The sequence below is a fragment of the Streptomyces sp. NRRL F-5122 genome (assembly GCF_001507435.1).
GTDB lineage: Bacteria > Actinomycetota > Actinomycetes > Streptomycetales > Streptomycetaceae > Streptomyces > Streptomyces lannensis.
The window spans coordinates 110,068-165,073 of the sequence record NZ_LMWH01000048.1; the positions used below are offsets into that span (position 1 = coordinate 110,068).

At 71.3% G+C, this 55,006-nt stretch carries 57 protein-coding genes, 1 pseudogene and 1 riboswitch (1 of these 59 cut by a window edge); of the genes and pseudogenes, 33 read left to right on the forward strand and 25 right to left on the reverse strand.

What is annotated here, in order from left to right; translation table 11 throughout:
- Positions 1-41 precede the first annotated feature (41 nt).
- Entirely contained in the window at positions 42-773 is a 732-nt protein-coding gene (locus ADL25_RS08250; RefSeq protein ID WP_059126989.1) for a GNAT family N-acetyltransferase, read from the reverse strand.
- A 200-nt stretch (positions 774-973) separates the two neighbouring features.
- On the opposite strand from ADL25_RS08250, the gene ADL25_RS08255 reads away from it, so the two are divergent.
- A complete protein-coding gene (locus ADL25_RS08255) occupies positions 974-1,288 on the forward strand; it encodes a CPCC family cysteine-rich protein (RefSeq protein ID WP_059127117.1) in 315 nt (104 codons plus the stop codon).
- A 54-nt stretch (positions 1,289-1,342) separates the two neighbouring features.
- Here ADL25_RS08255 and ADL25_RS52145 read toward each other — a convergent pair whose 3' ends face one another.
- The 5 genes from ADL25_RS52145 to ADL25_RS08280 all read right to left on the reverse strand — a co-directional run bounded on the left by ADL25_RS52145 (position 1,343) and on the right by ADL25_RS08280 (position 5,174).
- Entirely contained in the window at positions 1,343-1,525 is a 183-nt protein-coding gene (locus ADL25_RS52145) for a DUF6368 family protein (RefSeq protein WP_059126990.1), read from the reverse strand.
- The gene (locus tag ADL25_RS08265; RefSeq protein WP_059126991.1) at positions 1,522-2,133 is read right to left on the reverse strand and encodes a hypothetical protein; all 612 of its coding nucleotides are present in this window, start codon (positions 2,131-2,133) and stop codon (positions 1,522-1,524) included. Before ADL25_RS08265 ends, ADL25_RS52145 begins: the two co-directional genes overlap by 4 nt.
- A gap of 111 nt (positions 2,134-2,244) precedes the next feature.
- Positions 2,245-2,820: a hypothetical protein gene (locus ADL25_RS49710; RefSeq protein WP_059126992.1), complete on the reverse strand. Its 576-nt coding sequence runs from the start codon at positions 2,818-2,820 to the stop codon at positions 2,245-2,247.
- Complete coding sequence (locus tag ADL25_RS08275; protein ID WP_059126993.1) at positions 2,813-3,364, reverse strand: SigE family RNA polymerase sigma factor; 552 nt, start codon at positions 3,362-3,364, stop codon at positions 2,813-2,815. The genes ADL25_RS49710 and ADL25_RS08275 overlap by 8 nt, the downstream gene beginning before the upstream one ends.
- Before the next feature lie 142 nt (positions 3,365-3,506).
- Positions 3,507-5,174 (reverse strand): FAD-dependent oxidoreductase, encoded by a 1,668-nt coding sequence (locus ADL25_RS08280; protein ID WP_059126994.1) that lies wholly within the window; start codon positions 5,172-5,174, stop codon positions 3,507-3,509.
- A gap of 204 nt (positions 5,175-5,378) precedes the next feature.
- Between ADL25_RS08280 and ADL25_RS08285 the strand changes: the two genes are divergently transcribed.
- The 7 genes from ADL25_RS08285 to ADL25_RS08315 all read left to right on the forward strand — a co-directional run bounded on the left by ADL25_RS08285 (position 5,379) and on the right by ADL25_RS08315 (position 10,731).
- Complete coding sequence (locus ADL25_RS08285) at positions 5,379-6,521, forward strand: SchA/CurD-like domain-containing protein (protein ID WP_059126995.1); 1,143 nt, start codon at positions 5,379-5,381, stop codon at positions 6,519-6,521.
- A 64-nt stretch (positions 6,522-6,585) separates the two neighbouring features.
- Positions 6,586-7,038, forward strand: a complete 453-nt coding sequence (locus ADL25_RS08290) for a cupin domain-containing protein (protein ID WP_059126996.1) — start codon at positions 6,586-6,588, stop codon at positions 7,036-7,038.
- A complete protein-coding gene (locus tag ADL25_RS08295; protein WP_059126997.1) occupies positions 7,035-8,303 on the forward strand; it encodes a beta-ketoacyl-[acyl-carrier-protein] synthase family protein in 1,269 nt (422 codons plus the stop codon). The genes ADL25_RS08290 and ADL25_RS08295 overlap by 4 nt, the downstream gene beginning before the upstream one ends.
- Complete coding sequence (locus tag ADL25_RS08300; RefSeq protein ID WP_059126998.1) at positions 8,300-9,544, forward strand: ketosynthase chain-length factor; 1,245 nt, start codon at positions 8,300-8,302, stop codon at positions 9,542-9,544. The genes ADL25_RS08295 and ADL25_RS08300 overlap by 4 nt, the downstream gene beginning before the upstream one ends.
- Before the next feature lie 98 nt (positions 9,545-9,642).
- Positions 9,643-9,897, forward strand: coding sequence for an acyl carrier protein (locus ADL25_RS08305; protein ID WP_059126999.1), 255 nt, complete (start codon positions 9,643-9,645; stop codon positions 9,895-9,897).
- Between the two features lies 1 nt (position 9,898).
- Positions 9,899-10,378, forward strand: a complete 480-nt coding sequence (locus ADL25_RS08310; RefSeq protein WP_059127000.1) for an SRPBCC family protein — start codon at positions 9,899-9,901, stop codon at positions 10,376-10,378.
- 20 nt (positions 10,379-10,398) lie between these two features.
- Positions 10,399-10,731, forward strand: a complete 333-nt coding sequence (locus tag ADL25_RS08315) for a TcmI family type II polyketide cyclase (protein ID WP_059127001.1) — start codon at positions 10,399-10,401, stop codon at positions 10,729-10,731.
- Between the two features lie 90 nt (positions 10,732-10,821).
- Here the strand turns inward: ADL25_RS08315 and ADL25_RS08320 are convergent, their stop codons facing one another.
- From ADL25_RS08320 to ADL25_RS08330, 3 genes are all read right to left on the reverse strand, one after another.
- A complete protein-coding gene (locus ADL25_RS08320; RefSeq protein ID WP_234380732.1) occupies positions 10,822-11,874 on the reverse strand; it encodes a methyltransferase in 1,053 nt (350 codons plus the stop codon).
- Between the two features lie 32 nt (positions 11,875-11,906).
- Positions 11,907-12,965, reverse strand: a complete 1,059-nt coding sequence (locus ADL25_RS08325) for a right-handed parallel beta-helix repeat-containing protein (RefSeq protein ID WP_059127002.1) — start codon at positions 12,963-12,965, stop codon at positions 11,907-11,909.
- 197 nt (positions 12,966-13,162) lie between these two features.
- Positions 13,163-14,077 carry an aminoglycoside phosphotransferase family protein gene (locus tag ADL25_RS08330; RefSeq protein ID WP_059127003.1) on the reverse strand — a complete coding sequence of 305 codons (915 nt, stop codon included), beginning with the start codon at positions 14,075-14,077 and terminating at the stop codon, positions 13,163-13,165.
- Here ADL25_RS08330 and ADL25_RS08335 point away from each other — a divergent pair.
- From ADL25_RS08335 to ADL25_RS08345, 3 genes are all read left to right on the forward strand, one after another.
- Complete coding sequence (locus tag ADL25_RS08335) at positions 14,064-14,729, forward strand: rhomboid-like protein (RefSeq protein WP_181923088.1); 666 nt, start codon at positions 14,064-14,066, stop codon at positions 14,727-14,729. The two genes, ADL25_RS08330 and ADL25_RS08335, sit on opposite strands and share 14 nt — an antisense overlap.
- A gap of 10 nt (positions 14,730-14,739) precedes the next feature.
- Positions 14,740-16,146: an NAD(P)/FAD-dependent oxidoreductase gene (locus ADL25_RS08340; RefSeq protein ID WP_059127004.1), complete on the forward strand. Its 1,407-nt coding sequence runs from the start codon at positions 14,740-14,742 to the stop codon at positions 16,144-16,146.
- Between the two features lie 70 nt (positions 16,147-16,216).
- Positions 16,217-16,729, forward strand: coding sequence for a GNAT family N-acetyltransferase (locus ADL25_RS08345; protein WP_267889237.1), 513 nt, complete (start codon positions 16,217-16,219; stop codon positions 16,727-16,729).
- Positions 16,730-16,795: 66 nt separating this feature from the next.
- On the opposite strand, the gene ADL25_RS08350 is transcribed toward ADL25_RS08345, so the two are convergent.
- Positions 16,796-17,470, reverse strand: a complete 675-nt coding sequence (locus ADL25_RS08350; RefSeq protein ID WP_199839128.1) for a pentapeptide repeat-containing protein — start codon at positions 17,468-17,470, stop codon at positions 16,796-16,798.
- A 167-nt stretch (positions 17,471-17,637) separates the two neighbouring features.
- Between ADL25_RS08350 and ADL25_RS08355 the strand changes: the two genes are divergently transcribed.
- The 4 genes from ADL25_RS08355 (at position 17,638) to ADL25_RS08370 (ending at position 20,733) form a co-directional block, all read left to right on the forward strand.
- Positions 17,638-18,798, forward strand: a complete 1,161-nt coding sequence (locus ADL25_RS08355; RefSeq protein WP_059127005.1) for an NAD(P)-binding protein — start codon at positions 17,638-17,640, stop codon at positions 18,796-18,798.
- Positions 18,799-18,843: 45 nt separating this feature from the next.
- A complete protein-coding gene (locus tag ADL25_RS08360) occupies positions 18,844-19,818 on the forward strand; it encodes a zinc-binding dehydrogenase (protein ID WP_059127006.1) in 975 nt (324 codons plus the stop codon).
- 112 nt (positions 19,819-19,930) lie between these two features.
- Entirely contained in the window at positions 19,931-20,254 is a 324-nt protein-coding gene (locus ADL25_RS08365) for an ArsR/SmtB family transcription factor (RefSeq protein WP_059127007.1), read from the forward strand.
- Entirely contained in the window at positions 20,251-20,733 is a 483-nt protein-coding gene (locus ADL25_RS08370) for an SRPBCC family protein (protein ID WP_059127008.1), read from the forward strand. Before ADL25_RS08365 ends, ADL25_RS08370 begins: the two co-directional genes overlap by 4 nt.
- A 47-nt stretch (positions 20,734-20,780) precedes the next feature.
- On the opposite strand, the gene ADL25_RS08375 is transcribed toward ADL25_RS08370, so the two are convergent.
- A complete protein-coding gene (locus ADL25_RS08375; RefSeq protein WP_059127009.1) occupies positions 20,781-21,293 on the reverse strand; it encodes a hypothetical protein in 513 nt (170 codons plus the stop codon).
- 65 nt (positions 21,294-21,358) lie between these two features.
- Between ADL25_RS08375 and ADL25_RS08380 the strand changes: the two genes are divergently transcribed.
- Positions 21,359-22,759: a M1 family metallopeptidase gene (locus ADL25_RS08380; RefSeq protein ID WP_059127010.1), complete on the forward strand. Its 1,401-nt coding sequence runs from the start codon at positions 21,359-21,361 to the stop codon at positions 22,757-22,759.
- A 14-nt stretch (positions 22,760-22,773) separates the two neighbouring features.
- On the opposite strand, the gene ADL25_RS08385 is transcribed toward ADL25_RS08380, so the two are convergent.
- Positions 22,774-23,289, reverse strand: a complete 516-nt coding sequence (locus ADL25_RS08385; RefSeq protein WP_059127011.1) for a GNAT family N-acetyltransferase — start codon at positions 23,287-23,289, stop codon at positions 22,774-22,776.
- 127 nt (positions 23,290-23,416) lie between these two features.
- Positions 23,417-23,992 carry a TerD family protein gene (locus tag ADL25_RS08390; RefSeq protein ID WP_059127012.1) on the reverse strand — a complete coding sequence of 192 codons (576 nt, stop codon included), beginning with the start codon at positions 23,990-23,992 and terminating at the stop codon, positions 23,417-23,419.
- Between the two features lie 205 nt (positions 23,993-24,197).
- On the opposite strand from ADL25_RS08390, the gene arfB reads away from it, so the two are divergent.
- Positions 24,198-24,626 (forward strand): alternative ribosome rescue aminoacyl-tRNA hydrolase ArfB, encoded by a 429-nt coding sequence (arfB, locus tag ADL25_RS08395; RefSeq protein WP_059127013.1) that lies wholly within the window; start codon positions 24,198-24,200, stop codon positions 24,624-24,626.
- Between the two features lie 585 nt (positions 24,627-25,211).
- Here arfB and ADL25_RS08400 read toward each other — a convergent pair.
- Entirely contained in the window at positions 25,212-25,850 is a 639-nt protein-coding gene (locus ADL25_RS08400) for a flavin reductase family protein (protein WP_079050246.1), read from the reverse strand.
- A gap of 470 nt (positions 25,851-26,320) precedes the next feature.
- On the opposite strand from ADL25_RS08400, the gene cdgB reads away from it, so the two are divergent.
- Positions 26,321-27,991: a diguanylate cyclase CdgB gene (gene cdgB, locus ADL25_RS08405; RefSeq protein ID WP_059127015.1), complete on the forward strand. Its 1,671-nt coding sequence runs from the start codon at positions 26,321-26,323 to the stop codon at positions 27,989-27,991.
- A gap of 116 nt (positions 27,992-28,107) precedes the next feature.
- Positions 28,108-29,046: a CBM35 domain-containing protein gene (locus ADL25_RS08410; RefSeq protein WP_059127016.1), complete on the forward strand. Its 939-nt coding sequence runs from the start codon at positions 28,108-28,110 to the stop codon at positions 29,044-29,046.
- Between the two features lie 37 nt (positions 29,047-29,083).
- Here ADL25_RS08410 and ADL25_RS08415 read toward each other — a convergent pair whose 3' ends face one another.
- The 3 genes from ADL25_RS08415 to ADL25_RS08425 form a co-directional block, all read right to left on the reverse strand.
- Entirely contained in the window at positions 29,084-30,013 is a 930-nt protein-coding gene (locus ADL25_RS08415) for a 1-phosphofructokinase family hexose kinase (protein ID WP_059127122.1), read from the reverse strand.
- A gap of 158 nt (positions 30,014-30,171) precedes the next feature.
- Positions 30,172-31,314 (reverse strand): N-acetylglucosamine-6-phosphate deacetylase, encoded by a 1,143-nt coding sequence (nagA, locus tag ADL25_RS08420; protein ID WP_059127017.1) that lies wholly within the window; start codon positions 31,312-31,314, stop codon positions 30,172-30,174.
- Entirely contained in the window at positions 31,314-32,258 is a 945-nt protein-coding gene (locus ADL25_RS08425) for an ROK family protein (RefSeq protein ID WP_059127018.1), read from the reverse strand. Before ADL25_RS08425 ends, nagA begins: the two co-directional genes overlap by 1 nt.
- A gap of 168 nt (positions 32,259-32,426) precedes the next feature.
- Between ADL25_RS08425 and ADL25_RS08430 the strand changes: the two are divergent.
- The 3 genes and pseudogenes from ADL25_RS08430 to otsB all read left to right on the forward strand — a co-directional run bounded on the left by ADL25_RS08430 (position 32,427) and on the right by otsB (position 34,824).
- Positions 32,427-33,652, forward strand: a pseudogene (locus tag ADL25_RS08430) (ABC transporter substrate-binding protein).
- Positions 33,653-33,688: 36 nt separating this feature from the next.
- Complete coding sequence (locus ADL25_RS08435) at positions 33,689-33,916, forward strand: DUF3263 domain-containing protein (RefSeq protein ID WP_059127019.1); 228 nt, start codon at positions 33,689-33,691, stop codon at positions 33,914-33,916.
- 62 nt (positions 33,917-33,978) lie between these two features.
- A complete protein-coding gene (gene otsB, locus ADL25_RS08440; RefSeq protein WP_059127020.1) occupies positions 33,979-34,824 on the forward strand; it encodes a trehalose-phosphatase in 846 nt (281 codons plus the stop codon).
- Between the two features lie 25 nt (positions 34,825-34,849).
- On the opposite strand, the gene ADL25_RS08445 is transcribed toward otsB, so the two are convergent.
- Both ADL25_RS08445 and ADL25_RS08450 read right to left on the reverse strand, forming a co-directional pair.
- The gene (locus tag ADL25_RS08445) at positions 34,850-36,280 is read right to left on the reverse strand and encodes an alpha,alpha-trehalose-phosphate synthase (UDP-forming) (RefSeq protein WP_059127021.1); all 1,431 of its coding nucleotides are present in this window, start codon (positions 36,278-36,280) and stop codon (positions 34,850-34,852) included.
- A 114-nt stretch (positions 36,281-36,394) separates the two neighbouring features.
- Complete coding sequence (locus ADL25_RS08450) at positions 36,395-37,339, reverse strand: glucosyl-3-phosphoglycerate synthase (RefSeq protein ID WP_059127022.1); 945 nt, start codon at positions 37,337-37,339, stop codon at positions 36,395-36,397.
- A gap of 207 nt (positions 37,340-37,546) precedes the next feature.
- Positions 37,547-37,701, forward strand: a riboswitch (SAM riboswitch).
- Positions 37,702-37,719: 18 nt separating this feature from the next.
- Here ADL25_RS08450 and thrC point away from each other — a divergent pair.
- From thrC to ADL25_RS08480, 6 genes are all read left to right on the forward strand, one after another.
- Complete coding sequence (gene thrC / locus ADL25_RS08455; RefSeq protein WP_059127023.1) at positions 37,720-39,000, forward strand: threonine synthase; 1,281 nt, start codon at positions 37,720-37,722, stop codon at positions 38,998-39,000.
- A gap of 44 nt (positions 39,001-39,044) precedes the next feature.
- On the forward strand, positions 39,045-39,320 hold the full coding sequence (locus tag ADL25_RS08460) for a MoaD/ThiS family protein (protein WP_059127024.1): 276 nt from the start codon (positions 39,045-39,047) through the stop codon (positions 39,318-39,320).
- Between the two features lie 449 nt (positions 39,321-39,769).
- The gene (locus ADL25_RS08465) at positions 39,770-39,973 is read left to right on the forward strand and encodes a cold-shock protein (RefSeq protein WP_009339379.1); all 204 of its coding nucleotides are present in this window, start codon (positions 39,770-39,772) and stop codon (positions 39,971-39,973) included.
- 309 nt (positions 39,974-40,282) lie between these two features.
- Positions 40,283-41,905: a chaperonin GroEL gene (gene groL, locus ADL25_RS08470; protein WP_059127025.1), complete on the forward strand. Its 1,623-nt coding sequence runs from the start codon at positions 40,283-40,285 to the stop codon at positions 41,903-41,905.
- Between the two features lie 185 nt (positions 41,906-42,090).
- Entirely contained in the window at positions 42,091-43,215 is a 1,125-nt protein-coding gene (locus tag ADL25_RS08475) for an NADH:flavin oxidoreductase (RefSeq protein WP_059127026.1), read from the forward strand.
- A gap of 172 nt (positions 43,216-43,387) precedes the next feature.
- Positions 43,388-44,881: an MFS transporter gene (locus tag ADL25_RS08480; protein WP_059127027.1), complete on the forward strand. Its 1,494-nt coding sequence runs from the start codon at positions 43,388-43,390 to the stop codon at positions 44,879-44,881.
- A 91-nt stretch (positions 44,882-44,972) separates the two neighbouring features.
- Here ADL25_RS08480 and murQ read toward each other — a convergent pair whose 3' ends face one another.
- Both murQ and ADL25_RS08490 read right to left on the reverse strand, forming a co-directional pair.
- Entirely contained in the window at positions 44,973-45,908 is a 936-nt protein-coding gene (murQ, locus tag ADL25_RS08485) for an N-acetylmuramic acid 6-phosphate etherase (RefSeq protein ID WP_059127028.1), read from the reverse strand.
- 52 nt (positions 45,909-45,960) lie between these two features.
- Entirely contained in the window at positions 45,961-46,899 is a 939-nt protein-coding gene (locus tag ADL25_RS08490) for a MurR/RpiR family transcriptional regulator (protein WP_059127029.1), read from the reverse strand.
- A 56-nt stretch (positions 46,900-46,955) separates the two neighbouring features.
- Between ADL25_RS08490 and ADL25_RS08495 the strand changes: the two genes are divergently transcribed.
- Entirely contained in the window at positions 46,956-47,339 is a 384-nt protein-coding gene (locus tag ADL25_RS08495) for a hypothetical protein (RefSeq protein WP_059127030.1), read from the forward strand.
- Positions 47,336-47,656 (forward strand): DUF4031 domain-containing protein, encoded by a 321-nt coding sequence (locus ADL25_RS08500; RefSeq protein WP_059127031.1) that lies wholly within the window; start codon positions 47,336-47,338, stop codon positions 47,654-47,656. Before ADL25_RS08495 ends, ADL25_RS08500 begins: the two co-directional genes overlap by 4 nt.
- Here ADL25_RS08500 and ADL25_RS08505 read toward each other — a convergent pair.
- Positions 47,604-48,671, reverse strand: coding sequence for a GNAT family N-acetyltransferase (locus tag ADL25_RS08505; RefSeq protein ID WP_059127032.1), 1,068 nt, complete (start codon positions 48,669-48,671; stop codon positions 47,604-47,606). The genes ADL25_RS08500 and ADL25_RS08505 overlap by 53 nt on opposite strands.
- A gap of 109 nt (positions 48,672-48,780) precedes the next feature.
- Complete coding sequence (locus ADL25_RS08510) at positions 48,781-49,425, reverse strand: hypothetical protein (protein ID WP_059127033.1); 645 nt, start codon at positions 49,423-49,425, stop codon at positions 48,781-48,783.
- 46 nt (positions 49,426-49,471) lie between these two features.
- Between ADL25_RS08510 and ADL25_RS08515 the strand changes: the two genes are divergently transcribed.
- A complete protein-coding gene (locus ADL25_RS08515; RefSeq protein WP_059127034.1) occupies positions 49,472-50,149 on the forward strand; it encodes a maleylpyruvate isomerase family mycothiol-dependent enzyme in 678 nt (225 codons plus the stop codon).
- A gap of 106 nt (positions 50,150-50,255) precedes the next feature.
- Positions 50,256-50,945, forward strand: coding sequence for a copper homeostasis protein CutC (locus tag ADL25_RS08520; RefSeq protein ID WP_059127035.1), 690 nt, complete (start codon positions 50,256-50,258; stop codon positions 50,943-50,945).
- 464 nt (positions 50,946-51,409) lie between these two features.
- Here ADL25_RS08520 and ADL25_RS08525 read toward each other — a convergent pair whose 3' ends face one another.
- Positions 51,410-53,374 carry a HelD family protein gene (locus ADL25_RS08525; RefSeq protein ID WP_234380747.1) on the reverse strand — a complete coding sequence of 655 codons (1,965 nt, stop codon included), beginning with the start codon at positions 53,372-53,374 and terminating at the stop codon, positions 51,410-51,412.
- A gap of 485 nt (positions 53,375-53,859) precedes the next feature.
- Between ADL25_RS08525 and ADL25_RS08530 the strand changes: the two genes are divergently transcribed.
- Positions 53,860-54,048: a hypothetical protein gene (locus ADL25_RS08530; protein WP_059127037.1), complete on the forward strand. Its 189-nt coding sequence runs from the start codon at positions 53,860-53,862 to the stop codon at positions 54,046-54,048.
- Between the two features lie 129 nt (positions 54,049-54,177).
- Here ADL25_RS08530 and ADL25_RS08535 read toward each other — a convergent pair whose 3' ends face one another.
- Positions 54,178-55,006, reverse strand: partial view of a DNA repair helicase XPB gene (locus ADL25_RS08535; protein ID WP_059127038.1) — the 3' portion only. It continues 815 nt past the right edge of the window; only the last 829 of its 1,644 coding nucleotides appear in the window; its start codon lies beyond the right edge, outside the window; its stop codon occupies positions 54,178-54,180.

A 55,006-nucleotide genomic window follows, 5' to 3' on the forward strand; every position in this document is an offset into this window, starting at 1 on the left:
GTCTGACGGCGAACTTCCAGGATCTCGGCGTGGCCGTCAGTTCAGTGGCACCCGGCGAGCTTGATGCTGAGCTGGGCACCGAGTTCCCGAAATCCCAAGGCGGCCGCAACCCGCCGGGACGCGAGTGGCCGGGCCCGCCATTGCGGCAGCAGTCCGGCAGCGAGTGCATGCGTCACGGCTGCCGAAGCCGCCACCCTGGCGAAGCCTCGTCCTCGCCAGGCAGGATCGGTCAGCACGCTGAGATGCGCGACCCTCCCGGGCCAGGACCGGTATCCGGCAGCGGCCACCACCCTGCCGCCCACGCGCATCACGAAGGCCGACGAGGTGATCTCTCCGAGAGCGGCCTCCCCGGCGCCGTCCTCGCCCGCGGCCTCCTCCAGGTTTCGAAGTGCAGGGTGGTCACTCGGGAGTTGCCGCGCAGCCGGGGGTCCCGGCGAGGCCGGGAGGAATGCGTCCGGGGACACGTAGGACAACGTCGCCGGGCCGAGCGCCTCGGCCACGGGCAGGACCTCACGGACCGCGTCGGCATCGGTGACCGACGCCATGGGCAGCGCCGCCAGTCCATCCCGGACCAGGGCAGCCGATGGCTCCGTGGGAGCGGTGACGACGGCTGCACCGCCCAGGGACACCACGCCCACCCAGCCGGGAGGGCACAGACTCGACTTGGGCGAGGCGACGACGCTGACCCCTCCCCCCGCTACGAACGACACGGGCGCTGCCGCAAGGCCCTCCCACAACACACGGGCCTTGGCCAGCAGCGGGTCTATCGGCATGGTCGAATCCTGTCGGTTCTGAGTGGGGTGTCGCAGAGGTCCGGTCAACCTGGCCTGGTTGCGAACCGGCCTCGCCTCGACATCAGCCGACTTTCCCGGTTCCGTCTCGTCCAACAGCGGGCATCGGCACGTGCACGGCAGTGCCCAAAAATCATTGGGCGCACGCGGCCGTAGCGGACCAGGATGCAGACGTGGCCTTCATGACTGTTCGAGGAAGCGCCGAGCGGGGTCCGTACCGCTGCCCCTGCTGCGGATTCATCACCCTGTCCGAGCGTGGAGCGTTCGAGATCTGTGATGTCTGCTACTGGGAGGACGACGGCCAGGACGAGCAGGACGCCGATGAGGTGCATGGAGGCCCCAACCACGACCTCAGCCTGCGGCAGGCGCGCCGCAACTTCGCGGCGATCGGCGCATGCAACGAGTACTGCACCCAGTTCGTACGCGCACCGCGGTCCGAGGAGCACCCGGACAGCGGCACGCGGCATGGAACGGGCACGCTCTACTCGTGGCCTTGATGTCCAGAGGCCCCTCCACGCAATCGCGGTGACCAGCACGTCGCTCCCCTTCCCTCACTTGATCATTCGGAATTCGGGGTGGTCGAGCCAGGCGGTCAGAAACTCCCGGTCGCCGACGTGGCCGTATCCGCAGCTGCCCGCCTCCGTGGCGTACGGCCGCGACGCCGCGCAGGCGGTTCTGGAACGGGCACGGGTGCCGGTCCTCGACTCGGGATGAAGCCGTGCCACCCGTGTCACGGGGTGTACAGCGACTGCAGCCGGGTCACCCGGCCGTTGCCGTCGAACGTCAGGTCGAAGCCCAGTCCTTCGAGGAACGTCGGGGACTGGCGCTTCATCCGTCTGACGAACTCGGCCTGGGAGTAGGGGTAGGGGACCGAGTTGTCCCCCAGCGGGACCGACAGCAGTATCCGGCTGCCCGTGGCCATGGACACGGTGCTGTAGGGCCCCCGGCCCGGAATGATCAGCCAGGCCTCGATGTCGCCGGTTGCGGGCTGCTTCCGGGCCGTTCGGACCGACAGGTAGGTCCGTCCGTCGCTGATCCAGGCATCGGTGATCTGCATGAACTGCTTGGTGTCCGCCCAGCGCCCCGGAGCTCCCGCTGCCGCCGTCGGGTCCGGCGCCGTTGTCGGGGCTGCCGCGGAGGCCGAGGCGGACGCCGAAACCGAAACCGAAACCGAAGCCGTCGCCGTCGTCGAGGCCGTCGAGGTGGCCGGTGTCGTCACCGCGGCGGGGGCCGAGGTGTCCGCCCGGTTTTGGGCGCCGCCCTCCGAACAGGCGGTGAGGACAAGGGCGGCGAGGGCGAGAGCGGTGGCTCCGGCGGCGCTTCGGCGGCGTGAGATGAGCATGGTCTGCGTCCCATCGGGTCGGGTGCGGTCGGGATACACGGGCACTACGCGGTGCCGCACCCTGCGGGTTACACCGGGAATGTCATGAAGGCGTAACAGCTCATCGGGGGATCACCCGGTCTCCCGCAGGGACTCCACACGCCCTTCGTTGTCGTAGTCGATCCAGAACGTCCAGCGCGGGCCGTCCGCCAGCCGGTCGACCAGTTGACCGAGCTGCATGTCCGCGGGGTGCCCGCCGGAGAGCCGCCGTGTCTCGACGAGAGTCGCACGCGGCAGCGTCAGTGCGTGCACAACGCCGGTGGGGGAAGCGGTGCCCCGGATCGCGCCGCGGAGCTGCCGGACCGTGACGCGCACGGTGTCGCCCTCGGATACTGCGCCGTAGACATAACCCAGTTCGCTGGCGTACTCCTCGCCCGGGCCGGGCGACGGACGCACGAAGGGAGGCGGAGCCGGCACCGGTGTGGCCGTGGGCGGCTGGGGCCCGTGGGCGGATCCGGCCAGCGCCAGTCCACCCGCCACCAGCGCGGCGGCCAGTGACGCGACGGCGGTCACCAGAGTCGTCCGCCTGCGTCGCAGCCGCTGCTCGCCACGGGCTCGCACCCGGTGCGCGGCAAGCGGCACCGTATGGCTCCTTCCCGACTCGGCGAGTTCGGCGAGGCGCCATCCCAGTTCGGTCTCGTCAGCCATGCTCCCCCTCCGGCAGTCGCCCCGCCCGGGGATCCAGCTCCGTATCGGACAGCAGACGGGCCAGAGTTGCCCGTCCGCGGCTCAGGTGCACCTTGACCGTACCGACCGGAGAGCCGGTCTCGGCGGCAACCTGTTCCACCGACATATCGCACAGGTGGTGCAGGACCACGGCACGCCGCTGAGCCTCGGGAAGTCGCCGCAGCGCCTCGACCAGCACCACGTGGTGTGGCTCGGGTGGTGGTACGGCGGGAGGCGGCCCCTGCCGGCGGGCCAGAGCGAGGGCGGTGCGGACCCGCCTCCACCGGCTGACCGCCAGTCGCCACGCCACGGTGCGCACCCACGCCTCGGGTGCGCCGTGCAGATCCAGCTGCGCCCGGCGTTCCCAGGCCCGGGCGAAAGCCTCGTGCACCACGTCCTGCGACTCCGCGAGGTCGCCCGTCATCGCGTAGAGCTGGCCTATGAGACGGCCGACGCTCGCGGTGTAGAAGGCGTCGAACTCACGCTCATCCACGCCCCGTTCCGGGGGATACTCGGGCTGCCGCATGCCTCTTCCCGTTTCGGACCCCGGTGGATCCCAGGCACCCGGGTGCTCGACGATGCGCACCCTATCGTGCCGCCCGGAACCGGCGCCCTCGTACCGAGGCGACGTCGGCGCGGTACCCACCCGGACCGTGAAGGCCACCTCTTCAGGTGACGGCCCGGTCCGTCCGGAGGACCGACGTCAGGACCGCCCGCAACGTCGCCTCCGGGTCCGCCGTGGTCCGCTCCGCCCGCCACGCCACGAACCCGTCCGGCCGCACCAGGACCGCGCCCCCGGGCGTGGTGCCGTGGACCCGCGCCCAGTCGGCCCGCTCCTCGTCGTCCTCGTCGCAGATCAGGTCCGCGCCGTCGGGATGCGTGCCGATCCGGTGGGCGACTAGTCGCACGGGGCCCCGGACCGCGACCCGGCGGGCGGATTCGTGCCATCCCGCCCCGCCCCGTGCGTCGCTGAGCAGCACCATGGAGCGCTCGTACAGGTCGAGCGTGGACAGTCGTGTGCCGGAGCGGCGCAGCCACATATGGGGTGCGCGGCTTCCCGGGTCACCGGTCAGCCGCGCAGTGGCAGGCACAACCGTTCGGGCCGGATCGGTGCCCACGACCGCGCCGTCGGGGTAGCGGTGGCCCAGGACGAGGTTGAGCAGGCCGCTCGGCCTCTCGCCGGCCCCCACGCTGCGGGCCGGTGCGAAGCCCGGGTGTCCGTGCTCCACCGACCGGGCCGACGCGCGGGCGCCCGTGGCCAGCGCGACCGGCCGGCGCTCGGTGTCGTAGGTCTCCAGCAGTCCGGGCCCCGCCCAGCCGCCGAGGACGGCGGCCAGCTTCCAGGCCAGGTTGTGGGCGTCCTGGATGCCGGTGTTGGAACCGAACGCCCCCGTGGGGGACATCTCGTGGGCGGAGTCCCCGGCGAGGAACACCCGGCCGACGGCGAACCGCTCCGCGACGCGTTCGGCGGCGTGCCAGGGCGCCTTGCCGGTGATCTCCACATCGAGGCCCCTGACCCCGGTGGCCCGGCGGATGTGCCGCGCGCACCGTTCGTCGGTGAACTCCTCGGGCCTTTCGCCCCGCTCCGGGTGCCAGGGGACGTGGAAGACCCAGTTCTCCTTGTTGTCGACGGGCAGGAGGGCCCCGTCGGCGTCGGGCCCGATGAGGTAGCAGCAGAGGAAGCGCCGGTCGCCGACCGCGTCCGCGAGCAGCCGGGAGCGGAAGGTGACGCTCACATTGGCGAAGAGGTCACCGGGTCCGGTCTGCGTGATGCCGAGGCTTCTGCGGACCGGGCTGCGCGGGCCGTCGGCCGCGACGAGGTAGTCCGCGCGGACGGTGTACCGCCGCCCGGTGGTCCCGTCGAGCACGACCGCGGTCACTCCTTCGGGGTCCTGCACGAAGGATTCGAGTTCATGGGAGTACCTGAGGTCGCCGCCGAGTTCGCGGGCGCTGTCCAGCAGGACGGGCTCCAGGTCGTTCTGGCTGCACAGGCACCAGGTGGCGGGGCTCAGCCGGGCGAGTCCGCCGTCCGGGTCGATGTGCCTGAACAGCCATGCGCCGGCGTCGCCGAGAAGTGACGGGGCCTGCAGGATGCCGTGGTTGTCCGTCAGCAGCGACGCCGCCGTTCTGACGTCCTGTTCGATGCCGGCCACCCGGAACAGTTCCATCGTTCGTGCGTTGTTGCCTCGTCCACGCGGGTGGACGGAGGTTCCCGGGTGGCGCTCGACGAGGGTGTGCCGTACTCCGTGACGGCCCAGGAAAAGGGATGCGGACAGGCCCACCAGGGAGCCGCCGACGATCAGGACCGGAACCCGGTGGTCGGCTTCTTCGCGCATCGATGCCTCCCGGAGCAGAGGAGCGGGTGCGGGGGCGCCCCGCAGTTTCCATGCCCTTCGGGGAGCGGGTCCGTGTGTCCAGTCACCCACGTGGTTCATACGAGTCGCGCACTCTCTGCGACCGGCACACGATCGAGGAACGCTGACGTCGCGTCACCCGCGGCTCGACGTTGACCTCTGCCCCGCGAAGGAGAAGTGCTCAGGATGACCACAACGTCTGAACGTGTCTCAGAACCGCTGACGCGACAGGTGTCGAGACGGGTCTCCCAGTCCGTCTTCGACGGCTCTCCACTCCGTGTCGTGCTGCTCGTGGACGTCTACGACGGAGCCCAGCAGCAGTTTCTTGAAGCCTACGAACAGCTGTGCAGTCAGGTCGCGTCCGTACCCGGACACGTCAGCGACCAGCTCTGTCAGTCGATCGAGAACCCGTCCCAGTGGCTCATCACCAGCGAGTGGGAGAGTGCTCCGCCCTTCCTCGACTGGGTGAACAGCGAGGAGCACGTGCAGATGGTGCGGCCGCTGCACAGCTGTGTCCGGGACACCCGTTCGCTGCGCTTCCACATCGTGCGCGAGACGGGACGCCAGATGCCGTCCGCCTCCGCCACGCGCCGGCTCCAGGAGGCACCCCGGATCGGCGACGGCAAGATCCGCCATGCGCTCACCTTCACCGTCAGGCCGGGCAGCGAGCGGGAGGTCGCCAAGATCCTTCAGGGCTACGCCTCCCCCGAGGCGCGGGTCGACGACACCACCCGGCTCTGCCGCACCTCGCTGTTCATGCACGGCAACCGGGTCGTGCGGGCCATCGAGGTGGAGGGCGACCTGCTCACGGCGCTGCGCCATGTCGCCCGGCAGCCCGAGGTGCGTGCCGTCGAGGAGGCGATCAACCCGTACCTGGAGGAGGAGCGCGACCTCAACGACGCCGAGGCCGCCAGGGTCTTCTTCACCCGTGCGGCGGTCCCGGCCGTACACCACGTGACGGGCGGTCAGGACTGCACCGAGGCGGAGCGGTACGCCCTCCACTACCCGGCCAAGCACGGCCGCGGGATGGAGCTGGCCCGGCTGCTGGCGCGGCAGGACGAGGCGGCGGCGGACGACCCGCGCAGCCCGATCTGCGGCAGCACGATCTTCCATCGCGACGACATCGTGGTGCGCCTGATCGATGTGAGGGACAGCCTCGAGGCCGAGCCCGCGCTGTCCCTCGGCCTGACGGACACCGCACAGGTGGCCGAGCTGACGACCCTTCTCGACGGCGCCGCCGCCGACACAGGGAGCGGCGACCTCGCGCGCTTCCTCACGCTCGCCCGCATGGACCTCATCACCGACCGCCGGTCGTCGCCCGAAGCCTGACGGCACCCGCCGGGCACGGCGGTCACGCCCAGGTCGGCGCAGCACCCCAACGGAGGAAACCGACGTGATCAAAACCCGTCCCAAGATCGTGGATCTCAGCGAGACCGAGCACAACCGCAGACGCGGCGGCGATCTGCGCGCCATGCTCACCCCGGCCACGGTCGGCTCCACCAGCGGCTTCATGGGCGTGGCCATCGTGCAGCCCGGCGACCGCATCGGCGAGCACTACCACCCGTACTCCGAGGAGTTCGTCTACGTCATCTGCGGGAAGCTGGAGGTGGACCTGGACGGCGAGCCTCACCCGCTGCGGCCCGAGCAGGGACTCATGATCCCCGCCTTCATGCGGCACCGCTTCCGCAACGTCGGCGACGAGGAGGCCCGTCTCGTCTTCCACCTCGGTCCCCTGGCGCCGCGGCCGCAGCTCGGCCACGTGGACACGGAGGAGACCGACTCCGTCGCGGTGGCGGCGGGTGCGGAAGGTGCCGGGCAGGCCGACCGAGGTCAGGTCCGGTCATGACCCGGCGCGTGGCGGTCACCGGCATAGGCGTCGTGGCACCGGGCGGCATCGGCGCACCGGCGTTCTGGGATCTGCTCGCCAACGGCCGTACCGCGACGCGGGGCATCACCTTCTTCGACCCGACCGGCCTCCGTTCGCGGATCGCCGCCGAGTGCGACTTCGACCCGGCGGCCCACGGGCTGGACGCGGAGCAGATCGAACGTGCCGACCGGTACATCCAGTTCGCCCTCGTCGCCGGCGAGGAAGCCGTACGGGACGCCGGCCTCGACCTCGTCCGGGAGAACCCCTGGCGGATCGGGGTCTCCCTGGGGACCGCGGTCGGCGGCACCACCCGGCTGGAGCACGACTACGTCCTGGTCAGCCATGGTGGGCAGCGTTGGGACGTGGACCACCATGAGGCGCAGCCCCAGCTGCACCGGGCGTTCTCTCCGAGCACGCTCGCCTCGGCGGTGGCCGAACGCTTCGGCGCCCACGGACCCGTGCAGACCGTCTCCACGGGCTGCACCTCCGGGCTCGACGCGGTCGGATACGCCTTCCACACCGTCGAGGAGGGCCGGGCCGACATCTGCATCGCCGGTGCGTCGGACTCGCCGATCTCACCGATCACCATGGCCTGCTTCGACGCGATCAAGGCGACGTCGCCGAACAACGACGATCCCGCTCACGCCTCCCGTCCCTTCGACAACAACCGTGACGGTTTCGTCATGGGCGAGGGCGGCGCGGTGCTCGTCCTGGAGGAGCTGGAACACGCGCGCGCCCGCGGAGCGCATGTGTACTGCGAGATCAGCGGCTACGCGACCTTCGGCAACGCGTATCACATGACCGGTCTGACCAGCGAGGGTCTCGAGATGGCCCGGGCGATCGAGGACGCCCTCGACCACTCCCGTCTCGACGGCTCGGCGATCGACTACGTCAACGCGCACGGCTCGGGCACACGGCAGAACGACCGGCACGAGACAGCCGCGGTGAAGAGGGCACTGGGCCATCACGCCTACGACACACCCATGAGCTCCATCAAGTCCATGGTGGGTCACTCCCTTGGGGCGATCGGCGCGATCGAGGTCGTGGCCTGCGTACTGGCCCTGAAGCACCAGGCCGTACCGCCGACCGCGAACTACGAGACGCCGGACCCCGAGTGCGACCTGGACTACGTGCCCCGGGTCGCCCGCGAGCGGAAGCTGAACAGCGTGCTCTCCGTGGGGAGCGGGTTCGGCGGCTTCCAGTCCGCGGTCGTCCTGAACCGGCCGAGGGAGAGGACAGGATGAGCGCATTCCACCGAAGGCGCGCTGCCGTCACCGGAATTGGCGTCGTCGCGCCCAACGGAACGAACACCGACACCTTCTGGAAGTCCACCCGGGAGGGAATGAGCGTTCTGGACCGGATCACCCGCGAAGGCTGCGATCATCTGCCGCTGCGGGTGGCCGGCGAAGTCCGCGCCTTCGAGCCGTCGGCGGCGGTCGAGGAGCGCTTCCTCGTCCAGACCGACCGGTTCACCCACTTCGGGATGGCCGCGGCCGATCTGGCGCTGGAGGAGGCCCGGATCGGCCGGGACACCGTCGCGCAATCGCCGTTCTCCCTGGGTGTGGTCACCGCTGCCGGGTCCGGCGGCGGTGAGTTCGGCCAGCGCGAACTGCAGCAGCTGTGGGGCAAGGGAAGCCGCTTCGTCGGTCCCTACCAGTCCATCGCCTGGTTCTACGCGGCCAGCACCGGCCAGATCTCCATCCGGCGGGGGCTCAAGGGCCCCTGCTCGGTCGTCGCCGCCGACGAGGCAGGAGGCCTGGACGCCCTCGCGCACGCCGCACGGGCCGTGGAACGGGGCACCGACGTGATGGTGGCCGGTTCGACCGAGGCACCGCTGGCGCCCTACTCGATGGTCTGCCAGCTCGGCTACGAGGAACTCAGCACGTCCGACGACCCGGCGCGGGCCTACCGCCCGTTCACCACCGGGGCCTGCGGGTTCGTACCCGCGGAGGGCGGCGCCATGTTCGTCGTGGAGGATGAGGCGGCGGCCCGTGAGCGGGGCGCGCAGGTGCGGGCCACCGTCGCCGGACATGCGTCGACCTTCACCGGGGCCTCCCGCTGGGAGCTCTCCCGGGAGGGACTCGTCCAGGCGATCCGCGGTGCCCTGGACGAGGCCGGCTGTGCGCCCGAGGAGATCGACGTGGTCTTCGCGGACGCCCTCGGTGTGCCGGAGGCGGACCGTGCCGAGGCGCTGGCCATCGCCGACGTCCTCGGTGCGCACGGCAGACGTGTGCCCGTCACGGCGCCCAAGACGGGCACCGGCCGTGGCTATTGCGCGGCGCCCGTACTGGACGCCGCTGCGGCGGTGCTCGCGATGGAGCACGGCCTGATCCCGCCCACGCCCAACGTTTTCGACATCTGCCATGACCTCGACCTGGTGACCACCCGTGCCCGCGCCGCGGATCTGCGCACGGCGCTGATCCTCAGCCGCGGACTCATGGGGTCGAACTCGGCGCTCGTGCTGCGGCACGGCGCCGCCGAGTGAGTCGGCTCTCGGCACCGGCCGCGGTGCCCCGCAGGCGAACGACCGAAAGAGGCGACGTCTCGAAGTGAGGCCGCCCTGAAGCAAAGGAGAGGAACCGAATGAGCCGAATCACCCTGGAAGAACTGTCCGAACTGATGAAGAAGGCGGCCGGAGTCACCGTCGCTCCGCAGGAACTACAGCAGCGCTACGACTCCGGCTTCGACAGTCTCGGCATCGACTCCCTCGGCCTGCTCGGCATCGTGGGCGAACTGGAGAACCGGCACGGCACGCAGATGCCTCCGGACGCGGAGCGCTGCAAGACCCCCCGGCAGTTCCTCGATCTCGTCAACAGCACCCTTATGGCAGGAGCCTGACATGGCCGGACACACGGAGAACGCCATCACCATCGCCGCACCGGTGGACCTGGTGTGGGACATGACCAACGACCTGGAGAACTGGCCGCAGCTGTTCAGCGAGTACGCGTCCTGCGAGGTGCTCTCCCGCGAGGGGAACCGGACGACCTTCCGGCTGACCATGCATCCCGACGAGCAGGGCACGGTGTGGAGCTGGGTCTCGGAGCGGGAGACCGACCGCGACGCGCTCAGCGTCAAGGCCCGCCGCGTCGAGCCGGGCCCCTTCGCCTACATGAACATCCGGTGGCAGTACGAGGAGGCCCCCGAGGGCACCCGGATGACGTGGACCCAGGACTTCGAGATGAAGCCGGAGGCGCCGGTCGACGACGCCTGGATGACCGACAACATCAACCGCAACTCCAAGGTCCAGATGGCCCTGATCCGGGACCGGATCGAGCAGGCCGCCCGCAGCCACCGGCCCGCGCCGGCCCTGGCCGACTGAGCCGGACGGAGGACAGGCTGATGCATCAGGCCCTCATCGTCGCCCGCATGGCCCCGGGGTCGGCCCCGGACATCGCCAAGGTGTTCGAGGACTCCGACCGGGGAGAACTGCCCCACCTCGTCGGGGTCACCCGCCGCAGCCTCTTCCAGTTCGGCGATGTGTACATGCACCTCGTCGAGTCCGAGCGGGAGCCCGGTCCGGCCATCGCCAAGGTGGCCGAGCACCCCGCCTTCCGGGACATCAGCGAGCAGCTGTCGGCGTACGTGAGTGCGTACGACCCCGCGACCTGGCGCTCTCCGAAGGACGCGATGGCGCAGCGCTTCTACCTCTGGGAGCGGGACGCCGCGAGGTGAAGCGTCCGCACGGCCGTCGGTCGCCGGGTCCGCGTCAGCCGCGGACCCGGCGACCGATGGTGTGCGGCCTCGACGTTCCGGCCGCAGCGCTCACGCGGGGACGGTGCAGTCGAAGGCGTGCAGATAGGCGTTGACCGGCCGGATCGAGTCGACGACCAGACCGGCGCCGGTCAGCCGGTCGACCATGCTCCCGGTGGTGTGCTTGGCCCCGCCCACGTTGAGGAGCAGCAGCAGGTCCATCGCGGTGCTGAACCGCATCGAGGGGGTGTCGTCGACGAGGTTCTCGATGACCACGACCCTCGCCTTGGGCCCGCCCGCCTCGATGACGTTGCGCAGCGTCCGGGCGGTGCTGTCGTCGTCCCACTCCAGGATGTTCTTGATGACGTAGACGTCGGCCCCGACCGGGACGGTCTCGCGGCAGTCCCCGGGCACGATGGTGACCCGGTCCGCGAGCGAGCCTCCCGGGCGCAGCCGCGGGTCGGCCTTCTCCACCACGCGGGGCAGGTCGAGAAGGGTTCCCCGCATCGACGGGTACTTCTCCAGCAGGCTTGCCACCACATGTCCCTGGCCGCCGCCGATGTCGGCGACCGAGGAGCTCCCCGACAGGTCGAGGAGTTCCGCGACGTCCCGGGCGGACTGGGTGCTCGAGGTCGTCATGGCCCGGTTGAAGACGTCGGCCGACTCGGGGGCGTCCTCGTTGAGATAGACGAAGAACTCCTTGCCGTACAGTTCCTGGACGACGTTCCGGCCGGAGCGCACCGCCTCGTCCAGCCGCGGCCACGCCTCCCAGGTCCAGGGCTCGGTGCACCACAGCGAGATGTTGCGCAGGCTGTTCGGGTCGTCCTCGCGCAGCAGCCGGGACATCTCGGTGTGCGTGAAGGTCCCGTCCTCCTGCTCGGCGAAGACGCCGTAGCAGGACAGGGCACGCAGCAGCCGGCGCAGCGTCCGGGCCTCGGTCCCGACGGTGGCCGCGAGGTCCTCCACGCGGGTCGGTCCCTCGCCCAGCGCGTCGGCGACGCCCAGCCGGGCGGCGGCGCGCAGGGCGGCGGCGCAGGCCGCCCCGAAGACGAGTTCCCTCAGCCGCATGGACGGCGGCGGAGCCGGGGCTTCGGCCGTCGCGGCGGCCTGCATTGCGGTCGTCATGTGCTGCCTCTCCTCTCTGGATCCGCGGTCGGTCAGCACAGTCCCGCGGGCTTGGAGGCCCGGCAGGAGTTGCCGTGGAAGGTGTTGCCCGTGCCGGTGTCCGCGTTGACGAGGTCCGCCGGGCCGTTGCGCATCAGTGTGTTGGCGGTGATCTGGTTGTTCTCGTTGGGGGAGCCGACCATGCTCTTGAAGAGCACGATGCCGCCCGCGAACGGGGAGGAGCCGGCGTTGTCCGTGATCACGTTCCGTGTGACGACGGTCTTCTCGACGCCGGTGAGGACGATTCCGGCACCCTGGATGACGGGCAGCCGGTCGGCCTTCGGGCAGACCTTGTTGTTGCCGTGGATGAAGTTGTCGCTGACGGTCAGCGCCCCACCGCGCGGCTTGTTCTCGTCACCGACGACGAACACCGCCGCACAGTTCGCGGTGAAGTCGTTGCCCGTGACGCTGAGGTCCCTGAGCCGTCTGACGGTGACCCCGACCCGGTTGCCCTGCAGCCGGTTCCGTGCGATGACCGCGCCCTTGGTGTCCAGGGCCGCCGCCTCCTCGCTGGAGGTGTTGGCGAGGAAGATGCCCGCGTTGCCGCTGTTGCGGACGGAGTTGTCCAGGAGCACGCCTCGGGTGGACTGCTCCTGCGCGATGCCCCACTGGCCGTTCTTCTCGGCCGTCACCTGCCGGACGGTCAGGCCGTCGGTCCACGACGACCACACCCCGTTCTTGGGGAAGCCGGTCACGGTCAGCGATTCGACGGCGGCGTTCTCGACCGGGTGACCGTCCTTGCCCTCCACGCAGATGCCGCTGCCGGCCTTTGCACAGGCGTTCGAGGACGAGCCGGCGGCCGGCGTGATCACCGTGCTCCGGCCCATGCCGCGCAGGGTCAGCGGCTTGGTGATCCGGACGCTCTCACGGTAGGTGCCCGCGGAGACGAGGACGGTGTCTCCGGAACCGGCAGCATCCACCGCCTTCTGGATCGAGTCCCCCTGACGCACCAGTTGGGTCGAGGGACCCGCGGCGGTCGCGGCCGCGCAGCTGAGCGTCGAGCCGAGCAGCGCCGTGGTGCATACGAGGTAGGCGATATGGCGTTTCGTCATATTCTGTACGCTATGACCGGATGCGCCTCCGCAAGCCGGATCGGCCATTCGGTGGCGTGTCTGGTGGGGCGTTGGGCCGGTCGCCCCATCCGGTGCCCGTGGTCGACGCCCATGTGGTCCTCCACGAACGGCCCACGGCGGTCGTGGCGGCGCGGGTGCCCTGTTCCTCCGGGTGGCGCACCGCCCCGGGGCGCGCCTCACCTGCGCAGTGTGCGGCCGATCTCCAGCTCGTCCGGTGACAGAGGGCGGCCGCTGCCGGCCTCCCAGAGGGCGTTCTGCAGGACGCGGCCCAGGGTCCAGGCCCGTGCGCGCTCCCGGTCCAGGCCCAGGACCTCGGTCATGGCGTCGAAGCGCCAGAGGGTCTCGGCCGGCTCGAAGCGGTTGCGCAGGGCGGGGAAGAGCTCGAACCCCGGGTCGCCCGACAGCGGTTTGGGGTCGATCGCGAGCCAGGGCTCCCGGTCGGCGGCCAGGACGTTGTCGTAGTGCAGGTCCCAGTGCAGGAGACGCTCACCCGGCTCGGCGGCCACCTCGCGCACGGCGGCGACGCAGTCCGCCATCAGCCGGCGGTCGCTCGGGTCGGGGAGGGTCGGCAGGACCCGCGGTGCCGCCTCCAGCATGGCCCGGGCGCTGTCACCCAGCTGCCGCATCCCCTCCGGTGCCCGCACGGACGTCAGCCGGGCCAGCAGCCGGGCGAGGACCAGAACGGCCGCACGGGAGTCGGGCACGTGCGTCAGTGCGCGGGCCGCGTCGAGGCGTTCCAACAGGAGACTGCCCGTGGCGGGGTCCTGCTCCAGCAGCCGCACGGCCCCCTCGCCGTCCCAGACGCGCAGGGCGACCGGTTCACCCTCGCTCTCCTCGTCCAGGAACTGGAGTTTGAGCACGGCAGGCGTACCGTCGGCCCGCACCACCGGCAGGACCAGGGCGCACATGCCGTACATCGAGGGTCCGTCGATCCGCAGCCGCCATCGCCGCAGGAACTCTGCCGTCCGCCGCGGCAGGTCCGCGACGAACGCCCGCCCCGCGGCCCCGTTGAATCTCTCCTGTGCGGCGGCCAGCTCGCCAGGCACGTCGATCACGTTCCCGACCATACTTGCGTTTGTGAGCGGGGTCATACGGGCCAGGCGACGGCTCGGGGCGGCGGCGGCATACGTCCGCAGCGCCCCGGGCACCTATCTGTGGCTGCTCGTCCTGTTCGTCACCACCGTCGCCCTGCACCACATGCCGCCGCGGTTCGAGGAGGACTTCCTGCGGCAGCGGTCCACCAACCTAGACGAGCTGTCGTCCAACCCCGTGCGTGTGTTCATCACCAGCGCCATGTGGATAGACGGTGGCCGCTGGCTGCCGTACGCCGTGCTCTACACGGTCTTCCACGCACCCGCGGAGCGCTGGCTGGGCACCGCGCGCTGGCTGGCCGTGTGCGTCGCCGCGCATGTGCTGGCCACGCTGGCCGGTGAGGGCGCCCTGCTGGAGGCGATACGGGACGGGACCGCTCCGAGGTCGGCGGCCGGCACTTTGGACATAGGTGTGAGTTACGCGCTGGCCGGAGTGGTGGCCGTGCTCGTCTACCGGATCACGGCGCCCTGGCGCTACGCCTATCTGGCGGTGGTCCTGTGTGTGTACACGGTCCCTCTCATGGCCGCGCCCACCTTCACCGATTTCGGGCATTTCGTGGCACTGTTGATCGGGTTCGCGTGCTATCCGCTGACCCTGGGCCGCGAAAAACCATGGAATCCGAAGGAGACACCGGCCTCCCTCAGAAGCTAACGTCCGGCCCATGAGCAGCGCAGTCAGCGGCGCCGTCAACGGCGGTGTCTCCTTCTGGTACGCCGACGACGGCCTCCCCGCGCAGCGCGAACCCCTCTCCGGGGACCGGTCCGCAGACGTCGTGATCGTCGGCGGCGGCTACACCGGACTGTGGACCGCGTACTACCTGAAGAAGGCCGCGCCCTTCCTGCGCATCACCGTGCTGGAGCAGAAGTTCTGCGGGTACGGCGCCTCCGGACGCAACGGGGGCTGGCTCTACAACGGTGTGGCGGGCCGCGACCGGTACGCGAAGCTGCACGGCCGTGAGGCCGCCGTCCGGCTGCAGAAGGCGATGAACAACACCGTCGCCGAGGTGGTACGGGTCACCCGGGAGGAGGGCATCGAGGCGGACGTGCACGTCGGCGGTGTCCTGGAGGTGGCGTACACGCCCGCGCAACTGGCCCGGCTCAGGGCGTTCCACGAGCACGAATTGTCGTTCGGCGAGCAGGACCGCGAGCTGTACGGCGCCGTGGAGACCGCCGAGCGGATCCGGGTCGCGGACGCGGTCGGCTCCACCTGGACCCCGCACGGGGCGCGGCTGCACCCGGTCAAGCTCGTCAAGGGGCTGGCGGCGGCCGTCGAGGCGCTCGGGGTGACGATCCACGAGCGGACGCCGGTGACGGAGATCCGCCCGAAGCACGCGGTGACGCCCTACGGCACGGTCCGGGCGCCCTACGTCCTGCGGTGCACCGAGGGCTTCACGGCGTCGCTGAAGGGCCAGCGGCGCACCTGGCTGCCCATGAACTCGTCCATGATCGCGACCGAGCCGCTGACCGACGAGCAGTGGGCCCGGATCGGCTGGGAGGGACGCGAGACGCTGGGCGACATGGCGCACGCCTACATGTACGCGCAGCGCACCGCCGACGGACGGATCGCGCTCGGCGGCCGCGGGGTCCCCTACCGATTCGGTTCCCGCACGGACAACGACGGCCGTACGCAGCCCGCCACCATCGAGGCGTTGTACGACATCCTGGTGCGCTTCTTCCCGTCGCTGACCGGGGTGAAGGTGGCCCACGCCTGGTCGGGTGTGCTGGGGGTGCCCCGCGACTGGTGCGCCACGGTCACCCTGGACCGGTCGACGGGCCTCGGCTGGGCGGGCGGATACGTCGGCTCGGGGGTGGCCACCTCGAACCTCGCCGCCCGCACACTCCGCGATCTGGTGCGGCAGGACTCGGGTCAGGCCGGGCCGACGGACCTGACCGCGCTGCCGTGGGTGAACCACCGGGTGCGCAAGTGGGAGCCGGAGCCGCTGCGCTGGCTCGGAGTGCACGGCATGTACGCCACATACCGCACGGCGGACCGTCGCGAACTGACCACGCACTCCGCCGGGTCCTCACGGCTCGCGCAACTGGCCGACCGCGTCGCGGGACGCCACTGAGGCCGGCGCCGTCCGTACCGGCCGGACGTGATCGACCGCTCTGACCAGCGGTGGAGAACGCCGGCAGGAGGTGTCGGGCCCGCGGCGCCTGTGTGACACTGCGATGGTGATCCGTACCGCGATACCCGCCGACGTGCCCGTCATCCACACGCTCATCCGAGAACTGGCCGAGTACGAGAAGGAGCCCGACCAGGCGCGGGCGACACAGAACCAGCTCCACGAGGCGCTGTTCGGCGAGCGGCCCGCGGCGTTCGCGCACATCGCCGAGACGGAGGACGGCGAGGCCGTCGGCTTCGCGCTGTGGTTCCTGAACTTCTCCACCTGGCGCGGTGTGCACGGCATCTACCTGGAGGACCTCTATGTCCGTCCCGGGGCCCGCGGCAGCGGGTACGGCAAGGCGCTGCTGACGGAGCTGGCCCGGATCTGCGTGGACCGGGGCTACGAGCGGCTGGAGTGGTCGGTCCTCAACTGGAACCGGCCGTCCATCGACTTCTACGAGGCCCTGGGCGCCCGCCCGCAGGACGAGTGGACGGTCTACCGGCTGACAGACGAGGCCCTCACGAAGCTGGGGCGGCGGGCGTAGTCGGGAAGTGGTTCGGGGACGCCCCCGGACCACGGCCGTGGCTTCGGATGTCCGGGGCGTCGTACCTCAGTCCTCCGGGGCCACCCGCACACCGATCTCGGCGGCCAGCACGACGGCCAGGTCCAGGAGTTGGGTGTGGCTGATCACCGCACCGGACAGACGGCCCACCCCGCGGGCGATGTCCAACTCGGCGGCGCGGCGCAGATCCACGTCCACCAGCGTCGCCGCCGTGAGGTCGGCACCCTTCAGGACGCAGTCCACGAACTCGACCCGCTCGAGTCGGGCACCCCCGAAGTCCGGCTCGACCAGGACGCAGCCCTGGAAGACGACGTCCTTGAGCCGCGCCTTGCGCAGGTTCGGATAGTCGATCTTGCCACCGCGCACCAGCACCCGCTCCAGGACCGCGCCGTGCAGCTGCACACCGCCCAGCCGGGCGTCCACCAGCTCCACATCGCGCAGGCTCGCCTCGGCCAGATCGGTGCCCACGCCCCGTATGCCGGTGAGGACGGAGTCCAGCACGCGCGCGTGGTGCAGCCGGGTCTCGTCCAGGGCACAGCCCGTCAGCGAGCAGTCCATGAAACGGGCGCCCGCGCCGTCCTGCCCGGCGAAGTCCGCTTCATGGAACTCCAGCCCGTCGTAGTCCCCGTCCGGCTCCAACTCGCCGATCGAGGCGGCCACCAGCTCGGGCAGCCGCACCTCGGGGCGCCGCGCCGCCTTCACCACCCGATTGCTCCGCGTCATGCCCCCTATGGTGCATGCCGCCGGTGACAATCCCCCTGACCTGCGTCTTCTCCAGCGATGTCACATTCGGGGTGCCTTCCGGCGTCGTATGGGCGACGCGACTCGCGACGTGGCTCTGCGCACCGTGCTTCGAGCCAGGGCCTGCGCCAGGAGGGAGAACCCCACCCATGCACCGCATCACCGTCGTCGGCGGCGGATTCGCCGGGCTCACCGCCGCGATCACCGCCGCCGAGGCCGGGGCCAAGGTCACCGTGTACGAGGCCCACCACACCCTCGGCGGGCGCGCGCGGACCGACGAGGGCCCCTACCGGACCAACGAAGGGCCGCACGCCCTCTACAGCGGCGGCCCGCACTGGACCTGGCTCGGGCAGCGGGACCTCATCGGCCCGCTCGCTCCTCTCCCGCCCCTGGAAGCGGCCCGTCTGCGCCTGCACCACAAGGGCGTGCTGCGCCGCACCCCGCCCTTCGCGATGCTCAAGCTGTTGCGCCGGACCTCCGTACGGGCGCCCGTGGACGTCGACTTCCTCACCTGGGCGAGCGAGGAGGCGGGTGAGGAGGCCGCGCGTGCCGCGGCCCACTACTCAGGGATCGCCGTCTTCCATCACGACCCCGGTTCGCTGTCCGCCGCCTTCGTCCAGGAGCGTCTGCGCCGGACCACCAGGCTGCCGACCGAGGCGCACCAGCCGAAGGGCGGCTGGGCGAGCGTCATCGACCGGATGGCGGCGCGCGCCTGGAATCTCGGCGTGCGCATGGAGACCCTGTCCCGCGTCGACACGCTGCCCACCGGCACCCCCGTGATCGTCGCCACCTCCCTGGACGCGGCCCGTCGCCTCCTCGGGGACGACTCGCTGGTCTGGGACGGTGGCCGGACCGCCCTGATCGACCTGGCACTGCGCACCCGCCGGGGCGACGCCTGGGCCGTGTCCGACCTGGACGCGCCCGGCTGGATCGAGCGCTTCACCGCGAAGGACCGCTCGCTGGCGCCCGCGGGGGAGCAGCTGATCCAGGGCCAGATCCCGATCGCGCCCGACGAGTCCCGGGCCGACGGCGTGGCACGTGCCGAGCGCCTGCTCGACCTCGCCTACGAAGGCTGGCGCGAACGGGTCGTGTGGCGGCGGGAGGCGGTGGCCCGGGGACGTACGGGCGCCGTGGACCTGCCGGGCACCAGCTGGCGCGACCGGCCCGCCGTCGACCGCGGCGGCGGTGTCTACCTCGCGGGCGACCAGGTCGCGGCACCCGGTGTGCTGTCGGAGGTCTCCTTCAACAGCGCCCTCGCCGCAGTGTCCCTGGCCGTCGGCCGACGCGGCCTTGACCTCAAGCGCGCTTGAGGCCGAAGGGTGGGTCCTCCGACAGCGACGACGAGGAGCCCGCCCATGCACGCCATCCGTCTGCACACCTTCGGCCCGGCGGAGAACCTGACCTACGAGCGGGTCGAGGACCCCGAGGCCGGTCCGGGGCAGGTCCGTGTCGCGGTGGGCGCGGCCGGTGTGCACCTGCTGGACACGGCGCTGAGAGAGGGCGCGACGGGTCCGGCGCCCGGTCCGATCTCCCTTCCCACCATCCCGGGCCGCGAGGTCGCGGGCACCGTCGTGTCGCTCGGCGAGGGGGTCGACGCCCGCTGGCTCGGCCGACGGGTGGTCGCGCACCTCGGGTTCGCGCCGGGCGGCTACGCCGAGCTCGCCGTCATGGACGTCGAGCGCCTGCACGAGACCCCGCCGAACCTCGACCACGCGCAGGCGGTCGCCATGATCGGCACGGGGCGTACGACGATGGGGATCGTGCAGTTCGCCGACCTCGGACCCGGTTCCGTGGTCCTCGTCCCGGCGGCCGCGGGCGGTATCGGCACCCTCCTCGTGCAGCACGCCCGGCACGCGGGTGCCACCGTGATCGGGCTCGCCGGAGGGGCGGAGAAGGTGGCGCTGGTACGCGAGAACGGTGCGCACCTCGCGGTCGACTACAGGGACCCCGAGTGGGCCGCGCGCCTGGACGGTCACCGGGGCGCGGTCACGGTCGTCCTCGACGGTGTGGGCGGCACGGTCGCGCGCACGGCGGTGGACCTGCTCGCTCCCGGCGGCAGGCACATCGTCTTCGGCTGGTCCGCCGAGGGCATCAGGGGCGGAAGCCCGTACCTCGTGGAGGGCGTCTCCGAGCAGGTGCTCGGCCCCGTGATGCTGCGGAGGGCGGGTGGCCCCGACCCGTTGCGCACCCTGGAACAGCGTGCTCTCGCGGAGGCCGCGGCCGGGCGCCTGGTGCCGGTGGTCCAGCGGTTCCCGCTCGCGGCGGCGGCCGCGGCCCATCGGGCCCTGGAGACGCGGGCAACGGTGGGGAAGGTCGTGCTGGAGCCGTGAGGCCGCGGGCCGCCGCCGGGGGGCCCGGACATCGATCGCCCGCCTGTGGACGGCGGCCCTTCTCGCCGGTGGCCTTGACGCTCAGATATCCGTAAGTCCAGACTTACCGTTCGTGGGTACTTACCAAGCCGGCGATGCCCTGGGTGCCCTGGGGGACCCCACCCGGCGCGCCATCGTCGAGCGCCTGGCCGACAGGCCGCGCGCGGTCGGTGAACTCGCCGACGAGCTCCCGGTCAGCCGACCGGCGGTGTCCCAGCACCTGAAGGTGCTGAAGAGCGCCGGGCTCGTGAGCGAGCGAGCGGACGGCACTCGCCGGATCTACCGGCTCAACCCGGCCGGCGTGGCCGCGCTGCGCGATCAACTGGAGACGTTCTGGAACCGGGCGCTGGCCGGCTACCAGGACGTCGTCGAAGAACCGGAAGAGGAAAGCTCATGACCCAGGAAGCCACCACGGTGGTCCGTCGGCGGATCGTCGTCGAGGCGCCGCTCGAGCGGGCGTTCACCGCGTTCACGGAGCGGTTCGGCGACTTCAAGCCGCCGGAGCACAACCTGCTCGCGGTGGAGATCGCCGAGACCGTGTTCGAGCCGAAGGCCGGCGGCCACATCTACGACCGCGGCGTGGACGGCAGCGAGTGCCGATGGGCGCGTGTCCTCGCCTACGAGCCGCCGGACCGGGTGGTGTTCAGCTGGGACATCGACCCGCAGTGGCAGATCGAGACCGAGCCGGAGAACACCAGCGAGGTCGAGGTCCGGTTCGTCGCCGAGACCACGCAGCGCACCAGGGTGGAGCTGGAGCACCGCAACATCGACCGGCACGGCCCCGGCTGGCGGGCCGTCGCCGACGGTGTCGGCAACGACGCCGGATGGCCGCTGTATCTGGCCCGCTTCGCCGCCCTGTTCGCATCCGGCGGCTGAGAGCCGTCCGTGGGACGGGGAGGCGGTGGCCGCGCCGGAGGGCGCGGTCACCGCCGCTTCCGGGGCACCCTGGGGAAGCGGGCCTGAAGAGTCCAGATCGCCGGGTTCTCGCCGAGGTCCTCGTGCAGGTCCGTGAGGTCGGCGATCAGATCCTGCAGGAAGTCACGGGACTCGTGGCGCAGTTCGGCGTGGGAGAAGGACAGCGGCGGCTCGGACGGCGGCAGCCACTCCGCCTCGATGTCCACCCAGCCGAAGCGTCGTTCGAAGAGCATGCGGTCGGTGGACTCGGTGAAGTCCAGTTCCGCGTGCAGCGGCCGGGCGGAGCGGCTGCCGAGGGGATCGCGGTCGAGTTGCTCGACGATGTCGCACAGCGCCCACGCGAAGTCGAGCACCGGCACCCATCCCCAGGCTGTGGAAAGCTCGCGGTCCGCCTCGGTGTCGGCGAGGTAGACGTCCCCGCAGAACAGGTCGTGTCGCAGCGCGTGGACGTCCGCACGGCGGTAGTCGGTCTGCGGCGGGTCGGGGAAGCGGTTGGAGAGGGCGTAGCCGATGTCGAGCACGGGGGCGATGGTGTCACGCCGCTGCGGGCCCCACCTCCGCGGCCTGCCCTCATAGGATCGTGGGTGTGTCCAGATATGTACGCATTGTCCCAGTCGTCCTCGTGGCACTCGTCCTCGGTGCGTGCGGCGGCGCCGTACACGGAACCCCCGGCGGATCCGGCCTGCGCGACCCCTATTTCCCGGGGATGGGCAACGGCGGCTACGACGTCGGCCACTACGGCCTGACCCTCGCCTACGACCCGGCCGACCGTCGTCTCACCGGCACGGCGGTTGTCACGGCACGCGCGACCAAGGACCTCTCCGCGTTCGACCTGGACCTGAGGGGGCTGGAGGTGGCCGCCGTCGCCGTCGACGGGCGCGCCGCCCGCTGGAGCCGGTCCGGCCAGGAATTGACCGTGCGGCCTTCCGGTGGGCTCGACAGGGGTGAGACGTTCAGCACGACGGTGCGCTACTCGGGCACTCCCGGGACCATCACCGATCCGGACGGCTCGAAGGAGGGCTGGCTGCGGACCGTCGACGGGGCACTGGCGCTCGGCGAACCGACGGGCTCGATGACCTGGTTCCCCGGCGACCACCATCCGTCCGACAAGGCGTCCTACGACATCCGGATCACGATCCCCCAGGGCCTTGAGGCCGTCTCCAACGGTGAGTTGAGGAGCCGGACGACGAAGGGCGGCCGTACCACCTACACCTGGCGCACCGTGCAGCCGATGGCGAGTTATCTCGCCGTGCTCGCGATCGGCCGGTACGAGATCACCCGCTCCACGCTGAAGAACGGCCTGCCTGTGTATGTCGCCGTGGACCCGGCAGAGGCGCGGACGAGCCAGGAGGTGCTGGCGAAGCTCCCGGAGATCATGGAGTGGGCGGAACGCGTCTTCGGCCCCTACCCCTTCTCCTCCGTCGGCGCGGTGGTCGACCGGCCGCACGACGCCGGCTACGCACTGGAGACCCAGACGCGCCCCGTCTTCCCCGGGGCCCCGGACACCGAGATCCTCGTCCATGAACTCGCCCACCAGTGGTACGGCGACTCCGTGACGCCGAAGAGCTGGCGGGACATGTGGCTCAACGAGGGTTTCGCCACTTACGCGGAGTGGCTGTGGCAGGAGGGCCATGGCGGCAGCACGGCCCAGCAGACCTTCGACGCGCTCTACCGGGGCGACTACTACGAGGACCCGGCTGACGACGCGGCGATCTGGGGGTTCGCGCCCGCCAGGCCGTCCGGCGCCGCGGAGATCTCCGAGAGCCCCGTCTACGAACGCGGCGCCATGGTCCTGCAAAAGATCAGGCAGGCCGTCGGTGACGACGCCTTCTACGGCATCGTCCGCGGCTGGGCGGCGACCCATCGTCACGGGAACGCGGACACCGCCGACTTCACCGCCTACGTCGAGAAAACGGCACCGGGCCACGACTTCCGCGCGATCTGGCGGGACTGGCTCTACGGGCAGGGGAGGCCGGAACACCCCTGACGCAACGGGAGCCGTTAGTGCAGCGCCTTGCGCAGCACGGCGCAGGGGCGCCGGCGGCCGCGGTCCGGGCGGTGGTCGATCGTCTCGTAGCCGAGGGCGGTCCAGAAGGCCAGGGCCTTGGGGTTGTTCTCCAGCACCGCCAGGCGCACGGCGGCGCGGCCCGTGGAGCGGAACCGGTCCTCCACCAGGGAGACGAGCCGCCTGCCGTGCCCCTGGCGCTGGAGTCCCGCGTCCACCATCAGCAGGCCGATCCAGGGGTCCGGGTCGGCCGGGTCGGGATGGTGCGCGAGGGTGATCACGACGCCCGTCAGCCGCCCGGCGCTGCGCGCGAGCAGGACCTCGACGTCCGGGTTCGCCAGCTCGTCGGCCAGCTCGGCCGCCACCTGTTCGGGGCGGATGTCGTCCGGGTCCGGGAAGTCGCCGCTCAGTGCGTGGAACTCGCGGTTGGAGACATAGAGCGCGGTGAGTTCGACGAGCAGCGGACCCGGGATGTCGTGGTCGGGGGTGAGGGGGAGGGACTCGAGGATCACGGGGCCCAAAGTATCGCGACGGAACCCCGGGGGCAGGAGGTGTGCAGAGCTCCGGTCAGGGGGCAGGGCCGAGCCCCCGGCCGCGGCGCACCGCGGCCGGGGGCTTCACGCCGAAGCGCCCAGGGGGTCAGACGTTGACGCCGAAGTCCTGGGCGATACCGACCAGACCCGAGGCGTAGCCCTGGCCGACCGCACGGAACTTCCACTCGGCGCCGTTGCGGTACAGCTCGCCGAAGACCATGGCCGTCTCGGTGGCCGCGTCCTCCGACAGGTCGTAGCGGGCGATCTCCTGACCGCCGGCCTGGTTGACGATGCGGATGTACGCGTTGCGCACCTGGCCGAAGTTCTGCGAGCGGGACTCCGCGTCGTAGATGGAGACCGGGAAGACGATCTTGTCGATGTCGGCCGGGAGGGCCGCCAGGTTGACGTTGATCGCCTCGTCGTCGCCCGCGCCCTCACCCGTGCGGTTGTCACCGGTGTGGACGATCGAGCTGTCCGGGGTCTGCTTGTTGTTGAAGAAGACGAAGTGCTGGTCGGAGTAGACCTTGCCCTGGGTGTTGACCGCGATCGCGGAGGCGTCGAGGTCGAAGTCGGTGCCCGTGGTGGTGCGGACGTCCCAGCCGAGGCCCACGGTGACGGCGGTCAGGCCCGGAGCCTCCTTGGTGAGCGAGACGTTGCCACCCTTGGACAGGCTTACAGCCATTGTTGGGAGTCCCTTCCCTCGGTCGCGTACGCGGTGCGGTGTCTGTGCGCTTCGTACGGCACGAAGCTACAGCTACCCGTCTCAACGCCAAGGGGGGTCCCGATGGTTCCGGATCTCTTTACTTTCTTTACCCGGAGTCTTCCGCGGCGGCCGCGTGGGTGATATTCGCGTGACGTGGACCGGTCAGTCGCGCGACCATGGAGGCATGTCCGGTCCGTACGTCATTCGCGGCTCCGTCTCGCTTCCCGAGGCCGAGCTCCTGTGGCGTTTCTCGAGGTCGTCGGGGCCGGGCGGGCAGCATGTCAACACCAGCGACACCCAGGTGGAGTTGCGCTTCGACCTGGAGCGGACCGAGGCCCTGCCCCCGGTGTGGAAGCAGCGGGCCCTGGAGCGACTGGCGGGGCGGCTCGTCGACGGAGTCGTCACCGTACGCGCGTCCGAGCACCGCTCGCAGTGGCGCAATCGCGAGGCCGCCGCCGTCCGTCTGGCCTCCCTGCTCGCCGAGGCGACGGCTCCGCCGCCGAAGCCCCGGAAAGCGACCCGCATCCCCCGCGGCATCAACGAACGCCGGCTGCGGGAGAAGAAGCAGCGCTCGGACACCAAGCGGGGCCGGTCCGGACGGGACTGGCACTAGCCCCTTCGTGGGGCGCGGTCGTTCTCCGTCGTCCCCTCCCGAACGCGACGGGAAATGCCGAGAACGCCGGAGCGGAGCGGCCCTTCAGGACCGGTCGGGCTCCACCACCCCCGCGAACATGAACATCTGGTGTCTTGATGGAAAAATCATGGACAGCTCGGTTGTCCGGAGGGGGCGGGTGGAGTCGCGGGATTCGGCGACACGACCGCCGATGCGGCGACGGCCGGCGGCGTCCGGCCGATGCCCCGGCTGCCCGTCACGCCGGTCGCGAGCGCCGTACCGAGTGACCTGCGCAACCGCCTCGCCCCCGTCCGCCCGGAGGACGCACGGTCACTCGTGGGCGAGCCTTGCGGAAGTCGTCGTGGCAATAGTGCAAAAAGCAGCCGTGCGTTCTTGCCGCGGGCGGGGCTGACCAATTTTCAAAAACGGCACTTCGGGAGGCGGGCGGAATTGCCGAATGCGCAAGAAAGACCCGTCCGTTCCGTGGAAACCGGGAAAGACGCAAGCCTCGAGTTCCGAAATGACGCCCGTCGCACGGATCGCGGCCGGCCGATGCCGTGGAGTTGCGCCCCGTACCCGCACCCCTCAGTCCAGGTGCCGGTAGCGCCCCCGGAAGTACATGAGCGGTCCGCCCTCCGCGCTCGGCACCTGCGCGCTCAGCACCCGTCCGATGACCAGCGTGTGGTCGCCCGCCGGCACGCGCTGCTCCGTGCTGCACTCCAGGGTCGCCAGGGCGCCGCCGACCAGGAGCGCGCCGCAGGCCTCGCCGCGCGTGTACGGGATGTCCTCGAACAGGAGCCGGTCGCTGATGCGCCCCTTCATCGCGAATCGGCCCGCGATGTGCCGTTGGCTCTCCGCGAGCACGGAGACGCCCCACAGCGGCTGCTCGGCGAGCAGGTCGTCCATGCGCGAGCCCTCACGCAGGCTGACCAGGACCAGCGGCGGGTCCAGTGACACCGACATGAAGGCCGTCGCCGTCATGCCCACGTCCTCGCCCCGGGTGATGTCGCGGCGCGCCGGGGATCCCCCCGGGGCGACGGTACCGGGGGAGCTCGTGGCGGCGGGGCCCCCGGCGTCCAGCGGGGGCTCGTGCGAGGTCACCAGGACCACCCCCGCGGCCAGCCGGGACAGGGCGGCACGGAACTCGTCGTTGCTCACCCCTTCAGGATGCCCGGACGCGGACGGGGCGGTTGGCACGGGCGGGGAAGGGGGAGTCTTCAGCACGCCCGGAACGCTAGCCGGAGCGGCCGGACGCGCACATCGGCCCCGGGCCCGAAGCGCGACCTAGGACCATGGGCGGACGCCGGCGGTGCGTAGGGGCCGGCCCGCGGACGGCGGGGACGTCGCCGGGCGTCGGCGTGCATGATCGGCCCGTACACTCAACGTGGCCCGGTCGTCATGGAGTTGGCACGTATGATCACAGCTTCTGCACGGGGCGTTAATTGCGGGCGGTAAACGCACAGGAAAAACGCGGAATCCCACTCAATTGTTCATGTTCCACTGTGACTTGAGTCACAGGGGCCGTATTTTGTTGACCCTGTGTACCTAGTGGGCAGCGCGCTGTGATTCAGTGGCTGAGGCGCTGCACGACGCTACGCATGGAGTACGCCGAGTAGCGCACCGAGGAAAACCGGGAGAACCGTAGTACGCCGACGCGTCCCTGGAGCTGCTGCGAGACCTCGAGGGGAGGGCGAGTGGACACCGAGTCGGAGCCGTATGTCCGTCTTGCGTCCCTGCGGCAGCTGCATCAGGTCATGGCGGACATGAACACCGCTCGGAGCCTGGCGGACACGCTGCAGACCGTCGCCGACGGCGTCGTGGGCGGCCTCGGCTACGAGCTGGCGGCCGTCAACCTCGTGCGGCCGGACGGTGACCTCGTCGTCGCCGCGTTCGCCGGCAACTCTGCCGCCGAGTCGCTGATCACCGGACGCGTCGGCTCCCGTGCCTCCTGGGACCGCCGGCTGAACATGGGCGAGACCTGGGGCGATCTGCGGTTCATACCCCACACCGAGGGCTGGGTGCTCGACGAGGACGACGTGCCGCAGTGGCACACCGATGGTCCCGAGCCCCGTTTCGAGGACGAGTGGCACCCCGCCGACCGTCTCCTGGCGCCCATGTACACACCGAGCGTGCAGGGCAGCTGCGGCGAACTGATCGGGGTCATCTCGGTCGACCGGCCGCGCAACGGGAGGCGGCCCGGTGCCTGGGGCCGCGAGGCGCTCCAGATGTACGCCTTCCAGGCGGCCATCGCCATCAGCAACGCCCGCCTCAGGGCCAACATGCAGCGGGCCCTCGTCCGCCTCGAGCGGGAGCAGCAGGCCCTGCGGGCCAGCGAGGAGTCCTTCCGCCAGGCCTTCGAGTACGCCCCGTCCGGCATGGCCATCGCCGAGATGGGCGGTGACCAGCACGGGCGGATCCTGCGCACCAACGACGCGCTGTGCCGGCTGCTGGGCAGGCCCGCCTCCGCCATGCGCCGCTACTCGTTCTCCGATCTTGTCCATCCCGAGGACATCGGCACCCTCCTGCGGACCTCCGCCGAGGGCGGACGGGCGGAACTGCGGCTCGGGCGCCGCGACGGCACGTACGTCTGGGTGTCGCTGCGCAACTCCGTCGTCGCCGACGCCGCGGACGGGCCCCGCTTCCTCCTCACCCATGTCGAGGACATAGAGGAGCGCAAGCGCCGCGAGCTGCAGCTCGCCCACCGGGCCTCGCACGACTCGCTCACCGGACTGCCCAACTCCGCCGAGCTGCGCTCCCGCCTGTCCGCCCGCCTCTGCCAGCGTCCGCAGTCCCTTCCCCCGGGCGCGGCCGACGCCCTGGACGCGGCGTACGGCGATCACGCGGCCGGCCACCCGGCGGCCTTCGACGGGGCCGGGCACACGTTCGACTTCCACCCCCGGGGGCCGTACGACGCCTTCGACCACCATGTGCACACCGTCGCCCCCGAGATCGACAGCGACGACGGCACCAAGGGGCTCGCTGTGCTCTTCTGCGACCTCGACGGCTTCAAGTCGATCAACGACCGCTTCGGCCACAACGCGGGCGACGCGGTCCTCATCGAGGTGGCCCGGCGGCTCAGCCGCGGAGTGCGCGACGGGGACACGGTGGCCCGACTCGGCGGCGACGAGTTCGTCGTCCTCGCCAACGGGCTGGGCAAGGCCGACGCCCAGGACCTCGCGGTGCGCCTGCGCAACGAGATCATCCAGCCCATCCGGGTCGACGGCCGTGCCATGCGGGTCGGCGCAAGCTTCGGAATCGGCTGGGCGCACTGCGGTATGACGGCGGACGAAGTGTTGAAATCCGCTGACGAACGGATGTACGTAGAGAAACGTTCTCGTCCCAAACAACACAGACGAGCTGGATAAACGCAGGTCATTGCCTGGGTGATGGGGAGAACAGCAGTTTGGGGTCCTGGGAACGGGTAGGCTCGCCATTCAGCCACGTATGCATCTGGACCCGCACCTGTTGAGGAGACCTAGGGATGACGCCCGGCAACAACGGCGCGAGCACGCCCGAGGACGAGGACCCGTTCGGCTACCTCTATGCCGACGGCCAGGCCAACGGCGCACAGCCTCCCACCGGCGGTTACGGCTACCCGGGCACCGTCAACAGAGTGCGCCCGGTCGGCGAGCGCCAGTACGGCCAGCCGCAGGCCCCCACGGCCGCCTACGGCCAGGTGCCCCAGCAGCAGGCGTACGGGCAGCCGAACGCGCACTACGCCGCGCCCGAGACCGTGCCCGGCGGTGCCGCCACCACCCGCCAGACGTCGGTCGGCACGGGCGGCGGCGGCCGTGGCCGGGGCCCCAACACCAAGGGCCTCCTGATCGGTGCGATCGCGGTGGTCGCCGCGGTCGTGATCGGTATCGGCATCGCCATGATCGGCGGCGACTCGGACGGCGACAAGGGCGGCAACGAGGCGGGCTCCAGCCCGTCGGCCGCGCAGAGCGCGGACCCGAGCCAGTCCGCCACCCAGCAGGCCACGGACGACAGCCCGCTGCCGACCGTCGACGCCAAGGCGCTGCGCCTGGAGGGCGGCACCAGCACCGCGTCCGACGTGAAGGGTGCCAAGGCGGGCGGCGGTGTCTACGTCCAGGGCTTCAACGCCCCCGGTGCCGCCGTGACCTGGAGCGTGGACGTTCCGTCGACCGGCAAGTACACGCTGCACACCGGCTACGGCGTCCCCGGCGTCGACGCCACGGCCACCCTCGCCGTCAACGGCACGGCCCAGACCACCCCCATGTCCCTGAAGAACTGGGCGAACGCGCCGCAGGGCGACTGGGAGAAGGGCTGGACGAAGACGTTCAACTACGTCCAGCTCAACAAGGGCACCAACACCATCCGGATCTCCTGCGAGCAGGGGAACCAGTGCAACGCCAACTTCGACCAGCTCTGGCTGACCAAGGGCTGGGCGAACAAGTAGCCGCGCGGGGCCCGTGAAGCCCCGTGCCGAGCACCTCTCACGCCGCGGCGTTGTGCGGTGTGACGATCACCCGCTCCAGCAGTTCCTCATAGGTCCGGCGGTCGAACTCGCCCGCCACCGGGGCCAGTACGGTCGCCGCGGACACGGCCACGGCCCGGGCGAGGCGGGCCGGCCACGGCAGCACGTCCACCAGGCCGGACAGCAGGCCCGCGACCGCCGAGTCGCCGGCGCCCGTCGGATTGCCCAGGACCCGGCTCGGAGGGACGGCGCGCCAGCGGCCCTCCGCGTTCACCGCCAGCAGCCCCTCCGCGCCCAGCGAGGCGACCACGGTGTGTGCGCCGCGTCTCCGGGCGTCCCTGGTGGCCTGCAACGGTTCGTGGGAACCGGTCAGTTCGGCGAGTTCGTCGGCGTTCGGCTTGACCACGTCGGGGCGGGCGGCGACACCCCGACGCAGCGGTTCGCCGCTCGTGTCGAGCAGCACGGGGACGCCCGCCGCCCGTGCGGTGCGCACCAGTTGGGCGTACGCGCCCACCGGCACCCCCGGCGGCAGGCTGCCGCACAGCGCCACCGCGGCGGCCGAGGACACCAGTTCGCCGTACGACTCCAGGAAGGCGGACCACTCGGCGGGGGCTATTACCGGGCCCGGTTCGTTCAGCTGGGTGGTGTCGCCGGTGGTCTGGTCCACGACCGCGATCGTGCGCCGGGTCGCCCCCGCTACGGGGACGAGCGCGTCCACCACGCCCGAGGTGTCGGCGAGTTGGTCCCGGACCGAGCGGCCCGTCCTGCCTCCGGCGAATCCTGTCGCGGTCACCCGGTGGCCGAGCGCCGCGAGCACCCGGGCCACGTTCAGCCCTTTGCCGCCGGGGCGTTCGGTCACCTCGGTCACCCGGTGCGAGGCGTGCGGCCGCAACGTTCGTACCCGATAGGTGATGTCGAGAGCGGTGTTCAGCGTGACCGTGAGGATCACCTGGGGGACCTCCCTCGAAGTCATGGCGGCGCGATCCGTGGAAACGGGATTCCAGAATGCGCTTGCCGACGGCGTGTGCGGAGGCTCGATCATGCCAAAAGAGTCGGCGGTCGGCCCAGTCCCCCGAGCCGACCGCCTTTTGCCAACATGCGGATGAATCACCCCAGTTGGGGATCCACCACCCACTCGCCGCGGCGCATCACACCCTTGAGCTCGAACTCGGCGTCCAGCAGTACCAGGTCGGCGTCCTTGCCCGGCTCCAGCGAGCCCACCCGGTCGTCGATGCCCAGCAGCTTCGCCGGGTTGGCCGAGATGGCCGCCACGACGTCCTCCACCGGCAGCCGGTCGACGGTGACGGCCCGCCGGAAGGCGCGATCCAGGGTGAGTGTCGAGCCCGCGATCGAACCGCCCTCCACCAGCCGCGCCACACCCTCGCTGACCTCGACCTCCAGCGGGCCGAGCAGATAGCGCCCGTCGCCGCTGCCGGCCGCGTCCATCGCGTCGGTGATGAAGGCGACCCGCCCGGCGCCCGCGTGATGGAACGCCAGCTGGACGGTGGCCGGGTGCAGATGCGTGCCGTCGTCGATCAGCTCGACCGTGATCCGCTCGTCCTCCAGGAGCGCGGCGATGGGGCCGGGGGTGCGGTGGCCGAGCGGCGGCATGGCGTTGAAGAGGTGGGTCGCGACCGTGGCGCCCGCGTCGATGGCCGCCACCGTCTGCTCGTAGGTGGCGTCTGTGTGCCCGATCGCCGCGATCACGCCGTGTTCGGCGAGCAGCCGTACGGAGTCGAGGCCGCCGGGCAGTTCGGTGGCGAGCGTGACCATTTTCGCGTGGCCGCGGGCGGCGTCGACCAGTTTGCGGACCTCCGCCGGATCCGGGTCGCGCAGCAGTTCCTCGGAGTGCGCTCCCTTGCGGCAGGGGGAGATGAACGGCCCCTCGAAGTGGATGCCGGCGATGTCCCCCTGCTCGGCGAGTTCGGACAGCAGCCCGGCCTGCCCGACGAGGAAGTCCATGTCGTCGGTGACGGTCGAGGCGACGACGGTGGTGGTGCCGTGCAGCCGGTGCGTGCGCACGGCCGTCAGGGCCTCGTCCGCCGTGCCCGAGAAGGACGCCCCGCCGCCGCCGTGGTTGTGGATGTCGACGAAGCCGGGGACCAGCCAGTGCCCTCGCACGTCGACGGTCTGCGCGTGCGCGGCGCCCTCCGCGGCGATCCGTGAGCCCTCCACGGCGACCCGGCCGTCGTCCACGATCCCGGTGGGCAGCACCACCCGGGCACCGGCGAGAACCTTGCTAGTGGCCATCAGGTGGTTACCTCCGAAGGGTCGGTGGATTCGAGGAGATCCCAGGCGAGGAGTCCCGCGCCCAGGCATCCGGCGGTGTCCCCCAGCGCGGCGGGGACGATCGACGGCAGCTTCTGGAAGGTGAGCCGCCGCCGGACGGCGTCCCGCAGCGGTGTGAACAAGGTTTCCCCCGCTTCGGCGAGCCCGCCACCGATGATCAGGGTGCGCGGGTCCAGCAGGGTGAGCGCGGTGACCAGACCGTCCGCGAGCGCGTCCACGGCCTCCTGCCACACTCGAACGGCGTTCGGCTCCCCGGATGCGACGGCCTCCGCGCAGTCCGCCGCGTCCGCCTCCGGCTGCCCGGAGGCCGCGGCCCAGGCCTCGCTCACGGCCGCCGCGGACGCGTACCGCTCCAGGCAGCCGCGCTGACCGCACGGGCACGGGGCCCCACCGGGCCGTACGACGACATGGCCGATCTCTCCGGCGAAGCCGTGTGCCCCGGCCTCGACGCGGCCGCCGATGCCGATGGCGCCCGCTATGCCCGTGCCGAGCGGGACGAACAGGAAGCGGTCCGCTCCCTTGCCCGCGCCGACACGGCCCTCGGCGAGACCGCCGGTGCGCACGTCGTGGCCGAGGGCGACGGGCGCGCCGTCGAGCCGGCGGCTGAGCAGGTCGCGCAGGGGTACGTCACGCCAGCCGAGGTTCGCCGAGTAGGCGGCGACACCGCGCTCGGCGTCGACGATCCCGGGCACGGCGACGCCGGCCGCGGCGGCGGGCACGCCGAAGTGCCGCTCGCCGTGCGCGCTCAGCTCGGCGGCGAAGTCGAGGATCGACTCCACCACGGCCTCCGGTCCGCGCTCCCGCCCGGTCGCGCGGCGTGCCTGGTGCAGCAGCTCACCCCCGGCCCCTACCAGGGCGGCCTTCATCCCGGTGCCGCCCACGTCGAGCGCGATGACATGTCTCACGGAGACAGTGTGGCTCCTGGACCCGCAAGAGGTCTAGTCCACTTACATGGTGTAGACCTTATGTCGGTATTCCACATGGCGAGACAGCAAGGTTGGTCAAGAGCAGTGCAGCGGGGCAGGACATGCAGGCCGACATGGCGAAAGGGACTGATCGCGGGGGTGTCCGCGATGGGTGTGACAGGGGCTCTGGCCGGCTGCGGAGGGTCGGCCGGCTCCGATGACGTGACGCTGCGGCTGGTGGCCGCGGACTACGGGCGGTCGTCGGCGGACAGCTCCAAGAAGTACTGGGACGAGCTGGTCCGGGGCTTCGAGGCACAGCACCCGGGGACCAAGGTCGACGTGAGCGTCTACTCATGGAACGACGTGGACCGCAAGGTCAAGGAGATGGTCGCGGCGGGTCACGCGCCCGACATGGCGCAGATCGGGGCGTACGCGGACTACGCGGCGGCCGGAAAGCTGTACCAGGCCGAGGATGTGCTCTCGATCCCGGTCCAGGCGGACTTCGCCTCGGAGCTGAGCGACGCGGGAAAGGTGAACCGGGTCCAGTACGGTCTGCCGTTCGCGGCGTCCACCCGGCTCCTGTTCTACAACAAGACGCTGTTCGCGCAGGCCGGCATCACCGCGCCGACGACCTGGAGTGAACTGGCGGCGGACGCGCGGGCGCTGAAGGCCAAGGGGGTGAAGTTCCCCTACGCGCTGCCGCTGGGGCCGGAGGAGGCCCAGGCGGAGACCATGCAGTGGCTGCTGAGCGGCGGTGACGGCTATCTGGACGGTTCGGCTCCTACAACTTCGACTCCACCCAGAACGTGGCGACCTTCACCTGGCTGAAGGACGAACTGGTCGACAAGGGGCTGACGGGGCCCGTGGAGCCGGCGAAGCTGAACCGCGCCGACGCCTTCGCCGCCTTCACCCGCGGCGAGGTCGGCATGCTGAACGGCCACCCCTCCCTGATGAAGGCTGCGGCGGCCAAGGGCGTGAAGTTCGGCATGGTGCCGATGCCCGGCGTCGACGGCCGGGCGAAGTCCACGATGGGCGTGGCGGACTGGATGACGGCGTTCAAGCAGAACGGCCACCAGGACCGGATCCGCGACTTCCTCGACTACGTGTACGGCGAGAAGAACGTCCTGGCGTTCTCGCGCGAGTACGACCTGCTGCCGGTGACCCACTCCGCGCAGGAGGCGATGTCGGCGTCGCACCGGGACGCGGACCTGGCGCCCTTCCTCGAGGAGCTGCCGAGCTCCGAGCTGTACCCCGTGGGCAAGAAGTCCTGGGCGGCCGTCAGCGCCGACATCAAGCAGCAGGTGGGCAAGGCCGTCGGTCCGGAAGGCAGCCCGGCGGCGGTCCTGGGCGCGCTGCAGCGGGAGGCCGTGACCGCGGACGGCTCCGCCGGCTGACGGGGCGGTGACGGCCCTTCCGGCTACGGTTCCCCCATGGACGACCTCACTGCCCGGGACAAGGCCATCCTCGCGCTGGAAGGGCGCAGTTTCACGGGCCCGGGGGCCAAGGAGCGCGTCATCCGTGAGCAGCTCGGTCTGGCCCCCGTCCGGTACTACCAGCTGCTCAACGCCCTCCTCGACGACCCGAGAGCCCTCGCGCACGCTCCGGTCACCGTCAACCGGCTCCGCCGCATCCGCGAGTCCCGCCGCGCCGAGCGCTGAGCGGGACGCGCGGGGGCGGCGCGCCAGGAGTGAGGCCGGGCCCGCGTGGATAGGGTCGTCCCATGGGCAGCCACACGGACTCCTTGCCGACGCCCGCCACACCGGCCGGGCGGGACGGACTCGACGCGATCCTCACCCGGCCCGGGCGGGCCGTCCTCGCCTTCGACTTCGACGGGACGCTCGCGCCGATCGTCCCCGACCCCGACCAGGCCCGCGCCCACCCGGACGCGGTGCCCGCCCTCGCGGCCCTCGCCCCGAGGGTGGCCGCCGTCGCGGTCGTCACCGGCCGCCCCGCCGACGTGGCCGTCCGCTACGGCGGCTTCGCGGAGGTGCCCGGACTCGAACACCTCGTGGTCCTCGGCCACTACGGCGCCGAACGCTGGGACGCCCGCACCGGCACCGTCGAGGCTCCCGCCCCCCACCCCGGCGTCGCCGCCGCCCGTGCCGAACTCCCCGCGCTCCTCGAGGCGATCGGCCCCCGTGAGGGGACGTGGATCGAGGAGAAGGGGCGTGCCGTCGCCGTGCACACCCGTCGCGCCGGGGATCCGCAGGCCGCGTTCGAGGCCCTCCGCGATCCCCTGGCCGGTCTCGCCGCCCGCCACGGACTGATCGTCGAACCCGGCCGGTTCGTCCTGGAACTGCGCCCACCGGGCATGGACAAGGGAGTGGCCCTGCTGGATTACGTCCGTGAGATCGGTGCCGGCGCGGTCATGTACGCGGGCGACGACCTCGGCGACCTCACCGCCTTCGCCGCGGTGGACAAGCTCCGCTCCGACGGCGTCCCCGGTCTGCTGGTGTGCAGCGGCAGCGACGAGGTCACGGAACTGGCGGAACGGGCGGACCTGGTGGTCGACGGCCCGCCGGGGATCGTACGGCTCGTGAGGTCACTGGCACACGGGCTCGCGTGAACGGGCCCGGCCGGTGGCGGCCCCGTCACCTCTCCAGCGCGGCCAGCTGATCAAGGAACCACCGGGCCGGCGGAAGTGCCGTGGCCTGCGCGGCGAGCCGCTTCGTCCGCTCGGCGCGCTCCCCCGGCCCCATCGACAGCGCCTCGTGCAGCGCGGCCGCCATGCCCCCGATGTCGTAGGGGTTCACGGCCACCGCGTCCTCGGACAGCTCCTCGAACGCCCCGGCCTCCCGGGACAGCACCAGCGCACAGCCCTCGTCGGAGACCACCGGGACCTCCTTGGCGACCAGGTTCATGCCGTCCCTGATGGGGTTCACCAGCGCAACGTCCGCAAGCCGGTAGGCGGCCAGCGAGCGCGCGAAGTCGTCCTTCACATGCAGCTCGACGGGGGTCCAGTCCGGCGTGCCGTAGCGTGAGTTGATCTCCGTCGCCACCCGCTGGACCTCTGCGGTGTAGTCGCGGTAGACGGCCAGGTCCTGGCGGGAGGGGTACGCGAAGGCGATGTGCACGACCCGTTCGCGCCACTCCGGACGCGATTCCAGCAGCTCCTGGTAGGCCAGCAGTCCGCGCACGACGTTCTTGGACAGCTCGGTGCGGTCCACCCGCACGATCGTCCTGCGCGGGCTGCCGTCGGGGGCCGAGCCGATCTGCTTGCGCAGCGCCGCCATCCGCTCGTCCACGTCCGGCCGGTGGGCCCGCTGCCGCAGGAAGTCGGCGTCCGCGCCCAGGCCGTGGACGCCGATGCGGGTGCCGGAGGGAATGCCGGGACCGAGGACCGCGTGACAGCAGTCCGTGAACGCGTCCGCCCAGCGCTGCGTGAGGAACGCAGCCCGGTCCGCGCCGAGGATCCCACCGAGCACCTGCGCCGCGATGTCGTCGGGCAGCAGACGGAAGTACTCAGGCGGCGCCCACGGCGTGTGCGAGAAGTGGCCGATCCGCAGATCGGGCCGCAGGCCGCGGAGCATCCGGGGGGCCAGGGTGAGGTGGTAGTCCTGGATCAGCACGGCCGCACCCTCGCCCGCCTCCTGCGCCAGCGCCTCGGCGAACGCGCGGTTGTAGGCCTCGTACGCCGCCCACTGGCGCCGGAACTCCGCTCCGAAGGCCGGCTCCAGCGGCGTCTGGTAGAGCATGTGGTGCACGAACCACAGCACCGAGTTGGCGATGCCGTTGTAGGCGTCCGCGTGCACCTGCGGGTCGATGTCCAGCATCCGCACCCGCCGGCCGCCGGTGTCGGCCGTGTCGAGCGCGCCGCCGGTCCGCCGCACTGCCTCGCGGTCACCGGCCCCCAGGGCGGAGCAGACCCAGACCGCGTCCGTGTCCGGGCCGATGGCCGAGAGCCCGGAGACCAGCCCGCCCCCGCCGCGCTTGGCGGTGAGCCCGCCGGACTCGTCCAGCGCGTACGAGACCGGGCCGCGGTTGGAGGCGACGAGTACGGATGCCGCATGCGTGGAAGCCATGCCTCGAAACCTAGCCCGAGCTCAAAACGCTCAAACGTTCCCGTCGGCCGTATGCGGAGCCGTATACAACGGGTTCCGCCGCGGTCGCGGACCGTCGCCGCCGGGCCAAAATCCTCAGGCCGCCTTGTGTTCCACGTACTCCTCGATCTCCGCCATCGGCGGCCGCTCCTCCGTGTCCACCTGATACGTGCGCGGCTCGAAACCGCCGTCGCCCCGCTCGAACTGGATGAGGGCCGGGCGGATCAGATGGCCGCGGGCCAGGCGCAGCTGCGCCGTGCGGTAGATCGAGGCGGCCATACGGCCGAGCGCCTGGCCGTCCTGGTGGCGGTGCTTGCGCACGCCCACGTCGACCTGGGCGAGGGCGTCGAGCCCCACCAGGTGCAGGGCGTCCACCAGGATGCCGAGCTCCACCCCGTACCCGACCGGGAACGGCAGCCGTTCCAGCAGCGAGCGCCGGGCCGCGTACTCGCCGCCGAGCGGCTGCACGAAGCCGGCCAGCTGCGGCCAGTGCATGTTGAGCAGCGGGCGGGCCATCAGTTCGGTGACACGCCCGCCCTGGCCCGCCGCGCCGCCGAGCGGACGGTCGTACATCGCCTTCACCAGGTCCACGCCCGGGTCGGTGAGCAGCGGGCCCACGATCCCCGATACGAAGTCGGACGAGAACTCCCTGAGGTCCGCGTCGATGAAGCAGACGATGTCCCCGCGGGTGACGAGCAGGGAGCGCCACAGGACCTCGCCCTTGCCGGGCACGGCCGGGATGCGCGGCAGGATCGTGTCGCGGTGCACCACCTTCGCTCCGGCCGCGGCGGCGACCTCGGAGGTGCGGTCGGTGGAGCCCGAGTCGACGACGACGATCTCGTCGACGAGCGGAACCCGCAGCACGAGGTCGCGGCGGATGGCGGTGACGATGTCGCCGACCGTCTCCTCCTCGTTGAGTGCGGGCAGCACGACACTGACCGTCGAGCCCGAGGCGCGCTTCGCGGCCAGGATCTGGTGGAGCGGGCGCTCGGTGACGGACCAGGAGCGGGTGCTCAGCCAGCGCTCGACTTCTTCCAGCACAGTCTGCGGCTCCTCACGTTCGTACGGCGGTAGTGGCAGTAGAGATCTTCGAGTGATGTGTTCCCGTCGGTGCGGGTCGGGTGTCCATCTCGCGCTTCGGACGACTCTCTCAACTGTCCTGGCCTTCGGTTACAGTCTTGAACAACGCCGGTGACCAACGCATGTCGGGGGTCACCGCGGTTCATAACCGGTAAAACAACCGCATACAGCTCATCCAGAGGGGCAGAGGGACACGGCCCGATGAAGCCCCGGCAACCCTCCAGCCGGTCTCGTAGATCAGTGTTGATCACTGCGCGAGGCTCCCGGCTCGGGAAGGTGCCAATTCCGTCTTACGGCGAGATGCGTCGTGAGGAAGATGAGGAGAAAGGGCCTCGCCTGACATGGCTGTGCAGACAGTTGCAAGCAGCACCGACTCTGTGAACCTCGGCCCCGCAGCGGCGCTGTCCTGCCGCGAGTGCGGCCACCGGGTGCCGCTCGGCCCGGTCTTCGCCTGCGAGGAGTGTTTCGGCCCGCTGGAGATCGCGTACGACTTCTCGGGTTACGACGCCGAGGAATTGCGCAAGCGGATCGAGGCGGGTCCCGCGAACATCTGGCGCTATGCGCCGCTGCTGCCGGTCCCGGCGGACGTCGCCGACAAGCCGAACCTCAACCCGGGCTGGACCAAGCTCGTCCGGGCCGACAACCTGGCGCGCGAGTTGGGCGTCACCGGCGGGTTGTATGTGAAGGACGACTCCGGCAACCCCACGCACTCCTTCAAGGACCGCGTGGTCGCCCAGGCGCTGGAGGCGGCGCGCGCCTTCGGCTTCACCACGCTCTCCTGCTCCTCGACCGGCAACCTCGCCGGCGCGGTCGGCGCCGCGGCGGCCCGTGCCGGCTTCCGCTCCTGCGTCTTCATCCCGCACGACCTGGAGCAGGGCAAGATCGTCATGGCCGCGATCTACGGCGGCGACCTCGTCGGCATCGAGGGCAACTACGACGACGTGAACCGCTTCTGCTCCGAGCTGATCGGCGACCCGGCGGGCGAGGGCTGGGGCTTCGTCAACGTCAACCTCCGCCCGTACTACGCGGAGGGCTCCAAGACGCTGGCGTACGAGATCGCCGAGCAGCTGGGCTGGCGACTGCCCGACCAGATCGTGGTCCCGATCGCCTCCGGCTCGCAGCTGACGAAGATCGACAAGGGTCTGCAGGAGCTGATCAAGCTCGGGCTCGTCGAGGACAGGCCCTACAAGATCTTCGGTGCGCAGGCCGAGGGGTGCTCGCCGGTGTCGGTGGCGTTCAAGGCGGGCACCGACGTCGTACGGCCGCAGAAGCCGGACACCATCGCCAAGTCGCTCGCGATCGGCAACCCGGCGGACGGCCCGTACGTCCTGGACATCGCCCGCCGCACCGGCGGCGCCGTGGAGGACGTGACCGACGCGGAGATCGTCGACGCCATCAAGCTGCTCGCACGCACCGAGGGCATCTTCGCCGAGACGGCGGGCGGCGTGACCGTCGGCGTGACGCGCAAGCTCATCGAGAACGGCGTCCTCGACCCGGCGAAGACGACGGTCGTCCTCAACACCGGTGACGGCCTCAAGACGTTGGACGCCGTGGCCGGAACCGGGGTCACCGCCACGATCCGCCCGAACCTCGACTCCTTCCGCGAGGCCGGGCTCGGTTGAGCGCCCGTCCCCGCCAGCCGCACCCCGACCGGAGGTCACACCCCATGAGCGTCAACGTCCGCATCCCCACCATCCTGCGCACCTACACCGCCGGCCAGGCCGAGGTGACCGCCGAGGGCGGGACCCTCGCGGAGGTCATCGCCGACCTGGAGAAGAACCACGTCGGCATCGCCGCCCGGGTCCTGGACGACCAGGGCAAGCTGCGCCGCTTCGTCAACGTCTACGTCAACGACGACGACGTCCGCTTCGAGCAGGGTCTTGAGACGGCGACGCCGGACGGCGCCGGCGTCTCCATCATCCCGGCCGTGGCGGGTGGCTGACGGTCGTTCAGCCGCGTGATCGTTACCCTCGGTAATGCACGTCACCGAGAGTTCATCGAATTGCCCTCTCCGTGAGACAAGCGGAGGGGGCAATTCTGCATGGTTGAGCGAGGTACAGTTGGGGAACGTGTTCCCGCTCTCTCTGCCGGGCACCTCCGGTCGCTGCCGTGCGCCCGATAAGAAGTAGCCAAAGTGTGCAGGGCTTTTGCGCCATTCATTCCTTTCGCGGGGCCCGACTTGCCCTGAATTCGGACGAATTCTTCGTACATTCCCGACCGGTCATGCCCTGAATTCTCGTCCGATTGACCTGTTGCAGACGGCAGTTGGACAGATACATTCAGCCGCGGTCGACGCGTTCCGGCGCACGCCCCCAACCGTTGGGGGGTGAGGTCTGACCCGGATCCGCGAAGTGTGGATCTGTGCAAGGGCCAGTAATAGGGGAGTTAGGCATGGCTCAGGGCACCGTCAAGTGGTTCAACGCGGAGAAGGGGTACGGCTTCATCGCGGTCGACGGTGGTGCGGATGTTTTCGTCCACTACAGCGCGATTCAGATGGACGGCTACCGCACCCTCGAAGAGGGCCAGCGGGTCGAGTTCGAGATCTCGCAGGGTCAGAAGGGGCCGCAGGCGGACATGGTCCGACTGGCCGGCTGAAGCACGCGCCGACGACTGAACTGATCGACGTGTCGAGGGGCTCGCATCCCGTTGGGGTGCGAGCCCCTCGGTCTGTCCGGCGGCGCGCGGGGGCACAGGGGCCTGCTTCACAGGGCCGCGCCTTGCACTCGGACGGGGCGAGTGCTAATCATTGGCGTTAGCACTCTGAAGGTGAGAGTGACAAAAAGAAGGACCGGGTCGGTGAGGCCGCGGACCGGGTGGGGCAGGGAACCTCCGGCCGAGGCCGTCCGTCGCGGGCGCGGGCGCGGTCCGAAGTAATCACCCCCAGTCCTGGGAGGACCACTTCACATGGCCAAGATCATCGCGTTCGACGAGGAGGCGCGGCGAGGCCTCGAGCGCGGCATGAACCAGCTCGCGGACGCCGTCAAGGTGACCCTCGGCCCCAAGGGCCGCAACGTCGTCCTCGAGAAGAAGTGGGGTGCCCCCACGATCACCAACGACGGTGTCTCCATCGCCAAGGAGATCGAGCTCGAGGACCCGTACGAGAAGATCGGCGCCGAGCTGGTCAAGGAAGTCGCCAAGAAGACGGACGACGTCGCCGGTGACGGTACGACCACGGCGACCGTGCTCGCCCAGGCGCTGGTCCGCGAGGGCCTGCGCAACGTGGCCGCCGGTGCCAACCCCATGGCCCTGAAGCGCGGTATCGAGAAGGCCGTCGAGGCCGTCTCCGCCGCCCTGCTGGAGCAGGCGAAGGACGTCGAGACCAAGGAGCAGATCGCCTCCACGGCCTCCATCTCCGCCGCCGACACCCAGATCGGCGAGCTGATCGCCGAGGCCATGGACAAGGTCGGCAAGGAAGGCGTCATCACCGTCGAGGAGTCGCAGACCTTCGGTCTCGAGCTCGAGCTCACCGAGGGCATGCGCTTCGACAAGGGCTACATCTCGGCGTACTTCGCCACCGACATGGAGCGTATGGAGGCCGCCCTCGACGACCCGTACATCCTGATCGCCAACCAGAAGATCTCCTCGGTCAAGGACCTGCTCCCGCTGCTGGAGAAGGTCATGCAGTCGGGCAAGCCGCTGCTGATCATCGCCGAGGACGTCGAGGGCGAGGCTCTGTCGACCCTGGTCGTCAACAAGATCCGTGGCACCTTCAAGTCCGTCGCCGTCAAGGCCCCGGGCTTCGGTGACCGCCGCAAGGCCATGCTCGGCGACATCGCCATCCTCACGGGCGGCGAGGTCATCTCCGAGGAGGTCGGCCTCAAGCTGGAGAACGCGACCCTGGACCTCCTGGGCCGCGCCCGCAAGGTCGTCATCACCAAGGACGAGACCACGATCGTCGACGGCGCCGGCTCCCCGGAGCAGGTGCAGGGCCGCGTGAACCAGATCCGCGCGGAGATCGAGAACAGCGACTCCGACTACGACCGCGAGAAGCTGCAGGAGCGCCTGGCGAAGCTGGCCGGCGGCGTGGCCGTCATCAAGGCCGGTGCCGCCACCGAGGTCGAGCTCAAGGAGCGCAAGCACCGCATCGAGGACGCCGTCCGCAACGCCAAGGCGGCCGTCGAGGAGGGCATCGTCGCCGGTGGTGGCGTGGCCCTGCTCCAGGCCTCCCAGGTCTTCGAGAAGCTGGAGCTGAGCGGCGACGAGGCCACCGGTGCCGCCGCCGTCAAGCTGGCGCTCGAGGCCCCGCTGAAGCAGATCGCCGTCAACGCCGGCCTCGAGGGCGGCGTCGTGGTGGAGAAGGTGCGCAACCTGACCCCGGGTCACGGCCTGAACGCCGCGACGGGCGAGTACGTCGACCTGGTCAAGGAAGGCATCATCGACCCGGCGAAGGTGACCCGTTCCGCTCTGCAGAACGCCGCCTCCATCGCCGCGCTGTTCCTCACCACCGAGGCCGTCATCGCCGACAAGCCGGAAAAGGCCGCCGCGCCTGCCGGTGGCGGCATGCCGGGCGGTGACATGGACTTCTGAGCCTGATCCCAGGCTCGGACCCGGTCCGATCACACCGAGGGCGGTACTCCCTGGAGACAGGGGGTGCCGCCCTCTGGCGTGTCCAGGGTCACCCGGAGGTCGACCGACCGTTGGGTATGCTGGTCGATGCATGTGCACATACCACATGGTCTCCCGATCGACCCCCTGCCGAGGAGCTCCCCCACGTGACCGTCACCCCCTCCGCATCCCGCGCGGCCGGCATCCTGGCCCGCCCCGTCACGCTGAACGGCCTGAACGTTCCCAACCGGATCGTCATGGCGCCCATGACCCGCCAGTTCTCGCCGGGAGGCGTCCCGGGTGAGGACGTGGTCTCGTACTACGCGCGCCGCGCGGCCGCCGGTGTCGGGCTGATCGTCACCGAGGGCACCTACGTGGGCCACGAGTCGGCCGGTCAGAGCAGCCGCATCCCGCGGTTCCACGGTGAGGAGCAGCTGGCGGGCTGGGCCGGGGTGGCCGAGGCGGTGCATGCGGCGGGCGGCACGATCATGCCCCAGCTGTGGCACATGGGCATGGTGCGGCGGCAGGGCCAGCCGCCGTTCGCGGACGCCCCCGCCGTCGGTCCATCCGGGCTGCGCCTCGACGGGACCGAGGGCGCGGGCCGGGCGATGACGCAGCAGGACCTGGACGACGTCATCGGCGCCTTCGCCGCCGCGGCCGCCGAGGCCGAGCGGATCGGCTTCGACGGTGTCGAACTGCACGGCGCCCACGGCTATCTGCTCGACCAGTTCCTGTGGGCCGGCACCAACCGCCGCGCCGACGCCTACGGCGGAGACCCGGTGGCCCGTACGAAGTTCGCCGCCGAGATCGTCGCGGCCGTGCGCGAGGCGGTCTCCCCCCACTTCCCGGTCGTCTTCCGCTACTCGCAGTGGAAGCAGGAGGCCTACGACGCCCGGCTCGCGCAGACCCCACAGGAGCTGGAGTCGATCCTGACCCCGCTGGCCGCGGCGGGTGTGGACGTCTTCCACGCCTCCACCCGCCGGTACTGGCTGCCGGAGTTCGAGGGCTCCGACCTCAACCTCGCCGGATGGACCAAGAAGCTGACGGGCAAGCAGGTCATCACCGTCGGCTCGGTCGGCCTCGACGGCGACTTCCTCAGGGGCTTCCAGGGCGAGGGTGCTCCGGTCAAGGGGATCGACAACCTCCTGGACCGCCTCGAGCGCGACGAGTTCGATCTGGTGGCCGTCGGCCGCGCACTGCTCCAGGACCCCGAGTGGGCGGCCAAGGTCCTGACCGACCGCTTCGACGAGGTGAAGCCCTACGACGCGGCGGCGCTGAAGACGCTGAGCTGAGAGGGCACCCGACGGGACCGGCGCGGCGCTCGCGAAGGGGAGCGCCGCCCGCCGTCCTGCAGACACCTCCGGACTCCTGGCGGCCGTCCGCAATTTAACTTGCTTAAGTCAATCAAACGGGACTAAGGTTGCCTGAGTCAAGCACACCTGCACTCCCACGGAGGCTCCTGCCATGCCCGACGCACCCGCCCGGCCCGCCGGGGACGGAACGACCGTGGCGCCGAGATCGAACGCCCTGGTAGCGGTGCTCGCCTTCGGTGGCATCGTGGTCTCGCTGATGCAGACCCTGGTGATCCCGATCGTCCCGGAGCTGCCGAAGCTCCTGCACGCCTCGCCGGCGAACGCCGCCTGGGCCGTCACGGCCACCCTTCTCGCCGCCGCCGTGGCCACCCCGGTGATGGGCCGGCTCGGCGACATGTACGGCAAGCGCCGCATGCTGCTGGTCGGCCTGTCCATGCTGGTGATCGGCTCGGTCGCGGTCGGCCTCAGCGACGCCCTGGCGCCGGTGATCGTGGGACGCGTCCTGCAGGGCATGGCCGCCGGTGTGATCCCGCTCGGCATCAGCATCATGCGCGACGAGCTGCCCGCCGAGCGGCTGGGCTCGGCGACCGCGATGATGAGCGCCTCGCTCGGTGTCGGCGGCGCCCTCGGTCTGCCCGCCGCCGCGGTCATCGCCGAGAACTTCGACTGGCACATGCTGTTCTGGACCTCGGCCGTGCTCGGCGCCGTCGCCGCCGTCCTCGTCCTGGTGTTCGTGCCCGAGTCGGAGGTGCGCACGGGCGGACGGTTCGACGTGCTCGGCGCCCTCGGCATGGCGGCCGGTCTGGTGTGCCTGCTGCTGGCGATCTCCAAGGGCGCCGACTGGGGCTGGGGCAGCGGCACCACCCTCGGCCTGTTCGTGGCCGCCGTCGTGATCCTGCTGGTGTGGGGCGTCTTCGAACTGCGCGTGCGGGAGCCGCTGGTGGACCTGCGCACCACCGCCCGCCGTCAGGTGCTGGTCACCAACCTCGCCTCGGTGGCGCTCGGCTTCGGGATGTTCGCGATGTCCCTCGTCCTGCCGCAGCTGCTGCAGCTGCCCGCCGCCACCGGCTACGGCCTCGGCAAGTCACTGCTGACGGCCGGCCTGGTCATGGCTCCGTCCGGTCTGGTGATGATGGCGACCGCACCGGTCTCCGCCGCCGTCTCGCGCGCCAGGGGCCCGAAGGTGACCTTGATGATCGGCGCGCTGATCGTGGCCGCCGGCTACGGCATCAACATCGTGCTGATGGACCAGGTCTGGCACCTCGTGCTCGTCTCCTGCGTCATCGGCTGCGGCATCGGCTTCACGTACGGCGCGATGCCCGCGCTCATCATGGGCGCCGTCCCCGCGTCGGAGACCGGGGCCGCCAACAGCCTCAACACCCTGATGCGGTCCATCGGCACATCGACCGCGAGCGCGGTGGCCGGCGTCATCCTGGCCAACATGACCACGACCCTCGGTCCCGCCACCCTGCCCTCGGAGAGCGGCTTCAAGACCGTCCTGGCCATCGGTGCCGGCGCCGCGCTCCTCGCCTTCGTGGTGGCGTCCTTCATCCCGCGCCGCACCCCGTCGGCCGAGCAGGGCTCGCCCGCCGAGGGGGCGGGCGAGCACGAGCCTGCGGGCAAGGTCTCCGGGGCCAAGGCGTAACCCCGGCTCGCGTGGTGCGCGGCGCGCGGTCCCGCTTCGACGGGATCGGCCGCCGCGCACTGCGTACGGCCGGGGCAGTAGCCGCCCCGGGTCAGCCCGCCGCCTTCTCCAGCGCCGCGCGCAGGTACCCGCCGCTCTCCGCGAGCAACCGTGCCGCCGACGGTCCGTCCACGCCCCCGAGGATCGTCAGGATGGCGTTCTTCACCTCGCCGTCCGTGGCCGCCAGGGCGCGATCGATCTCCTCGTCGGCCGCTCCCGTCGCCAGCGCCACGATGCGGTGGGAACGGGCGCGGAGCTTGGCGTTGGAGGCGCGGACGTCGACCATCAGGTTCCCGTAGGTCTTGCCCAGACGGATCATCGTGATCGTGGAGATCATGTTGAGGGCCAGCTTCTGCGCCGTGCCGGCCTTCAGCCGCGTGGAGCCGGTCAGCAGCTCGGGGCCGGCCACGATCTCGATGCCGTGGTCGGCGGCGGCCGCGAGGGGGCTGTCCGCGTTGCACGACAGGCCGACGGTGAGCGCGCCGCGCGCCCGGGCGTGCTCCACCGCGCCGACGGCGTACGGAGTGCGGCCCGAGGCCGAGATGCCGACCACCGTGTCGCGGTCCGTCAGCGCCAGCGCGTCGAGGTCCCGCGCCGCCAGTTCCCTGGAGTCCTCCGCACCCTCGACCGAGGTCACCATCGCGCCGGGGCCACCCGCGATCAGGCCCACCACCTGTGACGGGTCCGTGTTGAAGGTCGGCGGGCACTCGGAGGCGTCGAGGATGCCCAGCCGGCCGGCGGTGCCCGCGCCCGCGTAGACGAGCCGGCCGCCCCGGGCCATCCGCTCGGCGATGCTGTCGATCGCGGCGGCGATCTGCGGCAGCCGTGCGGCGACGGCACCCGGCACGGTCGCGTCCTCACCGTTCATGATCTTCGCGATCTCCAGCGTCGGCAGCTGGTCGATCTCGGCCAGCTCGGACCGGAACGCCTCGGTGGTCAGCGTCTCCAGCTCTGCTCGAAGACCATGGGGATGGGGCGAGGTGGTCATGGGTGGCGGCTCTTTCCGGTGCGGCGCAGCTCTGAAAGGAAGACGGGCGGCGCTAGCGCTTTGTTCCGCCTCGTGGGCTGTGCCGGTGCGCCAGGGCCTCGTACGAGGCGGACAGGGCGGGTGCCGCGGTCTCGTAGGTGCGCTGTGCGATGCCGACGAACAGGCAGTCCACGACGAGGAGCTGGCTCGTGCGGGAGGACATCGCGGCCGGCCGCAGTTCGCTCTCGCGCGCCGTGGAGGTGGTGAGGATGTGGTCGGCGTACTGCGTCACGGGGCCGTCGGGGCGGCCGGTGATCGCGACGGTCGTCGCGCCGTGCTCGAAGGCGACCCGTAGCGGTTCGATGACGTCGCCGGTGGAGCCGGAGTGCGTGATCGCGATGGCCACGTCCTTGGCCCGCAGCTGCACGGCGTTGGTGACGGCGAGGTGCGGGTCGCTGTGCGCATGGGCTATGAGCCCTATCCGCAGCAGCTTCTGGACCAGGTCCTGGGCGACCAGGCCGGACGCCCCGATGCCGTACACGTCGATGCGCCGTGCGGTGGCGAGCGCGGCGACGGCCGCGCCGAGCTGCACGGTGTCGAGGCCCGCCGCCGTGTCGGCGAGGGTCTGCTGCTCGTCGTAGGCGAGCTTGGCGACGACGTCCGCGATGGGGTCGTCGACCGCGATGTCGGCGGTGACGGCGGGGGCGCGGCCGGACTGCTGCTGGGCGGCGAGGCCCGCGAGGGCGAGCCGCAGGTCCCGGTAGCCGGGATAGCCGAGCAGGCGGGCCGTGCGCACCACGGTGGCCTCGCTCGTGCCGGTCAGCTCGGCGAGTCCGGTGACCGTGAGCGCCGCACATGCGGCCGGGTCACCGGCGACGGCCTCCGCGACGCGCTGCATGGACCGGGTCATGGAGGGCGCGAGGGTCCGCACCTTGGCCGCGAGCGCGGCGGGGGCGGGCGGAGCGTCCAGGCGCATCGACCCCGCGAAAATTTCCTTCACATCCTGGGTCACACCGTGAAAGATATTTTCCATTCGGAGGCCCGGTCAAGAGTGCGCACAATAGGGGCATGGATCCCATCAGTCCCCTGGAGCAGACGCTGCACGCCGCACGCGCCCTCGTGCTGGCCGACCTGGTCGCGGGGGAGGTCGCCGAGGCGGACGTCGTCTCACTGGTCGAGGACTCCGTCACCCAGCGGCGCTGGTGGGTCGAGCAGTGGCCCGACGGCGCGGGCTACGTGGCGGGACTGGTGGCGCAGGACGTCCAGGACGCCCTGCTGGAGCGGTACGGACGCTGGCCGCTGTGCCCCGTCTGCGGCTCCGGTGACCCGCACGCACTGGACGTCGAGCCTGAGCTCGGGCCGGACCCGCACTGGGTGTGTCACAAGGCCGGCGTGAAGGTCGCCGCGGTGGGGGCGCTCGGGCGGGCCACGGGCGGGACGCCGTCCTCGTGACGATCTACATCGACCCGCCGTCCTGGCCCGGCCACGGCCGTATGTGGTCGCATCTGATCAGCGACGTCTCCTACGACGAACTGCACGCCTTCGCCGCGGGGCTGGACGTGCCGCGCCGCGCCTTCGAACGCGACCACTACGACCTGCCCTCGAACCGGTACGCCGACGCGGTCCTGGCCGGGGCGGTGGAGGTCGCCAGCCGTGAGGTGGTGCGGCTGCTGCACGCCTCCGGACTGCGCCGACGCAAGCAGCCGCCCCTCGGGGTCAGCGCCTCAGCGTGTAGGCGTACATCCCCCGCTCCTCGCCCACCCGGGTGAATCCGGACCGGGTGACCACGCCCTGCGAGGGGATGTTCGTCCTTTCGACGTTCGCGACGAGTTCCGTCACGCCGTCCCCGGCCAGCGCCCGGGCGGCGAGTGCGCGCAGCGCCTCGGTCGCGTAGCCGTTGCCCCGGGCGCCCTCCACCAGGTCGTATCCGACCTCCACGCGTCCGTCCTCGTCGGGGGCGCCGTGGAAGCCCATGCCCCCGACCGCCCTGCCGTCCTCGGACCGCACCAGGACGAAGACGCCCCACTCCGGCCGCAGCACGCCCGCCTCGTAGGCCTTCACGAGCATCCCGGCGGCTTCGCGGGTGCCCTCGTAGGGGCCGCCCCCGATCCAGTCGAAGCCGCCTGTGCCGCCCATGCGCAGATCGACGGCGGCGGCCGGAGTGACGCCGTGGAGAGTGAGCCGTTCGGTGGGTATCACCGGGTTGTTGCTCCAGTGCCACCGGGACACCGGGGCACGCCCCGGCAGATCGCCGCGGCCCGTGGCCCACAGCAGGGTGTGCCACGGGTCGGGGCCGGGTCGCACATGGGGGAAGATCCGGGTCAGGACGTCCTCGCACAGCTCGGCAGACGGCTCGTACGCGAGGCCGAGGCCCGTCGCCATGTCGTGAGTGTGCAGCAGGACCTCGGCGACGCCCATCGCCGCGAACCCCTCGCGGTCCGCGCTGCGGAAGGGGTACGGGTGGAAGGCGCGCACCTCGCGGGGCGTGGTGGCGACGGCGGCGGCGAGCAGCGCCCCCGCCGTCTCGATCACGTGCAGGGCTCCCTCGTTGCCGGCGCCGTCCTCGAGAGTGATTTCGAAGGGGACGTACGCGTCCTGGGCGCGTCCGGTCAATTGCCCGGCATAGGCGATGAGATCGCCCGCCACATGCTCGGCCGTGCGGCGGCAGCTCCACTCCAGGCGCCCCGCTCCGACCTCGCTCCAGTCCTGGTCCACGCCCCTGCGCAGCGCCTGAACGGCACCCGCGACCGCTTCCCTCACCCGTTCCCCGCCCATGCTCCGCATGCGGGCGAGGATAGGCCGGTGGGTGCATCCCTCCCCACCGGATTTCGCGGCGGCCCGGGCCCGGGCCGGTGGCGCGAACGGCGCGGCCCGGACGTGCGACGGACCCGGATCAGGCGCCGAGGAGTTCCAGTTCGGCCCCGATGTTCCAGCGGGCCGTCGCCTCCCACTCCCGCTGCCCGTAGGGCGTGCGGAACAGCCGGGGCAGATCCAGGAGCCCGCGCAGTACGGCCGCCCGGCCTTCGCGGAACGCCTCGTCGGGGACGAAGCCGTACTCCTGACGGACCGCGGCCGTGTACGCGGCGTACTCGTGCGGGGCCGCCGCCAGGATCGCCAGGTCCGCGTCGCACAGCACGGCGCCGTTGGCGTCGCCCGGCTCCGTGGAGTGGCCGACGGTCAGACGCACCAGACGGGCGACCTCGGCCGTCGTGCGCTGCCCCACCCCCGCCTCGGGCAGGGCCCGCTCGGCCAGGCGAGCGGAGCGCTCCTCGTTCGTCGAGCGATCGGGCAGGTAGACCGCGTCGTGGAACCAGGCCGCGAGCCGCACCGCGTCCGGATCGTCCGCGTACTCCTCGAGGACGTCGACGTGGTCGAGGACCGCTCTCAGATGCTCCGTCGTGTGGTAGCGCCGCTGGGGCTCCGACCAGCGGCGCAGCAGGTCGTCGGCGTAGAGGCGGGGATCGGGGTGGCCGCCGCCCTCCCGGGCCGCGAGCAGGGTGCGCTGCCAGCGGGAGCGCAACGCGTCGAGGTCGGTCATGCGCGCATTCTCCCGTGCCGGCGGGTCGGCCCCTAGCGTGGCTCCCATGACGACTGCAGACCTGCACGACGACGTACGGGACCCCGAACTGCCCGGGCGGCTGCTGGCCGTCGAGCGCGACGCCCTGATCCCGTTGCTGCGGGGCCGTCCCGACGCGGACTTCGCGCTGCCTGCCGCCGCATGTCCGGGCTGGTCCGTGCGGCATGTGCTCGCGCACTGCTCGGCGGCTCTGATGCGCGTGGTGGAGAACCGCTTCGAGAAGGACGTGTTCAGCCCCGAGGCGAACGAGCGGGACATCGCCGAACGTGCCGGGTGGACCAATGCCCGGGTCGTGGACGAACTGGAGCACGGGATGACCGAGGCGGGGGCGGCGATCGCCGTGGCGGGCGGCCCGCTCGACATGATCGCGCTCGGTGAGTGGGTGCATGCCGGGGACGTCCGGGACGCGTTCGGGGAGCCGGGAGCGTACGGAGGCGACGGACTGCCCGACGCGCTGACGCTGCTGGCCCGTGTCTGCCGCGAGCGCAAGCACGTTCCGCTGCACGCGGACCTGGACGACGTCGACGAGCCTCTGCGCCTCGGCGACAGGAACGGCGAGCGGCCGCCGGCCCGGTTCCTCGGCGGCTCCGCCACGCTCGTGCGGCTCTACTCGGGCCGTCCGTCGACGGGAGCGTCGTACGAGCTGGTGGGGGTGTCGGAGAAGGAGCTGAACCTCTTCCGCTGAGCCGTCCCCGGAGTGATCTTCTCGCGCGCGGGCACCCCGCCGTCGTACCCTTTGGATTGGACTAGACCTGTAGTCGCTCCAGGGGAACACCAAGGAAAGGGGTCCTATGAGCACGCGTGCAGTCCTGGAGGTGATCGCCCTCGGGGTCGAGGACGCGCTCGCCGCCCAGGCCGGAGGCGCGGACCGCCTCGAGTTGGTCACCGACATCGCCGCCGACGGGCTCACCCCGCCGGTCGAGACCTTCGCCGGGATCCGCGCCGCCGTCGGCATCTCGTTGCGCGTGATGCTCCGCCTGCGCGACGGGTTCGCGGCCGGTGACCTCGAGGCGCTCGTCCGTACCGCGGGCGAGCTGCGCGCGGCCGGGGCCGACGAGTTCGTGTTCGGTTTCCTCGGCGAGGACGGCGGGCCGGACCTCGGTGCTGTGGAGCGGCTGGTCGCGGAGCTGGACGGCTGCCGCTGGACGTTCCACCGCGCGATCGACCGTGCCACCGACCGCGACGCCCTGCGCAAGCAACTCGCCGAGCTCCCGGGCCTGGACACCTACCTCACCGCGGGCTCGCGGGACGGTGTGGACGACGGACTGCCCACCCTGATCACCGAGGCCGCACGGCACGGGGAGCCCGGCTACACCCAGCGGCTCCTCGTCGGCGGCGGCTTGCGCCTGGAGCATGTGCCGCGGCTGCGCGCGGTCGGCGTCGACGCCTTCCACATCGGCGGGGCGGCCCGCCCGCACGGCTGGACCGCACCGGTCTCGGCAGAGGCCGTACGCGTGTGGCGCACGGCGGTCGACGCCTAGCCGGGGCCGCGGGGACGGGGCGCCGCGGTGCGGACCGGCCCTTGCCGGGCAGCCGGCGGGCGGGTGTGGCGCGCGGTCGTGGACGTCCGGCCGGTCGGTGGCGCGGCGGTACGGAACCGCCCTTTGCCGGGCGGCTGGTGTTCGGATGTGACGTACGGCCGTTGATGCGCCGCTGGTGCCGCCGGGGTGCGGACCGTCCTTTGCCGGCCGTTGCCGTTCGGGTGTGACGTGGTCGTGGAGGTCTGATTGTGCCGTGGGCGTCGGTGGCGCCCCGGCGCGGATCGTTCTCCGCCGGGCGGCAGGTGTTCGGGTATGGCGTATGGCAGTCCGAGACCCCGGCCGGTGGCGCCCCGGCGCGTGGCCGGTGCTTCTTCGGGCGGCTGCCGTGTGCCGATGGGCTCGCGACGGCCGCCCGGCGCATCCGGGCCCGTACCGGGGGCCGTGCCGTGACGGCCCCGGTCGTCTCAGCCCAACTCGGGCGGCAGCGGGGCCGCGTGGGTGACGATCAGGCCCGAGACCGCACGTGTGAGCGCGACATACAGGCGGCGCAGACCCGTCCGTTCGTCCGGCTCGCCGTCGACGACCGCCTGCGGCTCGTCGAGGACCACGTAGTCGTACTCGAGACCCTTGGCGAGTGACGCCGGGACCAGGGTCAGCCGGGTCTCGTGGGTCGTCTCCTCGCCGGGGCCCAGACAATCGATGCCCGCAGCGGTGAGCGCCTCGGCGAGCACCGGGATCCTCCCGTCCGCCGCGATCAGGCCCGTCGAGCCCTCGTTGCGCAGCAACTCCGCGCAGGCGGCGACCACTTCCTCGGACGCGCTGATCGCACGCACCTGGAAGAAGCCCGGGTTCTCCCGCACCGACGCCACCGGTGTCAGGCCCGGCGCGATGTGCGGCAGCAGCCGGGAGGCGTACGTGATCACGTCCGTCGGCACGCGGAAACCGGCCGTCAACTCCTCGACCATCGCGTCCGACTTCCCGAGGTGCGCGAGCGCCTCCTGCCAACTCCGCGTCGCCCAGGGGGTCGTGCCTTGCGCCAGGTCGCCGAGCACGGTCGCCGAACCGGTCGTGCAGCGCCGGCCCACCGCCCGGTACTGCATCGGGGACAGGTCCTGGGCCTCGTCCAGGACCACGTGCCCGAGCGAATGAGTGCGCTGGACCAGGTCGGTGACCTCGTCGATGAGAACCGCGTCCGCGGGCGACCACTTGGCGGACTTCACGGACCGCGCGGGCTTCGCCCAGAGGATCTCCTTCTGCTCCTCCTCGTCGAGCATCCCCTCCGCATGCGCGGCGAGGAAGTCCGCGTCGGCGAGCAGACGCAGGACCAGCTTCGCCGGGTCGACCGGCGGCCAGACCGCCTTGACCGCCGCCTTCACGGCGCTGTTGCGGGCGACCGCGTCCTGCACACGGTCGTCAGGGGCCTCCCCGGACCGCTCCATCTGTACGAGCACGGCGTGCGCGATCCGCTGCGGCAGGGCCTCGCGGGCGGCGCCGTAGCGGATGTCCCGCTGGAGCAACTCGCGGACGATCTCCTCGAGTTCGTATGCCGGCACCCGCCAGCGCCGGGAGCCGCGCACCACCATGACGGGCTCGGTGGGCATCGTCACATGCGAGCGGACCGCCCGTCGGAGCACCTCCGCCATCCGCGCGTCACCCTTGATCACGGCGGCGGCCGCGGTGTCCGTGCCGCGCACCTCGACGTGCGCGACGAGGTCGTCGACGGTCGCCTGCTTCACCGCGAGCTCGCCGAGCGCGGGCAGCACCTGCTCGATGTAGTGCAGGAAGGACGCGTTCGGCCCGATGACCAGGGTGCCGGTGCGGGCGAGCCGCTCACGGTGCGCATAGAGGAGGTACGCGACCCGGTGCAGGCCGACGGCCGTCTTTCCGGTGCCGGGACCCCCCTGCACGCAGACGGTCCCCGACAGCCCCGACCGCACGATCTCGTCCTGCTCCGGCTGGATCGTGGCCACGATGTCGCGCATGGGACCGACACGCGGGCGCTCGATCTCCTGCTGGAGCAGCTTGCTGGTGGTGGCGGCCTCGGCGGGGTCGGAGAGGTGCTCGTCCTCGTACGCGGTGAGATCCCCGCCGGTGTACCCGAAGCGCCGCCGCAGGGCGACGTCCATCGGGTCCTTCTTCGAGGCCCGGTAGAACGGCTGGGAGACGGGGGCGCGCCAGTCGATGACCATGGGGTCGCCGTCGGCGTCGTGCACATGCCGCCGTCCGATGTAGAAGCGCTCGCCGTCCGCACCCTCGGCCCGGTCGGCGCCGGGCGCGTGGAGGTAGTCGAGGCGGCCGAAGAACAGCGGGGTGTGGCTGAGGTCGGCGAGGGCCTTGATGCGCTCGTCGATCTGACGGGCGAGGACCTCGGCGTTGACCCAGTTCGCGGTGACGTCGCTGATGTCGAGGTTCTCCACGTCCTCGCGCATCGCGCGCAGCGCGGCCCGGGACCGCGCGAGGTGGGAGCGCTCGCGGGTGAGCGGGTCGGGCGAGGAGGGGGCGGAAAGAGGATCGGGGGCGGACGGTGCTGACGGGCTGGACACGGAAAGGTGCCTCCGGGGCGGTGGGCTCCCCTGTTCGCGCGGTGCCGGGAGGACAGGGGAGGCGGGCCGATCGGAGCGCGTGCGCGCGCCGGGCGGCTCCTCGCGATGGCTGGTGGCTGTCGTGCCGTCCGGTTTCCGTCCGGACGGCGGCTCTCCGTGAAGGGAGGCGGGCAAGAGAGGGGATTCTAGGTGACGGGTGGATGTGGTGGCCAACGGATTTTTCGGCGTCTCGGGGATGACGACCCCCGTGCCCTAAGGGACGGCGTCCCTCCGGAGTACGACATGGGGGAGACCGGAGGGGTACGGGGCGGGCGGGAAGGTTACGTCCTTGGTCCGACGCCGTTCGGGGCACGCGGTTCCACCATGGAGACATGAGCGCAGCAAGCTTCACACCCGCCCGGCACGGCCCTCCGCCCGGCGCGACCGCCCTCGACGGGGACCACCGTCGCCATCGCCTCGGCAACGCCCTGCGTGCCGTCAAGGTCTTCGTGGGCGCCACGATCGACGTGGTGCTCCTCGGTGAGTACGGCGAGGAGTCCGGGGTCCGCAGCCGCCGCTGACGGGCGTCCCGCCGGGCGCCCGCCCGCATCCCACAGCCGGGCGGCACCGCCCGGGTGCGCGGGGCCGGGTCAGCCCTCCGACGGACCGTGACCGCGCGCACCCTTTGCGTGCCGTGCCCCGCCGGTGACTCAGCTCTCGGCCAGCAGCTCGTCGGCGTCCATGATCCGGTAGGCGTACCCCTGCTCCGCCAGGAAGCGCTGGCGGTGGGCGGCGAAGTCCTGGTCGATGGTGTCGCGGGCGACGACCGAGTAGAAGTGGGCCTGATGGCCGTCGGCCTTGGGGCGCAGCACCCGTCCCAGCCGCTGGGCCTCCTCCTGCCGGGAGCCGAACGTGCCCGAGACCTGGATGGCGACGGTCGCCTCCGGCAGATCGATGGAGAAGTTGGCCACCTTCGAGACGACGAGCACGCTGATCTCGCCCTCGCGGAAGGCGCCGAAGAGCTTCTCGCGCTGGGCGTTGGTGGTCTCGCCCTTGATGACGGGCGCGCCCAGGTGCTCACCCAGCTCGTCCAACTGGTCGATGTACTGCCCGATGACGAGGATCTGCTGCCCGGCGAAGCGCCGCACCAGGGCCTCGGTCACCTTCCGCTTGGTGTCGGTGGTCGCGCAGAACCGGTACTTCTCCTCCGTCTCGGCGGTGGCGTAGGCGAGCCGCTCCGCGTCGGTGAGGTTGACCCGCACCTCCACGCAGTCGGCGGGCGCGATGTACCCCTGGGCCTCGATCTCCTTCCACGGCGCGTCGAAACGCTTGGGGCCGATGAGGGAGAACACGTCCGATTCGCGGCCGTCCTCCCGCACCAGCGTCGCCGTCAGCCCGAGCCGCCGCCGTGCCTGCAGGTCCGCCGTGAACTTGAAGACGGGCGCGGGCAGCAGATGCACCTCGTCGTAGACGATGAGGCCCCAGTCGCGGGAGTCGAACAGCTCCAGGTGCGGATAGACGCCCTTCCGCTTGGTGGTG

Excerpts from the sequence above, each read along its gene's own strand:
- ADL25_RS08340 (WP_059127004.1), top strand. The coding sequence starts at position 14,740 with ATGAGCAGCGCAGTCAGCGGCGCCGTCAACGGCGGTGTCTCCTTCTGG.
- ADL25_RS08515 (WP_059127034.1), top strand. The coding sequence starts at position 49,472 with ATGACGACTGCAGACCTGCACGACGACGTACGGGACCCCGAACTGCCC.
- ADL25_RS08390 (WP_059127012.1), bottom strand. The coding sequence starts at position 23,992 with ATGGCTGTAAGCCTGTCCAAGGGTGGCAACGTCTCGCTCACCAAGGAG.
- thrC (WP_059127023.1), top strand. The coding sequence starts at position 37,720 with ATGGCTGTGCAGACAGTTGCAAGCAGCACCGACTCTGTGAACCTCGGC.
- ADL25_RS08465 (WP_009339379.1), top strand. The coding sequence starts at position 39,770 with ATGGCTCAGGGCACCGTCAAGTGGTTCAACGCGGAGAAGGGGTACGGC.
- ADL25_RS08250 (WP_059126989.1), bottom strand. The coding sequence starts at position 773 with ATGCCGATAGACCCGCTGCTGGCCAAGGCCCGTGTGTTGTGGGAGGGC.
- ADL25_RS08410 (WP_059127016.1), top strand. The coding sequence starts at position 28,108 with ATGACGCCCGGCAACAACGGCGCGAGCACGCCCGAGGACGAGGACCCG.
- ADL25_RS08460 (WP_059127024.1), top strand. The coding sequence starts at position 39,045 with ATGAGCGTCAACGTCCGCATCCCCACCATCCTGCGCACCTACACCGCC.
- ADL25_RS08350 (WP_199839128.1), bottom strand. The coding sequence starts at position 17,470 with ATGACGCGGAGCAATCGGGTGGTGAAGGCGGCGCGGCGCCCCGAGGTG.
- ADL25_RS08360 (WP_059127006.1), top strand. The coding sequence starts at position 18,844 with ATGCACGCCATCCGTCTGCACACCTTCGGCCCGGCGGAGAACCTGACC.
- ADL25_RS08445 (WP_059127021.1), bottom strand. The coding sequence starts at position 36,280 with ATGGCTTCCACGCATGCGGCATCCGTACTCGTCGCCTCCAACCGCGGC.
- ADL25_RS08435 (WP_059127019.1), top strand. The coding sequence starts at position 33,689 with ATGGACGACCTCACTGCCCGGGACAAGGCCATCCTCGCGCTGGAAGGG.
- murQ (WP_059127028.1), bottom strand. The coding sequence starts at position 45,908 with ATGACCACCTCGCCCCATCCCCATGGTCTTCGAGCAGAGCTGGAGACG.
- groL (WP_059127025.1), top strand. The coding sequence starts at position 40,283 with ATGGCCAAGATCATCGCGTTCGACGAGGAGGCGCGGCGAGGCCTCGAG.
- ADL25_RS08520 (WP_059127035.1), top strand. The coding sequence starts at position 50,256 with ATGAGCACGCGTGCAGTCCTGGAGGTGATCGCCCTCGGGGTCGAGGAC.
- ADL25_RS49710 (WP_059126992.1), bottom strand. The coding sequence starts at position 2,820 with ATGGCTGACGAGACCGAACTGGGATGGCGCCTCGCCGAACTCGCCGAG.
- ADL25_RS08255 (WP_059127117.1), top strand. The coding sequence starts at position 974 with ATGACTGTTCGAGGAAGCGCCGAGCGGGGTCCGTACCGCTGCCCCTGC.
- ADL25_RS08510 (WP_059127033.1), bottom strand. The coding sequence starts at position 49,425 with ATGACCGACCTCGACGCGTTGCGCTCCCGCTGGCAGCGCACCCTGCTC.
- ADL25_RS08310 (WP_059127000.1), top strand. The coding sequence starts at position 9,899 with ATGGCCGGACACACGGAGAACGCCATCACCATCGCCGCACCGGTGGAC.
- ADL25_RS08295 (WP_059126997.1), top strand. The coding sequence starts at position 7,035 with ATGACCCGGCGCGTGGCGGTCACCGGCATAGGCGTCGTGGCACCGGGC.
- ADL25_RS08370 (WP_059127008.1), top strand. The coding sequence starts at position 20,251 with ATGACCCAGGAAGCCACCACGGTGGTCCGTCGGCGGATCGTCGTCGAG.
- ADL25_RS08355 (WP_059127005.1), top strand. The coding sequence starts at position 17,638 with ATGCACCGCATCACCGTCGTCGGCGGCGGATTCGCCGGGCTCACCGCC.
- arfB (WP_059127013.1), top strand. The coding sequence starts at position 24,198 with ATGTCCGGTCCGTACGTCATTCGCGGCTCCGTCTCGCTTCCCGAGGCC.
- ADL25_RS08480 (WP_059127027.1), top strand. The coding sequence starts at position 43,388 with ATGCCCGACGCACCCGCCCGGCCCGCCGGGGACGGAACGACCGTGGCG.
- ADL25_RS08320 (WP_234380732.1), bottom strand. The coding sequence starts at position 11,874 with ATGACGACCGCAATGCAGGCCGCCGCGACGGCCGAAGCCCCGGCTCCG.
- ADL25_RS08265 (WP_059126991.1), bottom strand. The coding sequence starts at position 2,133 with ATGCTCATCTCACGCCGCCGAAGCGCCGCCGGAGCCACCGCTCTCGCC.
- ADL25_RS08495 (WP_059127030.1), top strand. The coding sequence starts at position 46,956 with ATGGATCCCATCAGTCCCCTGGAGCAGACGCTGCACGCCGCACGCGCC.
- ADL25_RS08315 (WP_059127001.1), top strand. The coding sequence starts at position 10,399 with ATGCATCAGGCCCTCATCGTCGCCCGCATGGCCCCGGGGTCGGCCCCG.
- otsB (WP_059127020.1), top strand. The coding sequence starts at position 33,979 with ATGGGCAGCCACACGGACTCCTTGCCGACGCCCGCCACACCGGCCGGG.
- ADL25_RS08275 (WP_059126993.1), bottom strand. The coding sequence starts at position 3,364 with ATGCGGCAGCCCGAGTATCCCCCGGAACGGGGCGTGGATGAGCGTGAG.
- ADL25_RS08285 (WP_059126995.1), top strand. The coding sequence starts at position 5,379 with ATGACCACAACGTCTGAACGTGTCTCAGAACCGCTGACGCGACAGGTG.
- ADL25_RS08505 (WP_059127032.1), bottom strand. The coding sequence starts at position 48,671 with ATGCGGAGCATGGGCGGGGAACGGGTGAGGGAAGCGGTCGCGGGTGCC.
- ADL25_RS08330 (WP_059127003.1), bottom strand. The coding sequence starts at position 14,077 with ATGACCCCGCTCACAAACGCAAGTATGGTCGGGAACGTGATCGACGTG.
- ADL25_RS08530 (WP_059127037.1), top strand. The coding sequence starts at position 53,860 with ATGAGCGCAGCAAGCTTCACACCCGCCCGGCACGGCCCTCCGCCCGGC.
- ADL25_RS08305 (WP_059126999.1), top strand. The coding sequence starts at position 9,643 with ATGAGCCGAATCACCCTGGAAGAACTGTCCGAACTGATGAAGAAGGCG.
- nagA (WP_059127017.1), bottom strand. The coding sequence starts at position 31,314 with ATGGCCACTAGCAAGGTTCTCGCCGGTGCCCGGGTGGTGCTGCCCACC.
- ADL25_RS08300 (WP_059126998.1), top strand. The coding sequence starts at position 8,300 with ATGAGCGCATTCCACCGAAGGCGCGCTGCCGTCACCGGAATTGGCGTC.
- ADL25_RS08325 (WP_059127002.1), bottom strand. The coding sequence starts at position 12,965 with ATGACGAAACGCCATATCGCCTACCTCGTATGCACCACGGCGCTGCTC.
- ADL25_RS08280 (WP_059126994.1), bottom strand. The coding sequence starts at position 5,174 with ATGCGCGAAGAAGCCGACCACCGGGTTCCGGTCCTGATCGTCGGCGGC.
- ADL25_RS08525 (WP_234380747.1), bottom strand. The coding sequence starts at position 53,374 with ATGCGCGAGGACGTGGAGAACCTCGACATCAGCGACGTCACCGCGAAC.